The organism is Dinghuibacter sp. (genome assembly GCF_035492835.1).
Taxonomy (GTDB): Bacteria; Bacteroidota; Bacteroidia; order Chitinophagales; family Chitinophagaceae; genus Dinghuibacter.
Genome location: NZ_DATJIY010000129.1, coordinates 1 through 41,259, shown reverse-complemented (window position 1 = coordinate 41,259; position 41,259 = coordinate 1). Strand labels below are relative to the sequence as shown.

Here is a 41,259-nt window from a genome sequence, read left to right as displayed (position 1 = left end):
CGGTGTGGTAAGCACAACGGTAAAAGCCACATCATTTCCATTGATAATCACATCTTTAACCATGTTAAGCGTTACTATATCCTTGCCCAGGTCGGGCTCCTGCACGTTACTCAATGCCTTCAAAACTTGTTGTTCCGTCATCATTTATACATTTGTTAAAAAAACGTCTCCCCTGCAAAATTAACCATTGATCATCTTACTTTGTTGATCTAAAAAAAAGGGGGTAATTTGCCCGTTCAGACCCAGAGTCATTGTATGAAGAGATTGCTGAAATTATGTCTGCTTGGGGTAATCGGCCTCCTACCTGCCTCAAAAACCTTCGCCCAGTTCGAAAACTTCAAGGATTCGGTCGTTGAAATCGTGGGTATAGTCATGTCCGGGGACAGCCTGAAAGCCCTCCCGGGCGCGACCATCCAGGTCAAGGGCGAACGCCGGGGCGCGGTTACCAACGAACAGGGTGTTTTCAGCCTCGTGGTCCTCAAAGGGGACGTCCTCGATTTCAGCTTTGTGGGTTATACGTTCATGGAAAAAAAGATCCCGACCGACATCGCGGGTAACCAATACAGCGTACTGGCGGTGATGTCCCCCGACACCAGCCACTACCTCCCCACCGTGGTGATCCGGCAACGGCCCACCCGTGAACAGTTCGAGCGCGACTTTGTGACCATGGAGTTCAAGGACGACGCCCTGGCCACGGCCGACAAGAACATGGACCCCAAGCAACGGGAACGCCTCATGCGTACCCTTCCGCGGGACGCCAAGGACATGACCAACTACCAGCTCACCCAACAGGCCCGGAGCATGTACTACACCGGTCAGGCGCCTCCGCAGAATATCTTCAACCCCTTCGCCTGGAACGAGTTCATCAAGGCCTGGAAACGGGGTGACTTCAAAAATAATTCCGACGAATAACGATTGCTGCCATGCCAAAAGATCCATCCGTAGCGGTGATCGGGGCAGGTACCATGGGCAACGGGATCGCGCATTCCTTTGCCCAGTACGGCTTTACGGTCACGCTTATCGACATTTCCCAGGAACGCCTGGATAAGGCGCTCCAGACCATCGGCGCCAACCTGGACCGCCAGTTAGCCAAGGGGACACTTACGGACACCGCGAAAACGGAGACCCTGAGGCGCATCCGCACCTCGACCTCGCTGGCGACGGGCGTCGCGGACGCCGGTCTCGTCGTCGAGGCCGCCACCGAAGACGTGGCCATAAAGCTGCAGATCTTCGCCGCCATCGACAAGGCGGCCCCGGCCGACGCCATCCTCGCCTCCAACACCTCCTCCATCGGCATTTCGAAAATCGCAGCCGCTACCGCTCGACCCGGCAAGGTCATCGGGATGCACTTCATGAACCCCGTCCCGGTCATGAAGCTCGTGGAGGTGATCAACGGCTACGCCACTGAAGCGGCTGTCACCGACACAGTCGTGGCGCTTTCCCGCCGCCTGGAGAAAGTACCCTGCGTGGTGAACGACTACCCAGGCTTCGTCGCCAACCGCATCCTCATGCCAATGATCAACGAAGCCATCATCAGCCTGCACGAAGGCGTGGCGGGGATCGAGGCCATCGACACGGTGATGAAGCTGGGCATGGCGCACCCGATGGGGCCCCTTCAGCTCGCCGACTTCATCGGTCTGGATGTCTGCCTGTCCATACTGCGAGTCCTGCACGACGGCTTTGGCCAGCCCAAATACGCCCCGTGCCCGCTCCTTGTCAACATGGTCATCGCCGGCCGCCTGGGCATAAAGAGCGGGGAAGGTTTTTACGATTATTCAGCCGGCGTTAAGAACGCAAAGCCCAGCGCACGCTTCACATGAAAAAGCCGTTACTCGCCATCGCCCTGCTCACCGTCCTCCGTGCCTCCGCCCAGGACGACGCCCTGTTGGAGCGCCTGACCCGCACACCGCTGCACTATGTCGTCCCCCGGGCGGACGTTCCCCCGCGCATCGACGGCACGCTTGGCGACCTGGCCTGGCAACAAGCGCCCTGGACCGATTTCTTTACCGACATCGAAGGCGACATTCGCCCCACGCCGCTCTACCATACCCGCGTCAAGATGCTGTGGGATGACCACTACCTCTATGTGGGAGCGGAGCTCGAAGAGCCCCAGGTCTGGGGGAACGTCTCCCACCACGATGAGGTCGTCTTTCACGACAATGACTTCGAGGTGTTCGTCAATCCCGACAACAACGCCAAGCACTATTTCGAGATCGAGATCAACGCCCTGGCCACGATCTTCGATCTTTTTCTCCCCGAACCCTACCGGTACGGTGGGAACGCCCTGGTCTCCTGGGACGCCGATGGGCTGAAAAAAGCCGTCCACATCAACGGCACACTCAACCGACCCGGCGACACCGACCAGGGCTGGACCGTAGAGCTCGCCATCCCGATCACGTCGATCAGCATCGGCAATGGCCCTGAAGTACCCCAACCCGGCAGCCTCTGGCGCATCAATTTCTCCAGGGTGGAATGGGACACCGAGATCCGGGACGGCCGCTATGTCAAACGCACCGACCCCGCCACCGGCCGGCCGCTCCCCGAGCACAACTGGGTTTGGTCTCCGCAGGGCGTCGTAGACATGCACCTGCCCGAACGATGGGGCTACCTGCTCTTTGCAGGCGACAGCGCCATGACGTTTTCGCTCCCCGCCACCGAGGCCCTCAAGAACCGTCTTTGGGAAGTATTCTACCGCGAGCAGATGTACCGCCACGCGCACGACGCTTTCGCCGACGCCGCCACACTAGCGGTGCCGGCCGACCCCCGCTACGCGCTCTCGATCGAGGCGACGACGCACACGTTCAAGGCATTCCTTTCCGCCATCGACAATGGCGAAACCTGGAGCATCGATCCCATGGGAAATATCCGCCGCGAAAAATAGGCCCGCGCTTTGCCCCGGGTCCCCCGCGCGTTACTGCGCCTTCACCTCCACGGTGTAAAGCTCGCCAAGGCGATACAACGCCTCCGTGAGGCGATTCTTGGGTATCCCCACCACGACACGGCAAAAGAGCTGCGTCTCCTGCTCGATCACCCGCATCTGATGCTGGCGTACCACCTGCATCACGTCATTGAGCTGCGTATAGTCGAAATGTAAAGTATAACGCGCCTCCACCGGTTTGGAGACGATCGGCACCAGCTGGAGCGCCAGCGCCGTAGCGGTTTTATAGGCGTTGATCAGCCCGGGCACCCCCAGCAGCGTCCCCCCGAAATACCGGACCACGATGACCGCGGTATTGGTCAATCCCTTGCTGTCGATCTGCCCGAGTATCGGCCGGCCCGCGCTCCCCGACGGTTCCCCGTCGTCGCCGGCACGGAACTGCAGGCCATCCACACCGAGCCGGTAGGCGTAACAGTGATGTTCCGCCTTGGGATGTTCCTTTTTGACCTGCTGCAACCGGCTCTTGACATCCACGGTATCACCTACCGGGTAGGCATACGCGATAAAACGGCTGCCCCGGTCCTTGAACTCGGCCATCGAAGGCTTCTCAATGGTATTGTACGTATCCATATATGTCGTCCTCACCCAGCCGCATGTTCCAGTCAAGCTTCGCCCGCGGCAGCACAGGTGCCGGAATCCCCCCCGGCAGGTTGACCGTGGACGACCGGATCAACCGGATCTCGTCCCACAGCCCTTCGGCAATAAAGGCATTCAACAACCGTGCCCCGCCCTCCACGAGCACACTCTGTATCGACCGCCGGTGCAGGTCCTCCAGCACCTCGGCCAATACCCGCGTCTCATACACCAGCGTAGGCGCCGCGTTATCGAAAATACGCAGCCCGCCGGGCAGGTCGCGCCCCAGCACCACCCGCGTGGGACTGGCGCCCGGCCACAGCCGGTTTGTCAGCGACGGGTCGTCCACGAGCGCCGTATGGCCGCCCACCAGTATGGCCGCCTCTTCGCTCCGCCATCGGTGCACCAGCCGGTTCGACCATCCATTGGATACAGGCACGCGTTCCCCCACCCTTCCGATGGCGCTATCCGCGCTTTCCGCCCACTTCAGGACGATATAGGGTCTGCGCTGTATATGATAGGTAAAAAAACGCCGGTTCAACGCCGCGCATTCCTGTTCCAACACCGGCTGTATAACGGTCACGCCCGCTTTCTCCAGTTTGTCTATCCCCTTCCCGTTGACCTGCGGAAAAGGATCGCGCACACCCACCACCACCTTTGGTATGCCCTTTGACACCACCAGGTCCGCACAGGGCGGCGTCTTGCCGTGATGCGCGCAGGGCTCCAGCGACACATACAACGTCGACGCCCCCAGCAGCGCCGCTGCCGTCGCAAACCCGTGCGTGGCCCCTTGTGCAAACCGCTCCTCCGCGTCCCGGATACAATTCGGCTCCGCGTGCGCCTGCCCGTATTTCTTATGATACCCCTCCCCGATGATCGCGTCCCCGTAAACCAGCACCGCTCCCACCATGGGATTGGGCGCAACGCTCCCCGCCCCCAGCTCCGCCAGCTCCAGGCACCGCCGCATATACTTCTCGTGGACCATCATCCTGCAAAAATAGTACGTTTGCACCCATGACCACCGGCTCCGCCTACGAATCCTTCGCCCAAGCCCTCCGCGCGGTCTACGACCCCCGCGAAGCCGCCTCGATCGCCGACCTCGTATTCGAGAGCCGTTTCGGCCTGCGCCGCATGGACCGCGTCCTCCGCCGCGCCGAGCCCTTCACCGGTCAATCCCGCCTGGAGGCCGACCTCACCGCCCTCCTGGCGCACCGCCCCGTTCAGTATGTCCTTGGCGAAGCCTGGTTCGCCGGGCTGCTGCTACAGGTCGATGAAAATGTCCTCATACCCCGCCCGGAAACCGAAGAGCTCGTCCATTGGATCGCCGCCGACGCACCTGAAGGCGCGCGCATCCTCGACATCGGCACCGGCAGCGGCTGTATCCCCATCGCCCTTTCCCGACGCCTGCCCACCGCGGAGCTGTACGCCCTCGACGTCTCCCCCGGCGCGCTACAGATCGCCCGAAGCAACGCAAACAAATACGCCGCGGCCATCGGCTTCATCCAAGCCGACTTCCTCGACGAGACGACCTGGCCAGGCCTCCCGGACATCGACGTCCTCGTCAGCAACCCGCCCTACATCGCCTACTCCGAAAAACCCACGATGCACGACCGCGTGCTTCTGCAAGAGCCCCACCTGGCCCTCTTCGTCCCCGACGACGACCCCTTATTATTTTACCGGAAAATCGCCCGATTCGCCCAAACACGTCCGAACCTGACCCTCTACGTAGAAATAAACGAAGCGCTCGGCCCCCGGACCGTAGCGCTCTTCGAAGCCGCAGGGCTCCGACAGGTGACGTTGAAAAAAGACATGCAAGGCAAGGACCGTATGGTCCGCGCTCAAAATTATTGACCTTTATTATCCACGGACAATACAGTACGGGCATTCAGCTCCCGCGCAATGCGCATCACCGCCACCACGTCGTCGACGGGCACCGACTTGTCCGCGTTGATGACGATCGACGGCGTCTCGCCCGCCGTGGTGGATTCACGCGCCAGGACCGGCGCCAGCTCCGCTTTGAGCTGGTCGATGGCCACCTTGTTGGTCCCGACGTAGTATTGCTGATTCGCGTCGATGGAGACGACGACGGTTTGCTTGGCTTTGGTATCGCTCTTCGACTTGGGCTGCGAAAGGCGGATGACGTTCGGGTTGGCGAGCGTGGAGACGATCAGGAAGAACATCACCAAAATGAACAGGATGTCGTTGAGCGCGTCCGTGCTCACTTCCGCCTCGTGGGCCCTCAAACGTCGGTTGCGAAGCTGCATGAGTGTAGGGGTTTAGCGGGTGGGTTCCTGTAGGATATCGATGAAGTCCGAGCTGGCGCGCTCGATCTTGTTGGCGGTCTTGTCGATCTGGGTATTCAGGTAGCTGTGGGCCACGAACGCCAGCAGACCGATGATCAGACCGGTGGCGCTGGTGATCATCTTTACGTAGATACCGCCGGCGATGGTGTTCAGGCTGAATTCACCGGTCGAGTTGATCTCATAGAAGAGCTGGATCATCCCCACGATCGTCCCGAGAAACCCGAACATGGGTGCGATGCGCGCGATGACGGTCAGGATGCCCAGGTTTTGCTCCATCTTATAGATTTCCAAATTGGCCACGTTCTCCATGCTCTTTTCGATGGCGTCGATCGGCTTGCCGACGCGTTGCAGCCCCTTGTCTATCACCCGGGCCACGGGGTTGGGCGTGTTCTTGGCGAGGCTACGCGCGGCCGTTATGTTCCCGTTCATGATGTGGTCCCGGATGATATTCATGAAATTCTCATCCGTTTTCGACACCTTTTTGATGTAGAACAGCCGCTCGAAGAACACGAATACCGCGATGAGGCTCAACAGCCCCAGCGGCACCATCATCCAGCCGCCCTTGATCAGCAGGTCGATGACGTTCATCGTCTGGACGGGGGCGGCAGTGGACTGGGCGTGGGCCAGGGAGTCGGTTATTTTACGGACAGAATCACCGGTCAATTGGAGCAAAATAGGGGTCATTCCTGGAATGATTTATGGGCAAATGTAATGGTTGCGGTCTTTTACTAACGCAAAATCCTGTTAATTAGTATCCGGCTTTGCCGAATCGCCGCGCTTCGCGGAGTCGGCCGTCTTCGACAGGCTCATTTGCTGAAACGCCATGATCTGGTCCATGGTCCGCTGCATGCCATCGCTGGAGCCATCCAGAAAGATGACGTTGCCCTTGCCGACCTCGGCAAAATTCTTAAGCGCCTCGGTCCACATGCTGAAGAGGATCACGTTCGTGTCGAGGTTCGCCTGTTTCATTTCCTCCGCCGCGTGGCTCATCCCTTTGGCGACTTCCTCCCGGAACAGCGCAACCCCCTGGCCCCTGAGACGTGCAGCCTCGCGTTCGGCTTCAGCCGCGATCTTGATGGCGTTCCCCTCGGCTTCGGCGGCCTTGGTCTTGGTGATCAGCAGGGCCTGGCCTTCGTTTTCAGCGGCGGCTTTCAGGTTATTCGAGGCCACAACCCGGCTCATCGAATCCATGATGGCCTTGTCGAAGGTGATGTCGTTCATTTGCAGGTCGAGCAGGTGGTATCCCCATTCCTCCAGCGCGTGATCGAGCTGTTCCTTTACGAACTCCACGATTTCACGGCGGAGACCGAGGATCTCGCTTTGTTTTTTGGTGGCGACGAAAGCCCGGATGGTGCCTTCTATCGTCCGCGTAAGGGCTTGCATAAAGTCCCTTTCGGCGATGAATTTGAAGGCCACCTTTTTGATGGTTTCTTCGTCCGCGTTTTGCACCGCGTACAGGAGCATCGCCTTGAAATACACGTTGGCCTGGTCCATCGTCACGGCCTGGAACTCCATTTCCACCGAGCGGTTCTGGACGCTGATGCGACGATAAATTTGTTCGATGATCGGGATCTTGAAATTCAGCCCCGGCCGGAGCACGCGCCGGTAGCTGCCGAAGAGGGTAACGACGGCGACGTTGCCCTGTCCGACGGTGACGAGGCCGGAGAGGACGATGATCACCAGCAGGATCAGTCCGATGATGGGCACAAATGGTATTTCCATGTTAACTATTTTCCTCCCACACGCGCACCAGGTGGACCAGCGTCTCCACCGCGGCCTCCATATCCGACACACCGATCCATTCCCGGCGGGAATGGATCCCCTGCATACCGGTGAAGATGTTGGGACAGGGCAGCCCCATATGGCTCAGCCGGCTGCCGTCGGTGCCACCACGGATACTTTCCATCCGTAGCGGCAACCCCGCCCGCCGGATGGCTTCCGCAGCGTACTCGATCACCTGTGGATACCGGTCCAGCACCGGTTTCATATTGCGGTATTGTTCGGTCACGTGAAACGCCATCGTGGCGCCGGGATGCTCCTGCACCACGCGTTGCGCCAGGTCGTACAGCGCGCGCGCGTGGTCTTTGAGCCCGTCCACGGTAAAATCCCGTACGATGAATTCGAGGACGGCCTTTTCGGCAACGCCCTCGACGTGGACGGGATGGAAAAAACCTTCCCGGCCCGAAGTGACCTCCGGCGCCAACCGGTCCTTTGACAACGCCGCCAGCAATGAACCCGCTACCTTCAGCGCGTTCACCATTTTCCCTTTGGCATAACCCGGGTGCGCGCTTACGCCCGTGATCTCGATCCGGACTGCGTCCGCGTTAAAAGTTTCATCTTCCAGCGAGCCCGAAGGGCCGCCGTCCAGGGTGTAGGCGTAGTCCGCCCCCAGACGCGCCAGGTCGACCTTGGCCGTGCCCCGGCCCACCTCTTCGTCCGGGGTGAACAGGATGCGGATGGCCCCGTGTGGGATTTCCGGGTGCCGGAGCAGGTAGTGCGCCAGGTCCATGATGATCGCCACGCCGGATTTGTCGTCTCCGCCCAGCAGGGTGGTCCCGCTGGCGGTAATGATATCGAGCCCGATATGCTCCTTCAAATAGGGAAAATCTTCCACCGTGATCACCCGCGAGGGGTCGTCCGGCAACACGATAGGCGTCCCGTCATACCGCCGGTGCAGGATCGGCTTCACCCCCGCCCCGCTACAATCCGGAGCGGTGTCCACATGGGAGCAAAAACAGACCACCGGCACCACCTTGGCCGTGGTGGCCGGTATCGTCGCATATACGTAACCGTACGCGTCCATGGACGCGTCGGCCACGCCTATCGCATGTAGTTCCTGGACCAGCAGACGGGACAGGTCTTTTTGACGCTCGGTGGAGGGATACGTTTGCGACTGGGGGTCGCTCTGCGTATCTATCTGCACATAGCGGAGAAAGCGCTCCGTAACGGTAAAGGCATAGTCCAGGGCCATGGTTATACGATCTCCGCCAGGGTGATATCGAACACCAGTTCCTTACCAGCCAGGAAGTGATTGCTGTCCAGGACCACCACGTCATCCTTGACAGCGGCAATGGTCACCGGTATGTGCTGACCCGACCCGTTGGTCATCGTCAGCTGCATCCCGACTTCCGGCGTCAGGTCCTTGGGGAAACGATCCCGCGGGAATTCCATCAGCAGTTCCTCGTTATATTCTCCGTAGGCCTCACCGGCCGGTATGTTGACTGTCTTTTTATCGCCGGGCGACATCCCGACGACAGCGGCGTCAAAGCCCTTGATCATCTGACCCGCCCCGACCGTGAACTCGAGGGGCGCGCGTCCTTCGGAAGAGTCAAAGGTTTCTCCATTGGTCAGCTTTCCATGATAATGCACACGAACCTTGTCCCCCTTTTTTACTTGTTGCATATATTGCTATTTTAAAAGATTGCTTGCAATTTAGCATCTTTGACCTCGCAAAACGAGCCATATGGTAAAAATCTGCGCCCTCTTGTGGATAAGCTTCGCCTGTTTAGGGCCGTGTACCGCCCAGACCCCGGGCGCCGCCCGTATGGACCAGTACCTCCACCTCCTGGAAGGTAAGCGCATCGCCGTTTTTGCCAACCAAACTTCCCTCGTCGGCCAGACCCATCTCGTCGACACCCTCCTGAAAAAGGGGCTGACGGTTGTGCGTATCTTTTCACCCGAGCACGGCTTCCGTGGCAATGCGGACGCGGGTGAAGCCGTAAACGGCGGACGCGACTCCGCCACCGGCCTGGAAGTGGTTTCCCTCTATGGCAACCACCTCAAGCCAACCAGGGCCGACCTGACGGACATCGACGTCCTGGTCTTTGACATACAGGACGTGGGCGTCCGTTGGTATACGTACATTTCCTCCCTCCAATACTACCTGGAAGCTGCGATGGAAAACGGTAAACCCCTGATCCTGCTCGACCGGCCCAACCCCAACGGATTTTATGTGGACGGACCCGTCCTGGATCCCGCCTACGCTTCGTTTGTCGGCATGCAACCCATTCCCGCGGTCTATGGGATGACGCTGGCCGAGTATGCCGGCTATCTGATCGGAGAGCGACGGATTTCCTTAGTCCCCGCGCGTGGCTTCCACCTCTACGTCGTTCCCTGCCTGGGTTATACGCACCATAGCCGCTACCAGCTCCCCGTACGTCCTTCGCCCAACCTCCCCGACATGCAAAGCGTCTATCTATACACCAGCCTCTGCTTCTTCGAGGGGACCCCGGTCAGCGTCGGTCGCGGCACCGACAAGCCCTTTCAATGTTATGGGAACCCCCTCTTTCCACGAGACGGCTATGCCTTCACCCCCCATAGCCTGCCCGGCGCCAAAAACCCGCCCCAGAAAGACAAGACCTGCTATGGCGAAGACCTCTCACGGGCCCGGATAGAACCCCGCATCCAACTCCGATGGCTCCTCGAGGCGTACCACCAATATCCCGCCAAAGATTCTTTTTTCACGCCTTTCTTCACCAAACTCGCCGGCGGCCCTACCCTGGCCACGCAGATCCGCTCCGGTCTGTCCGAAAAGGAAATCCGCCGCTCCTGGGAACCCGCCCTCCAGGCATTCCGTGCCATTCGCGCCAAATACCTATTGTACCCCGACTGAGACGCGTTTATTTTATATTTTCGCCCCATGCGAAAAAAATGGCAGGACCTCCGGATCGTATTTATGGGCACCCCCGAGTTCGCGGTGGCCTCACTGGAAGCGCTTCTACAAGCGGGAGCCAACGTCGTCGGCGTAGTTACTGCCGTGGACAAGGCCGCCGGCCGCGGGTTGCAGCTCAACCAAAGCGCCGTAAAGAAGTATGCGGCAGCCAAAAAGATCCCGCTCCTCCAGCCCCCTAACCTGAAGAGCGAAGAATTCCAGGCCAACCTGGCCAAATGGAAGGCCGACGTCCAGGTTGTGGTCGCCTTCCGGATGCTCCCGGAGGCCGTCTGGAACATGCCCCCCATGGGCACCATCAACGTCCACGCCAGCCTGCTTCCGCAATACCGGGGCGCCGCCCCGATCAACTGGGCCGTCATCAACGGGGAACCTGAAACCGGGGTTACGACCTTCCTCCTGCAGCACGCCATAGACACCGGCAACATCCTGTTGCAATCGGAAGTCCCCATCGGCCCCAAAACTACGGCCGGCGAGCTCCACGACACCCTGATGGTGGAGGGCGCCAAATTATTGGTAAAAACGCTGGAACAGCTGGGCGATGGCACGCTTACGCCCACGCCCCAAAAGGTGGAGGACCCGTCGAAGCTGCGTCACGCACCCAAGATCGAAACCGATACCTGTCGCATCGACTGGTTCCAACCCGTAGAAAAAATATACAACCAGATCAGGGGTCTCAGCCCATATCCCACCGCCTTTACGCAGATGGAAATGCGCCTGGTCAAGATCTTCGAAGCCGAGATGGAGATCGTTTCCCCATCCAAGCTACCGGACCCAGGCTCCTACATGACCAACGGGAAGTTCCTGAAATTCACCGCTATAGACGGATACATAGTCGTCAAGGACCTACAGCTCGACGGCAAGAAAAGGATGAAGGTCGACGAGTTCCTGCGGGGCTTCCGCCCGCGCCTCCGCTCCGCCGGGGATTAGACCGCCCCGCGAGCGGTCCTGGGCCCGTCCGGGCGCTTATTTCGCGTAAGTGATCGACGCCGTGAACCGGTCCGTATTGGCGCCCAGCTGGCTGACCGCCGCGTCGCTGAGGACGATGAGCATCCCTGAATTCTGTTTGATATCGGCGATGTCCCCAAGGACCTTTGCAAAAACCACTTTGTTATTGCTCAAATTGGTCACTTTTACGACCGTCCCCCGTTCCACCCCCTTCATAAGGGCGTAGAATTTCCCATTGTCCCAACCGCTGGTGCTCTTGAACACCCCAGCCAGCCCATTCGTGCTGCGGGTCTTCCGTCCTTCGTCGGTTTGGCTCAGATAATCCGGATGGAAGGAGCCTTCGCCGTTGTACCGCGGTGACGCCGCCGGGACTTCCGGCACCGCCGGATGCGTGGGCGTAAGCGTCGGCGTCCCATGCGCAACGGCCGTCGTTTCCGGAGCCGGGGCGGGCGGCGGCGCCACTTTTTTCTTCTTTACCGGTGCGGGCGCCGGCGCTGCTACCGTCTTTGCCGGCGTCACCAGCGGGTCGACCGATCCCGCGTCGCCGGGCGTCCCAGCCGTCGTCCCTGCGTCCGGGGTCTTCACCTCCGGTGTCTTCGTCGTGACCGGCGCCTTGCTCACCGGCGTCACGGGTTTTTCCATCACGGGCTTTTCCGTAGCGGCCACGGCTTCCCCGGCCGGCGCCGAAACCGCCGGTCCCCCGGTGGCCAGCGGCGACTCGCCCTTATTGACCTTCAGATAGCCTGCCAGGACCTTCTTCCCTTCCGCCATACGGTATACCGGCACCAGTACCTGGATCGCCGCGTCCTTCTTTTTGACCGACGTAAAATTTTGGTCCTTCAGCGGGACCTTGATGACCTGGCCGATGCTCAGACCGCCGTTCAGGGCGAGCCCATTGAAAGGTGCGATGACCTTCGGGCTGATATTGAAAAGCCTGCCGATGCTGTAAAAATTTTCTTTGGGAGCCACCTGGTGGGTGAGGTAAAGCCCTTCTGCGTTGCGTTGCACGATCAGATCGGCTGTCTGCGCCTTCGCTACGGCAGTCCCGCACCAAACTGCCATTCCCAACAGCGCCAAACGAAACCGCGTCATAGATAGCATGATTTTAGGTTAAACACGCTGCAATAATAAATAATTCTTTAAATCCTCCCCCGGGAAACGTAACATTGCTGTCCTTCCGTATGGCAAAAGAGAAAAAATTTTATGTAGTCTGGCAAGGGCGTAAACCCGGTGTCTATGACAACTGGGCCGACGCCAAAGCCCAGATCGACGGCTTTCCGGATGCCCGTTATAAGGGTTTTCCCACCCAGCCGGAGGCGCAAACCGCCTTTCGCGGCAACAGCGCGTCCTACATCTTCAAGGGCGCAAAAGCTGAGCCAAAAGCGCCGCGCGCCGGCCTCGGCGTCCCCATCAAAGACAGCCTATGCGTGGACGCCGCCTGGAATACCGCGACCGGTGCCATGGAATACCAGGGTGTATACTACAAGACCGGCGACCTGGTGTTCAGACAGGGCCCCTATGCCGACGGTACCAACAACGTCGGCGAATTCCTCGCCATCGTCCACGCCCTGGGTTATTGTAAAAAGAAAGGCCTCCTCCTGCCCATCTACAGCGACAGCCGCAACGCCATCGGTTGGGTCGCCCAGAAAAAAGCCAACACCAAGCTCGAACGCACCCACCGCAACGCTGAACTATTCGACGTGCTCCACCGCGCCGAACAATGGCTAAAGGACAACAGCTATCGGAATCCGATCCTCAAATGGGAAACGAAGGCGTGGGGCGAGAACCCCGCCGACTTCGGGCGGAAGTAGCCCGACGGCTCCCCCCCTGCGGCCGTCCCGCCTCAGCGCTTCAATACGCGCCACGGTTTCGGCCAGTAGTTGTTGATCCGCCCCGGCAGCACCTTCACCCAACCGAGGCCATGCCCCTCAAAGGTGACCAGCGCCCATCCCTGTGGCGCGCCTTCGATACGCAGGTCGTCCTTGCGCAGATAAGCCAATGCCTGCTCCAGCGTCAGCTCCAGCCGGGGCGCCGGCGAACCGACCAGCGACGACAGCGCCAGCGCGGGATCGGGAACCAGCTCCTTACGCGTGGGCTGTCCCACGGCGACGCCGGCTTCCCGAACCGGCAGGACGGACCCCAGCCACGCCATGTCCGCGGCGAGCGCCGCCGGAAGGGCGCGGATGGTTTCTCCTGTCAGCAGGTAGTCGTAGTCGTCCGGCGACGACAGCCATGCGCGCGCCGGTTCGGCCTCCCTTCTGCTTAAAAAGGACGCCGGGCGAAGGCTCCGGGATGCCGGACCGACCGCGCCGGTCTTCTTCAGACAAGCCATGAACAAGCCCTCGCCTTCCAATAAATAGGGGTAAAAGCGATACCCGCTCTTCCCGGACGCTACGATTCCCCAGGCGGGGTCCAGCTTCACCGGCAAGGGCTCCGCGGCAAACTGCCTGGTCAGCCAGTCGACGATGGCCTCGTTTTCCCTGAAGGAATAGGAACAGGTGGAATAGATGAGCAGGCCGCCTTCCTTCAGCGAGCACCACAAGTCCGCCAGGATACGCTGCTGGCGCTGACCGCACATTTCCACCAGCTCCGGCGACCACTCCCTGATGGCTTCCGGCTCCCGGCGGAAAAGCCCCGATCCGCTGCACGGCGCATCCACCAGGACAACGTCGAAAAAAGCGGCGGCGGCGCCCAACGCCCGCGGATCGGCCGAGGTCACAACCACGTTGTCCCCGCCCCAGCGTTGCATATTTTCAGATAGGATTCCTACCCTTGCCCGAATCACTTCGTTGCTCACCAGAAGGCCGTCGCCCACCAACGCCTGCAGGTGCGTGCTCTTACCCCCCGGTGCCGCGCAGGCATCCAACACCCGCGGTGAGGGAACGCCCCCCGCATGCTGGCGGAAGGCCTGCTCGACAAACATGCTGGAGGCTTCCTGTACATAGTAGCGGCCGGCATGCCACGACGGATCGAGGATAAAAGAAGGCCGTGAAGCCAGGTAGCGGCCCGCGGGGCACCAGGGCACAACGCGCGACCCCTCCGGACCGGCGCCGCCTTTCGCCGGGTTCACCCGCACCGACACCGGCGCTTCCCCCCGCTCGTGCACCGCAACGAAGGCGGCTTCGTCGAACCCCGGCAAACCGCGCAGCGATTCGATCAACGCAACAGGTAACGTCATATCAGCTCAGCACGGGTATAGTCCGGGAATATTTTTTTCGGTATTCGATCGGCGTCAGGCCCGTAATCCGCTTGAACACCTTTCGGAAGGTCTTGATATCCTGGTAACCAGTATCGTACATCAGCGAGGTGATGGTCGGGTTTCCAACCTCAAGCGCCTTTTTGGCCGCCTCGACACGGACACGCTGGAGGTATTCCAGGGGCGTGTTTTGCGTAGCGGTTTTGAAACGTCGGATAAAATTCCGCAGGCTCATATTGATGTGCATAGCCATCTGCTCGACGGAGATCGGGAGGCTGTAGTTCTTGTCGATGTATTCCTGGGCGTTGAGTATCTGCTCATCGGTGTGGCGGAACTGCCCCTGGAAAACCGCGAAATAGGCCTGGCTCTCCCGGTCCATGTCCAGGGAGAACATCTTGCTGGCCCAAATGCCCATGTCCCGCCCGCAGTATTTTTCGATCAGGTAGAGCACCAGGTGAAAAGCGGAAAACGCCCCCCCGCTGGTATACAAACCGTCCTGGTCCGTCATCACCATCCGGGATAGGAACCTGGTATCGGGGTACCGCTGCCGCAGGTCGTCGATGTCCCGCCAATGGGCCGTGCAGCATTTACCGGCCAGCAGCCCGGCTTCCCCGAGAAAGTACACGCCAGAACAAAGGCTGGCTACCTCGAAACCGCGCTGGTGCATGTCCCGCAACCAGTCCAGCAAGGCGCGCTGTTCCGCCAGGACGGTATCGGGGGCCCCAAAAAATGCCGGGGCCATGATCAGGTCGGCGGCCACGAGGTCCGAAAACCGGCAATATCTTATATAAGGCGCCGCCACCGGGAGCAGGCTGTTGGTCTCGCTTTCCCCGACGAGGATGACGCTGAACGCCCTGGGCTTGCCGCTCGCCTCCAGGTACCGGTTCGTGTGCTCCAGCATATCCAATGCTCCGGAGATCGTCGACAGCACGACATCTTTGTGGATTATTATGGCTATGTCCTTCATCTGTCATGGGTTGTTGGTTACAAATATAACGAAAGAGCCCCCCATTCGGGGGGCTCTCCTTGACAGACAGACAAATAATCGTTATTCCTAGGAAAGCTCTAATACCAGTTCGCCGTCCTTTACCCCAACGGAACCGGGTACCCCGTTCCCGGCTTCGGGATCGTTGTACGCCGAGGCGCCGTGTTCGAAGGCATCCAGACCGCCGGGCCCGGTTTCGCCATGGGCTTCGACGCGGAGGTTCCAGGGATGGGGCAGCAGCCGGATCACCCACATCATAGTATAGGCTACCGCAAAGGTGGCGACAACTATGGTAAGGTTTCCTATCAATTGTGCTTTTAGGACGGCCGTTCCTCCCCCGTAGAAGAGACCGGCGACGGGTGCGGAATTATCCGCCCCGGTGGGTCCGGTCGCGCCGTACTGACCGGAAGCAAAAAAACCGAGCGATATGGTTCCCCAGATACCGGCCAGGCCGTGTACGGAAACCGCGCCGACGGGGTCGTCGATCCGGAACCATTCGAAGAGGTATACGCCCGCAAAGACGATAAAGCCGGCTACGAACCCAAGCAGGATAGCGCCCAGCGGGCTGACCCAGTAGCAAGGGCAAGTGATGGCAACCAGACCAGCCAGCATCCCGTTGATGGAGAAAGCCAGGTCGAATTTACCCTTGGTCGGTCCCCACCAGAGTGCGGCCAGCATGGCGCCAAAACCACCGGTACAGGCGGCCAGCGTCGTGTTGGCGGCGATACGGCCGATACCTTGCGCATCCATAGCGGACAAGCTGCTGCCGGGGTTGAAACCGTACCAGCCGAACCACAGCAGGAAGCCGCCGACGGCCGCCAAAGGCAGGTTGTGCGCGGGGGGCAGGCCGCCATTCTTCTTATCGTCCCGGGCAAAGACGCGGCCGATACGTGGCCCGAGCACCATGGCGCCCGCCAGCGATACCACGCCGCCGATGGTGTGTACCACGGTCGAACCCGCGAAGTCACGGAAGCCCTGACCCAGCGAAGGCAGGAAGTTGCCGGCCGAGCCCATGAGGGCGAGGAAGCCATCAGGTCCCCACGCCCAGTGACCGATGATGGGATATATGAAACCGGTAACGCCGATGCTGTACAGGATGTCCCCGCGGAAGCTCGTACGTCCGATCATAGCGCCGGAGGTTATGGTGGAGCAGGTATCTGCGAAGGCGAACTGGAATATCCAGTGCGCCAGCAGCGGGATACCCGTTGCCTCATACGTATCGGGGGCGCCCATCAGGAAGAACCAATGCGTCCCGATAAAGCCGTTCCCGTGGCTGAACATAAAGGCATAGCCGATAGCCCAGAACAATACGCCGCATAGACAGGTGTCGAGGATACACTCCATCAACACGTTCACCGTCTCGCGGGTCCGGGCGAAGCCGGCCTCCAGCATCACGAAACCCGCCTGCATGCCAAACACCAGGAAGGCGGCGACAAGCGTCCACACCGTATTGATCGAATTCATGATGTTGGTCTCGTGCGCGGTGAACGTATCACCGGCGTACGCTTTGCCGACCAGCATATTCGGCAACACCTTCATCAGGAAGAGCACCGCCACCAAACCAAGGATCTTTCCGCCAAAAACGGTCAGGCCAAACCGCCACTTTTCCGCCTTGGTCAGCGCTACGTGCGGTACCGAGGCTCGCTGGTACCGGGAGGGGATCAATTTTCTTAACAACATGTCGTTATTTTTATTGGCTAAATAATGATTACACAACTAGAATGAATAAATAGCGGCTATCAGGAAACTGCCCGCCGTCTTGGTAGGCGTCCCGTTAGACTTGACGAAAATGTTCTGGCTCGCCGCGTCAACGCGCACTTCCGGGATCAGGGTAAACCCATCCACCTTCAGGTTGGCCGACAGGGTGCTGCCAAAAACCGTCCCGCCCGTGCCAAAACCGCTATAGACGGTCAGCTGATCCAGGTCGCTGTGGTACTCTTCCCGGAGCGAAAGCCCAAAGTGGCTGGTCGGGTCGTAGTTCAGGTACAGCGCCGAACCCCACCAGTCCTCGGTGGAGCTATAGACACCCTTGCCCTGGTAGACCTTCTCCACCTTGACCGTACCATTATACCCTCCCGAGAACTTGCTGCCGAGCTTGACGTTGATGACCGCGTCGAACTGATTGCTCTTGGTCGTATCCACGTTCTGACCGCCCACATAATTCAGGTAGAGCTTGAAGTTGTCGCTGGGCGCGTAGCTGTACTGCGCGATCAGGAACTTCTTGTTCATTACGCCGTCCGGCACATACTTGTAGTCAGTCGGATTGGCCACGCCGATCATAAAACCCGACTTGCCGAAGGTGAAGTCCGCCCGTACCCCGGTGTGCGAGAACGGACCGTAAGTGAACATATAGGACATGCTGTAGTTACGGTTCGCATACGCATCCACCAGTTCGTATCCCACGTGCGTCGCCCAGCTGCCGGCCGTCAGCTTCAGCCAGCTGTTAGGAGAATAGCTGATGTATAACTGTTTGATCGCGGCCAGTATGCCGTTGTCGTTGTAGGAAAAATCCTCTGCCCGTTTGCCGAAGCCCAGGTCCGCCACCATATCCACCTTATCCGTTTTGTGTTCCAGCTTTACCGTGGCCATCCCCAGCTCAAATGAATTGTGCGATTGGGTAAAGCTGGTAAAGTCATTATATTTATTCTGGCCAAAATCATAACGGTAATACAGGTCGGCCGAACCCGTAATCGATAAAACCGGCGGCGCCGGCGCCTTGATCGCCGTGTCGGTGGTAGCGGTTGCCGCTACGCCTGTAGCGGCCGTGGTTGTCGCCGTTGTGGCTGTTTGCGCCTTTGCTGCCAGGACAAAGCCGCAACAAGCCATTGGAGCAAGGAACCATTTTTTGAGCATACGATTAAGTTGGTTTTGGTGAGCAATATGAGCAAACAAGATCCCGGACGACCTTTTCGGTCATCATATAACTAATTTAAAGCATGTTAACTTTTGAATAGTAATCCCAGCCGATTAGCAGGATTTTTCCGTAGAAATTGGATTTCTTAAAAAGTGACTCTAAAAAACCGACACTCAAATTAACAAATAGATCACTTTGTTATTGATTTAATGAAAGTAGGCGTTTTTTAGTAAAATTTAAAAAATAGCTAAACATATTTAAATTTTATATATCAATTGGGCCTTTATGGCTTCCCAAAATGATAGTGCCTCTTTCAAAATGGAAAGGGCCGCCCCGGTTGGCATACGATCGGTCTATCTTTGTATTTAATCCTATAAAACCTTATTGATAAACCCTTTATAGTCAATGCAAGTCCTCACTGGACGAATTGGTATACCCTTGGGATGATATCAGTAGTCAGGTTATATTATTAAATCAAAATATGTTTATGTTTCTTCGTTTCGCCCTTTTACCGATTTTAACCCTTTCCCAGGCGTTGAGCGATATGGATACCAAGGGCATCTACCGGACCGAGGCCGATTTCAACCAGCATCACCTCGAGTTTTCCGCCCCCGCTTCCTCCCGGAAAATCATCATCCACACCCACGAGCTCATGGGCGCGCCCAACGTCACCATCGACTCGGCCGGCTCCACTTATTATATTCTCAAGGTCGAGCTCTTTGGCTACAGCGACGGCAAGAACACCTATCGCTTCTTCAACAACCAGACCTACCAGATCCTCGACACCACCGGATTCTACCTCTATGCCAAAAGCGCCCTTCCCCGTGAAAAAGGCTCCGTCGTACAACTCCAGTACTTCTTCAGCGTCTCCGGCTCCGGAGCGATCCTCCCGCTGACCATCGACAACCTCAAAGCCGCCTTCCCCACCCGCGAGGCCTTCCGCTACGCCCTCGATTGCCAGTTCGGCCGCGATAGCCGCTTGCTCGAATACGACGCTCAGTCCCGCGCCTATAAACTAAAAGAACTCTTCCGCACGTTGTAAAAACGTGGAGGCCACCCTCCGATGGTTGGGGGCGGCCTCCTGTTCTTCTCATGTCAATGGTTCTTTCCCGTTTTATCTCAAAAACAACATCTCACGGTATTTGGGGAGCGTCCAGTACTGGTCGTCGACGAGCTGCTCGAGCTTATCGACGTGGTAGCGGATCTCGTCGAAATAGGGATCCTTCACCTCGCTCTGGTAGGCGATAGCCTTGGTGCGGGTATTGGTCATATTATTGGCGATCTTCCGCTTTTCGACCATTTCCTCGACCTTGGTATCGATGGCCGTGATGTGGCCTGAGATCTCCTTCAGGATGCGGAGCTGGCTGGAATAGTCGCTTTCGGTCAGACCGGCTTCCTTCAGGCTCTTGATGTTCGAGGCCAGGGTATTCTGGTATTTGATGGCGGCGGGGAGGATGTGGTTTTGGGCCAGGTCGCCGATGATGCGTGCTTCGATCTGTACTTTCTTGATGTACTTCTCGAGCTCGATCTCGTGGCGGGCCTCCAGCTCGGAGTGCGTATAGACGCCGTTGTGCTCAAAGAGGGCCTTGGCCTTTTCGGTGACCATGGCGTCCAGGGCCAGAGGAGTGGTCTTTACGTTCGGCAGGTGGCGGCGGTGGGCTTCTTTTTCCCATTCTTCGCTATAGCCGTCGCCTTCGAACAGGACGGACTTGCTCTCGGTGATGTATTTGCGGATGATGTGGAGGATGGCTACTTCCTTCTTTTCACCTTTCTCGATCAGTGCATCTACATCCTTTTTGAAGCCCTTTAGGGTTTCGGCCAGGACGACGTTAAGCACGGTCATCGGGCTGGCGCAGTTGGCCGACGAGCCCACGGCGCGGAACTCGAATTTGTTCCCGGTGAAGGCGAAGGGAGAGGTGCGGTTGCGGTCCGTATTGTCGAGGAGCAGCTCCGGGATGCTCCGGTGGAGGTCCAGCTTCAGGACGGCTTCGTCCTGCTCGTCGAACTTATCGCCCACCTTGGTTTCGATATCGGCGAGGACCTTGGCGAGGTATTGGCCGACGAAAACGGAGATGATGGCGGGGGGAGCCTCGTTGGCACCCAGACGGTGGTCGTTCGGCGCCGATGCGATGGAGGCGCGCAGCAGGTCGGCGTAGTCGTGCACCGCCTTGATCGTGTTCACGAAGAAGGTCAGGAACTGCAGGTTGTTCTTCGGCGTGCGGCCGGGGCCCAGCAGGTTGACGCCGGTATCCGTGGCCATGCTCCAGTTGTTGTGTTTCCCGTTCCCGTTGATGCCGGCAAAGGGTTTTTCGTGGAGCAGAACGACCAGGCCATGGCGCTTGGCCACGCGGGTCATGACGTCCATCAGCAGGATGTTATGGTCGACGGCGATGTTGACCTCTTCGAAGATGGGGGCGCACTCGAACTGCGAAGGAGCCACCTCGTTGTGGCGGGTGCGCAGGGGAATACCCAGCTTGTAGGATTCCTGTTCGTAGTCGCGCATAAAGGCGTAAACGCGCTCGGGGATGGAACCGAAGTAGTGGTCTTCCAGCTGCTGGCCGCGGGCGGGCGAGGAGCCGAATACGGTACGGCCGCTCAGCACCAGGTCGGGGCGGGCGTTGGCCAGGCCGGCGTCGATGACAAAATACTCCTGTTCCCAGCCCAGGGTGGCCGTTACCTTGGTAACGTTCCGGTCGAAGTAGTGGCAAACGTCGACGGCAGCCTTGTTCAGGGCTTCGAGGGCCTTGAGCAGGGGCGCCTTATAGTCCAGGGATTCCCCGGTATAAGAAACGAAGATCGTAGGGATACAAAGGGTCTTGCCTTCGCCGGTCTCCATGATAAACGCGGGGGAAGAGGGGTCCCAGGCGGTATAGCCGCGGGCCTCGAAGGTGGCGCGCAGGCCGCCGGAGGGGAAGGAGGAGGCGTCGGGCTCCTGTTGGATCAGCGCCGCCCCGTCAAATTCTTCCAGTGCGGTACCGTCGCTCTTGAGCGTAAAAAAGGAGTCGTGCTTTTCGGCGGTCAGACCTGTCAGCGGCTGGAACCAGTGGGTGAAGTGGGTTACGCCCTTGGTTTCGGCCCAGGCGCGGATGCCGTTGGCGATCTGGCCGGCTACCGCGCGGTCGATCTTCTTGCCTTCCTTGATGCTGTGAACCAGGCTCTTATACCCTTCGTCGCTCAGGAACTGGCGAGCTGTCTTGAGGGTAAATACGTTGTCTCCGAATACAGCAGTGATCCGCGCGTTGGTCTCGGCCGGTGCCGCGGCGTCTTTGGTGAGGTTATTGATAGCCTGGAAACGTAAGGACATAATGAAGATGATTTTGAATTGAAATTTTTGATAATGAGTACCCGTTCCTTAGAAGTTGTCAAAAATAGGGACATTCTATTAAAAAATAGATGATAAAATGCCGAAATAACTCACATTAGCGATTTGCGAAATGTTTATCCCAGCGCCTTGATCTCGCCGATCAATTGCTGTAGTACACCCTTGGCATCGCCAAAGAGCATGGAGGTTTTTGGTTGGAAAAAAAGCTGGTTTTCAATCCCGGCGTATCCCGGCTTCATGCTTCTTTTATTGACAATCACCAGTTTAGCTTTTTCCACCTCGAGGATGGGCATCCCGTAGATCGGCGACGAAGGATCGGTTTTGGCGGCGGGGTTGACCACGTCGTTGGCCCCCAGGACGAGGACCACGTCGGTATGGGCGAAAAGGTCGTTGGCCGATTCCATTTCCAGGAGCCGGTCATAGGATACGTCCGCTTCCGCGAGCAGGACGTTCATGTGTCCCGGCATACGACCGGCCACGGGGTGGATCGCATACTGCACGTTCACGCCCCGGGCGCCGAGGACGCGCTCCAATTCATGACAGGCGTGTTGGGCCTGGGCCACGGCCAGCCCGTACCCCGGGACGATCATGACTTCCCGGGCGTAGGCCAGGACGACGGCGGCGTCGGACTGTGCCATCTCCTTATAAGCCCCGCCCGTAGCGCCCGCACGCCCGGCGGCGGCTCCGCCAAAGGAACCGACCAGCACGTTCGTCAGGGAGCGGTTCATGGCTTTGCACATGAGGATGGTCAGGATGGTACCGGCCGATCCCACGAGGATGCCTCCCGTAAGCATGACCGGGTTGTGGTACAGGAAACCGCCGCAGGCGGCCGCCACCCCTGTAAAGGAATTGAGGAGGGAAATCACCACCGGCATATCGGCCCCGCCTATCGGCAATACGAACAATACCCCGTATACCAGGGAAAGACCTGCAATGGCGTAGAACAGCCAGTCGGTCCCGGCGGCCCCGGTGTAAATCGCCGCACCCACCAAAACCAGGAAAATCGCGATGTTGAATACGTGTTGACCCGGGAAAGCAAAGTCCTTGACTTTCCCGCTGAGTTTCCCCCAGGCCACGATACTGCCCGCAAACGAAATGCTGCCGATGACGAGACCCGCCAGGGTAAACGGTCCCGCGTAACCGGAATGGCGGTATTCCGCTATCGAGATCAGGGCCGCGCAGGCGCCCCCCATCCCGTTGAACAGGCTGACCATTTCCGGCATGGCGGTCATTTTTACCTTCCGCGCCGCCAGCACCCCAAAGACGCCGCCGAGGATCAGCCCTGAAAAGATCCAGCCATAGTTATGGAGTCCATGACCGCCGTTCCGATACAGGAAAAGCGTCCCCACGATTGCTACGGTCATGCCCGCGGCCGCCACCGCGTTCCCGGTCCTGGCACTGGAAGGGTGCGACATCATCTTCAAGCCCACGATAAAGGTGATAGAGCCCAGGATATAACAAAGCGGCAGGAGCGCGGTCATCCGTTCTTCTTTTTATTCTTGAACATTTCGAGCATGCGGTCCGTTACGGCAAACCCGCCCACCACGTTCACCGTCCCTAGTAACACCGCCAGGAAACCCAGCACCAGGGCCGTATAATTGCCCGGGTCGGCCTCTCCCATCACGATGATCGCCCCGATGATGACCACCCCATGGATGGCGTTGGCGCCGCTCATCAGCGGCGTGTGCAGCACGCTGGGCACGCGCCCTATGACTTCCACACCCAGGAACACCGACAGCAGTACGATGTAGATGATTTGTTGGTTGTCGCCTATCCAGGTCAAAAAGGATTCCATATCACAACAATGCTTTTATCCGTTCGTGTACGACTTCGCCCCCCCGGGTGATGCAACAACCGGCAACGAGCTCGTGCGCGGGGTCCAACCCGAGGGCCAGGAAGTTCAGCACGTTTTTCCCGTACAACCGGCTGGCGTCCACCGGCATGTCCGACGCCAGCTCGGAATTCCCCAAAATGCGCACGCCTTTGTATGTCACCAGCCCGACGGCCGTCTTTTCGGTATTGCCACCGCTGCCCGCCGCCAGGTCGATAATCACCGATCCCGGCTTCATCCGGTCCAGCATATCGGTCGTAACCAGGATGGGCGCCGCCCGTCCCGGAATCTGTGCGGTCGTGATCACCACGTCCGCGACCGCGATGGCCGCGGCGATGCGTTCGCGCTGGCGTTGCTGGAAATCCTCGGTCTGCTCCACTGCGTATCCACCGGCCTTCGACGCGTCGGCCGCGCCCTCGACCTCGACGAATCGCGCCCCCAGGCTCAATACCTCTTCCTTTACGCTGGGCCGCGTGTCGAAAACCTCCACCACCGCGCCCAGCCGCCGGGCGGTCGCCACCGCCTGCAGCCCCGCCACGCCCGCGCCCAGGATCAATATCCGGGCCGGGGCGATACTCCCCGCCGCCGTCATGAGCATCGGGAAATACCTGGGCAGCATCGTAGACGCGAGCAGTACCGCCCGATAACCCGCAACGCTCGCCTGCGAGCTCAGCACGTCCATGCTTTGCGCCAGCGTCGTACGGGGCAGCATATCGAGACTGAATATAGTCGCTCCCGCCGCAGCCAGGGAACGCATGAGAGAAGGGTGATACAACGGACGATATTGCCCGATCAATGTTTTGTCTTGTAAATGGATGAATTCATCGGGGACCGGCAGGTGCATGCCCAGCAGCACATCCGCCTCCAAAATACCGGTCCGGTCCCGCAGGGAAGCCCCCGCTACCGTATACGACGCGTCCAGTGCATATGCCGGAAGACCCGCCCCGTTTTCCACCCAGATGGTCGTACCTTTTGCGCAAAGGGTGCTCACCTGTTCGGGTAAGAGAGATACGCGATTTTCACCGCTGGGTTCTTTCAGGACGCCAATGGTCATATCATGGAATGTACGACTTTCGCCGCATATTCCATAGTATCTCCCACCGATACGCCGCTAATTGCGCTACCCGCGAACCGGAAACCCGGACGGGACTGCTCGTACGCCTTCCAGTCATCCATCAGTCGTGCATAACCGATGTTTTTTTGCGGGATCGCATCCATCCAGGTTTGGGCATGGAGCACCCGGATATCTCCCTTGATGTGCAGGATTTCCCTGAGTTCTTCCAGGGCCCCCGCCTGTAACGCCTCCGGATGCCCCCGAACTTCCGACGCGCGGTGCGCGCCCCCGATCATCAAGGTCATCAGCGTCGCCCCCGCCGGGACCTTGGAGGGAAATATCGCCGAGTTGAAAATACACCCCATCATTGAAAGGCCCTCCCGGCTTGGTACCAGGAAGCCAAAGCCCTCCGGCAGATCCAGCGCGTCCGATGCCACGGTTACGTGTACCGTCCGGACAGAGCTGTAGGTCGCGCCACCCGGAGGCGCCGTCCAGATCACCTTGTCCGCGACCGACTCGCCGCCCGTATGCCGCACCAGGAGCTTCCCGCCGGACACGTCCACCCCCGTCACGCGCACGTCCGTATGCAGGTGTCCCGTCAGCGGCGCCGCGAGCGCGTCCGTCAGGCTTTGCAAGCCCCCGGCAAAACTCACGATCCGCCGGCCGCCTTTCATCACCTCCTTTTCTTTCATCAATCCCTTCATCACCGATCCATAGTCGCGTTCCCAACGCGCTACCACGGGGAGTATCTGTTCCAGCGACAGCTGGTCGATATCTCCCGCGTAAATGCCGCTGAAGATCGGGTCGACCACCGCCGCGGCTATTTCCTGACCGAACCGGCGCGAAAAAAAAGCCCCCACGCTTTCGTTACCGGCATTGCCGCGCCGGCGGAACCGTTCGGTGAAAATCCGCCACTTCGCGCCACCGGACAAATAAGGGGACTTCATAAGCTTCATGGGGTGCGGGGAGAGCGCATGCAAAACCCGGTCCTTGACCAGGTACCGGTTTTTCGCGGCCGCCGCCGCCTCGAGCGTTTGAAGACCCAGCGTGGCAACACGCGCTTCCAACGCCGGGGTCATGACCAGTGAATTCGGCCCCAGGTCGAGCTCGAACCCATCGATGTTCCGGCTGGCCATGACGCCGCCTGTGCAAGGGGACGCTTCCAGCAGCTCCACGGAGCGGCCCGCGCGTTGCAGTTCGTAGGCAGCCGTCAAACCGGCGACGCCACCCCCGATGACGATAAATTCCGTATGCATCAAAATGTTTTCCATCTGGGATCATCCTGTCCTGCCGTCCTTACCCAGCCCGCCAGCGCCCGCACCCAATCAGGATGAACGTTTAAACAGGGGATAGCGGTAAAAGCCGCGCCCCCCGCCTGCAAAAAGGTATCCCTGCCCGCCATCGCGATTTCCTCCAGGGTCTCCAGACAATCGCTCACGAACGCGGGACAGGCCACCAGCAATCTCTGAACGCCACGGCCCGGCATAGCCGCCAGCTCAGCGGCGGTATAAGGGCTGATCCATTCGTCCCGACCCAGCCTGGACTGAAAGGATACGCTGTATTGATCCGGGCTCAGCCCCAGCGTCTGCGCGACCAGGCGCGTAGTGGCGTACACCTGGTGGCGGTAGCAGAACCGGTGCGCATCCGAATGTACCCAGCAGCAGTCTTCCGAAGCAAGACAGTGATGCCCCGTGATGTCGCCCTTTTTGATATGCCGCACCGGCACCCCGTGATAGCTGAACAGCAAATGGTCGAATTCCCCCTGGACATAAGGCCGGATGCTTTCGGCAAGCGCATGTATATACGCTTCGTCGTGGTAGTAAGGTTGCAGCACCTTTATATGAAAACCGTATTTGCGCTTCCGGTGGACTTCCCTGGCATATTCCACGGCCGTTTCGTACGAAGACATGGCGTAGTGCGGGTACAGGGGCACCAGCAACACTTCTTTCAGGTCGGGGTTCTCCGCAGCCAATTTGTCATACGCGCCCCGCATCGACGGTCGTCCATACCGCATCGCTATTTCCACCGGGCAGTCCAGCTGCTCCTGTAGCGCCGTTTGTAATTTTTTTGTCAAAACAATCAGCGGCGAGCCCTCGGGCCACCAGATCGACCGATAGGCGTGGGCCGATTTTGGCGCCCGAAAACGCGTGATAATGCCATCCACGAGGAACTTCCTAAATAAATAGGGATAGTCGATCACCCGTTTGTCCATCAGGAATTCGTGTAAATATTTCCTGACATCTTTGACCTGGGTGGTGTCGGGAGAGCCCAGGTTCATCAGGATAACCGCGGTGGAAGACATGGGTCAAAGGTAAAACCAAACATGCATACATCCTTCATGCGGTGATTTACGTATGTACCTTACATGCGGATTTTCAGAGGCAAATATGACATTTCAATGACTGGTAAATTTTTATCGAACACTCATTCAAAAGTAGCTTTGCAGCCATGAGCGAAGAAATCTCATCCGAATCCAGTAAAACCATCGACCAGTTTTTCATCGCAGGGATCAGCTATAAGAAGACCGATGCGGACGTCCGCAGTTTATTCGCCATCAATCAAGAACAATACGGCCAGCTCATCGCCGCGGGTCACGCGCGGAACCTGCACGAGCTGTTTGTCCTCTCCACCTGTAACCGGACCGAAATTTACGGTTTCGCGCCCGACGCCGGCCACCTGATAACGTTGCTTTGCCAGTTCACGAAGGGCGACGAATCCACTTTCCGCGCCAACGCGTTTTGTTACCAGGGCTGGCAGGCCGTCCGTCACCTTTGCCAGGTGAGCGCGGGGCTGGATTCCCAAATCCTCGGGGACTACGAAATCAACGGGCAGATCAAGGTGGCCTCCAAGGTCATCAAGGAACAGGGCGGTCTCGGTCCCTTTACCGAGCGCCTGATCAACACTTCGCTCCAACTGTCCAAAAGCATAAAGAACAATACCGGCCTGAGCAGCGGGACCGTTTCGGTCGCCTTTGCCGCCATACAATACCTTAAGAACCGGCTGAATCCGACCCCCGCGCCCAAGATCGTCCTGGTGGGCGTGGGCAAAATAGGTCGCAGCACCTGTAAGAACGTGCTGGCGCACCTGGAGACGCGGAACATCGTCGTGATCAACCGGACCACCGAGGTTGCCCGGGCATTTGCCCTCGAACAGGGCATCCGTTACGCGCCCATAACCGAGCTGCGGTCGGAGCTGGCGGACGCGGACGCCGTCATCGTCTCCACCAATGCGCCGGTCCACACCGTCGCCGCGGCGGACCTGGCCGGCACCCGGGTGCAACTGGTGCTCGACCTGTCCATTCCCTTTAACGCGGAGCCCGCCATCGCACAGCTCCCCGGTGTAACGTTGATCAACGTCGACCACCTGTCCAAGGAAACCGACGCCACCATCACCCGCCGGAAGGCCGAAGTCCCCAAGGCCGAAAGGATCGTGGCTGAGTTCGTGGAAGAATTCAAGTCCTGGTACGCCATGCGCCAGCAGCTGGGTATGATCCGGGCCGTCCGTCACACCCTTAGCCGTATCCCTTCCGACCACCTCCCCCTGGCCGTGGATGGCGCCCAGGAAGAACGGATGCAAAAAGTGATCAATAACCTCGCCGCCAAGATACGCCGCAACAACCCCAAAGGCTGTTGCTACCTGGAGGCGCTCCACGATTATATAACGCCCGGCGTATAACCGGTGGCCCCGGGAACGCGCCTCCGGCGCGGGATCCCCAGTGGCCGCCCCTCCAACTATGGAACAAAAGATCCGCATAGGAACACGCGACAGCCAGCTGGCGTTGTGGCAGGCAACGCTTGTACAGGAACAGCTGGAAGCCCTGGGACACCCCTCGGAGCTCGTCCATATTAAAAGCGAGGGCGACATCGACCTCGTTACACCCTTATACGCGATCGGCGTACAGGGCGTTTTTACCCGGACCCTGGACGCCGCCCTGCTCAGCGGCCGTATCGACCTGGCCGTCCATTCCATGAAGGACGTGCCGGTGCAGCTCGCGCAGGGCCTTTGGGCGGCGGCGGTGTTGCGACGGGCCAGCCCTGCTGACCTCCTGGTCCTTCGCGGCGACGCTTCCTTCCTCGACGACCGTGACGGCGTCGCCACCATCGCCACCAGCAGCCTCCGCCGCAAAGCGCAGTGGCTCCATCGTTATCCCCGTCACCATGTCGACAACCTCCGCGGTAACGTCAATACCCGGCTGGCCAAGGTAGCCGCCAGCGACTGGCAGGGCGCCATTTTTGCAGCCGCGGGTCTGGAACGCATCGGTTTGCGGCCCGACAACGCCGTCGTCCTCGATTGGATGCTGCCCGCTCCCGCCCAGGGGGCGATCCTGGTGGCCTGCCGCATGGACGACGACGCCCTGCGGTCCGTTTGCGCGCCGCTCAACGACACCGTTACCGCCGCCTGTGTCGACACCGAACGCGCTTTCCTCTCCGCCCTGATGGGCGGGTGCTCCACGCCGATCGGCGCCCTGGCCGAACCCGCTGCCGGGGGCATCCGCTTTCGCGGCAACGTCTGCGCGCTGGACGGCAGCCGTTGCCTAAACGTGGACCGTACCGCCGCCGTAAATGACGCCCCCGCGCTGGCCCGGGCCGCCGCCGGGGAACTTCTTGCCGCCGGCGCCGGGCGACTTATTCAAAAAATGGCATGACCGCCCGTGAACGAAATGACGCCTTCCCCCACGATATGACCCCTCCCCTCGCGATACTGAGCACAAAAGTCCTCGGATGGGAGGCCCGCGGCTATGCGCATGACCAGGGCTGGACGCTGCTGGAGGAAGAATTCATCGAGCTCCGGTCGCTATTCAACGACTGGCTGACCTCTTATGATGGACTCGAAAAGCACTTCAGCCACCAGCGCCAGGCGGAAACCTTTCAGAACTTCTCCAGGCTGAGCGACTCGCTCCGTACGATGGACGACTCCGGCATCGTCGTCTTTACGAGCGAGAACGGCGTAAAATATCTGCCCTGGCACCGCCTCGAGCCATTTTATCACCCAAATGTGAAACCGCTCAGGACGTTACCGGGCACCGTAAACCTCTGGCGGGTCGCCTGTCTGGAGGGCAGGACCCTTACTGCGGCGCTGGAGCGCCTCCGCGAAGAGCAGATCGTGTGCACCGCCAGGAACGGGCAGGAGCTCGCGGAACGTATCATCGGAACCGGCCGTTTTACAAAAGTATTTTTCTTCAGCGCCAGGGAGCACCGCCCGGAATTGACCGACACGTTAAACGCCGCCGGTATCGACGTCGTCGACATCCCGGTGTACGAAACGATCGGCAAGCCAAAGGTCATCGACACGCCCTATGACGGTGTGCTCTTTTTCAGCCCCAGCGCCGTGGAAAGTTTTTTCCAGCTCAACCAGCTTCCCCCCAAAGCGGTTTGTTTTGCCATCGGCCAAACCACCGCGGGCACAATAAAAGACTACACCGACGCGCGCATCATCGTCAGCGAAACGCCTTCCCAGGAAGCTCTGCTGGCCTGTGTCCGGTTTTATTTTGATAACCAGCAATGTTACGAATGAGCACACTGCAAAATGACCTGATCCTGCGCACCTTGCGCGGTGAACCCACGGAACGCACCCCGGTTTGGATGATGCGCCAGGCCGGTCGTTACCTGCCCGATTATGTAAAGCTGCGCAACCAATATTCGTTTTTCGAGCGGGTGCAAACCCCGGAGCTGGCTACCGCCATCACGTTGCAACCCGTCGACCAGGTCGGCGTGGACGCGGCGATCCTGTTTTCCGACATACTCGTCATACCCCAGGCCATGGGAATGGAGGTCCAGCTGGTCGAATCCCAGGGTCCCCTCCTGCCACAACCGATCCGTAGTGAAAAGGACCTGGACCGCCTGCACGTACCCGACGCCGACGGGGAGCTGGGATATGTCCTGGATGCGATCCGCATGATAAAGGGCGAATTGAACGGCAGGGTGCCGCTGATCGGTTTTGCCGGCGCTCCCTGGACATTGTTGTGCTATATGGTGCAGGGCAAGGGCTCGAAGACCTTCGACGAAGCCAAGATTTTTTGCTACACGCAGCCCGCGCTGGCCCACCGCCTGCTCCAGATGATCACCGACGCGACCATCGGTTATCTCCGCGCACAGGCCTTGTCCGGCGCGGACCTCGTGCAAATATTCGATTCATGGGGTGGGTTGTTGGGTCCCGATGACTTCCACACCTGGTCGCTGCCCTATATCCGGCAGATCGTTGCAGCGGTAAAGGACATTTGCCCGGTCATCGTCTTTGCCAAGGGCGCCTGGCATTCCCTGGACGCCATGGCGGCTACCGGCGCCCACGGACTCGGCATCGACTGGTGCATCAGCCCCGCCATGGCCCGCGGGTTGGCGGGCGACAAGGTCGTGCTCCAGGGCAACTATGACCCGGCCCACCTCCTCAATCCGATCCCGGTCATCCAAAAGGAGGTCCGCGCCATGCTGGCCGCCTTCGGCGGCCGCGCCCATATCGCCAACCTCGGTCACGGAATCCTGCCCAACGTCCCCGTCGACCACGCCAAAGCCTTCGTCGAAACCGTACAATCATGGAAAGCGTAAAAGACCGTTTCATCACCCACATACACGCGCTCCAGGACCGCATCTGCGCGGCGCTGGAGGCCATCGAGGCCGCAACCACGACAGGCCCGGCGGGTGCTGCGGCCGCCTCGCCCGTTGGCGGCGCCCGCTTCCGCGAGGACCGCTGGGAGCGTCCCGGTGGCGGCGGCGGTATCAGCCGCGTCATCGAGGGCGGCGCCGTTTTTGAAAAAGGCGGCGTCAACACCTCCGTCGTTTTCGGCGACCTGCCCGAGGTCATGCAGCAACACCTCAAGGTGTCGCACAACCGCTTTATGGCGACCGGTCTTTCGCTCGTCATCCATCCGCTCAATCCATACGTCCCCACCGTCCACGCCAACTGGCGCTACTTCGAGCTGTATGATACCGACGGCCGCGTGGCCGACGCCTGGTTCGGCGGCGGTGCCGACCTGACGCCCTACTATATCTTCCCCGGGGATGGCGAGCACTTTCACCGCACTTTGAAGGAAGCCATGGACCCATTTAGTACGGAGTACTATCCTTTGTTCAAAAAACATTGCGACGAATATTTTATCAATAAACACCGCGGCGACGAAGCCCGCGGCATCGGCGGCGTATTCTACGACTACCTCCGCGACACCGCCGCGCCGGGCGCGAGCGCCGCGCCAGCGGCCAGCCTCGAAACCCTCCTCTCCTTCCAGATCGCGGGCGGTAACGCCTTCCTTCCGGCCTACCTCCCCATCGTGGAGCGCCGCAAGGACCTCACCTGGGGGGATAAGGAACAATGGTGGCAGGAATACCGCCGCGGCCGCTACGTCGAATTCAACCTCGTCCACGACCGGGGCACCCTCTTCGGGCTAAAGACCGCCGGCCGCACCGAGTCCATCCTCATGAGCCTGCCGCCGCGAGCGCGTTGGGCATACGACTATCGCCCCGAGCCCGGAAGCGCCGAGGCCCTGCTGGTGGAGTACCTCAAACCCAGAAACTGGATACCATAAACTATTTTATATATGCTACAAATCAGAAGAAACCGCATCCTCAGGACCACCCCTTCCCTCCGTGCGCTCGTCGCGGAGACGGCCCTGACCCCCAATGACTTTATCGTGCCGCTGTTCATAGACGAAGGGGAAGGCTCAGCAATCGAAATCCCCTCCATGCCCAATTACTACCGCCGCTCCCTCGACAAGACCGTACGCGAAGTAGAAGCGCTTTGGGGCCTGGGTATAAAAAGCGTGCTGCTGTTCATCAAGTGCAAGGACGAACTGAAGGACAACCTCGGGACCGAGGCCCTCAACCCCGACGGGCTGATGCAACGCAGCATCCGCGCGATCAAGGCCGCCGTCCCCGGGATGATCGTGATGACCGACGTAGCGCTGGACCCCTACTCTACCTACGGACACGACGGTATCGTGGAAAACGGCGACATCGTCAACGACCCCACGGTGGAGGTCCTCGCAAAAATGTCCGTCAGCCACGCCCGCGCGGGCGCCGACATCGTCGCCCCCAGCGACATGATGGACGGCCGCATCGGCGCCATCCGCCGGTTACTCGAAGAAAATGGCTTCACCCGGACCGGGATCATGGCCTACAGCGCCAAATACGCCTCCTGCTTTTACGGCCCCTTCCGGGATGCCCTGGACAGCGCCCCCGGTTTCGGCGACAAAAAAACCTACCAGATGGACTACGCCAACCGCCGGGAGGCCATCCGCGAAACCCTCATGGACGTGGAAGAAGGCGCCGACATCGTCATGGTCAAACCCGCGATGGCGTACCTGGACATTATCCGGGAAGTACGCGACGCCGTTACCGTTCCCGTCAGCGCCTACCACGTCAGCGGGGAATACGCGATGATCAAGGCTGCCGCCCGCATGGGCTGGCTCAACGAGGAAAAGGCGATCCTGGAGTGCCTCTCCTCGATCAAACGCGCCGGCGCCGACCTCATCGCCACGTATTTTGCAAAAGATGCCGTAAAATTGCTCAACGCATAAATGCCGTTCGCGGTCCCCGCGACACAACAACCATGTACGAAGCCAGCCAACAACTATTCGCCCGGGCGCAAAACTCCATCCCCGGCGGCGTCAACTCCCCCGTCCGCGCTTTCAAAAGTGTCGGCGGAACCCCCATCTTCATAAAGAACGCCCAGGGCGCCTACCTCTATGACGCCGACGGCAACCGCTACATCGACTATATCGCTTCCTGGGGCCCGATGATCCTCGGGCACGCCTACCCGCCAGTGGTCGAGGCGATCCGCGCGCAGGCGCTCCACTCCACATCCTATGGCGCGCCCACCGAGCTGGAAATCGACATGGCCGAGCTGATAAAAGGCATGACGCCCAACGTCGACCTGATCCGTATGGTTTCCAGCGGCACCGAGGCCTGCATGAGCGCCGTACGGCTGGCCCGCGGGTATACCGGCCGCAACAAGATCGTCAAATTCGAAGGCTGTTACCACGGCCACGCCGACGCTTTCCTCGTAAAGGCGGGTAGCGGCGTCGCCACGTTCAATATCCAAACCGTGCCCGGCGTCACGGCCGGCGTATCGGCCGACACGCTTACCGCGCCGTATAACGACCTGAATGCCGTAAAAGCGTTGGCGCAAGCGCACAAGGGGGAGATCGCCGCCATCATCATCGAACCCGTGGCCGGTAACATGGGCTGCATCCTGCCGCTGCCCGGCTACCTCGAAGGCCTGCGGCAACTCTGCACCGAAGAAGGCATCGTCTTTATCCTCGATGAGGTCATGACCGGTTTCCGCCTGGCGCCCGGTGGCGCCCAGCAACGGCTGGGCATAGACGCCGACCTCGTCACCTACGGCAAGGTCATCGGCGCGGGTATGCCCGTGGGCGCCTTTGGCGGCAAGCGCGTCATCATGGAAAAGATCGCCCCCCTGGGCAACGTATACCAGGCCGGCACCCTCAGCGGCAACCCGATCGCTATGATCGCGGGCTACACCATGCTCCGGGTCCTCCGCGACAACCCCGGGATATACGCCCGTCTCGAAGAGAAAACGCTCCACCTCCGCAACGGTCTCGACCAGGTCTTCAAGGCCAGCGGCTTCGCCTACCGCATCAACCAGCTGGGCTCGATGATCAGCGTCCACTTCAGCGAGGCCGCCGTCACCGATTTCGCCAGCGCCGCCGCCAGCGACATCGACCGCTTCAAGCGTTTCTTCCACGCGATGCTCCGCCGGGGTATCTACCTCCCCCCTTCCGCCTTCGAGAGCTGGTTCCTCAATGACGCGCTCACCATAGCCGACATCGACGCCACGGTCGCCGCCGCCGCCGAGAGCCTGAAGGAGATCGGATAAGCCGCCGCGAAGCGACCGCCCCAATGGCGCTAAAACCTTATGGTAAAATGCTGCGGCGTGAAGAACTCCCGCCGGAAGAACAATATCCCTATGTAAAACAAATCCACCGAGCACGTGACCGACGGATCTGCCTTGAGCGCAGCCCACGCCTCCTCCATCTCCTCACTCCAGTGAATATCGTCAAACACGACGATCGAATCTGCATGCAGAAAAGGCTGCATCTGCCGGAAGTACCGGAGCGTCGGCTCCAGCCGGTGATTCCCGTCGACATAGACAAAGTCTAAAGAGGGCGCAAGCGCCAAAGACAACGTGTCGTCAAAGTTCCCCTCGATGACGCGCAGGGACGACAACCCCAGGGACGCGAAATTCCGCCGCGCGACGGCCGCCACGGCCGGCGCCCCCTCGCAAGTCACCACCGACGCCGAAGGCGCCCCCAACGCAAGGTACGACGTCGTTATCCCCAACGACGTCCCCAGTTCCAGAATCGAAGAAGGCTGATAATACCGCGCCATCCGGAAAAACAACTGTCCGAACTTCCGAGGCTTTAGCGCCGACCGGGCGATGGACGCCACGGAACGCGAAGACGAAACGCCCGCGCCAAAGTCCTCGACCGACAAGACCGTCCCATCCGCCAACAACGACGAGCGCAATGCCTCGACGGAAGCATACTCCGGATAAGAAGCCCTATCGGCCAGCACGGCAGCAACGAAGTCGAACACAAACGGCGAATGTATCCCATGCCCGCGCCCGTTGGAAGCGGAGAGCAAATAACGAATATACTTGGGTGCAAGTTCGAATGCGGAATACCCCATCAGCGTTTCCTTTCCCAGGTTTCAAAAGTATAAGCGTACGCGTGCTGCGCATCCGCTTCGCAGCGCCGGGACTGGCGCAGCGTCCATTTGGACCAGTCCGGCTCGGGGAAAAAGGTGTCGGCCTCGGGGCTGGCGTGAACCCGGGTGAGGTAGATGCGCTCGGTGAGGTCCATAAAGGCGGCGTAGATCTTGGCGCCGCCGATGATAAAGACTTCCCGGCAGGAGGTGGCGGCGGCCTTGTTCAACGCCCCGTGGAGGGTGGTGGCGGTCCAAACCTCGGGGTCGGTGACGTGCAGGTCGGGCTGGTGGCTGACCACGATATTGAACCGGCCCGGCAACCGTTTGCGGCCCAGCGAATCCCACGAAGCGCGGCCCATGATCACGGGCATACCCCAGGTGGTGTACTTGTAAAACTTCATGTCGTTCGGAAGCCGCCAGGGCAGGTCGTTCTTCAACCCGATAGCGTTGTTTTCCCCCGCCGCGACGATCGCGCTGATGATCATACGGCAACGGGGGCTTTTATGGCCGGATGGCTTTGATAATCCAGTAACGAAAAGTCTTCGAAGGTAAAACCGAAAATGTCGCGAACCGCCGGATTCAACTTCATCCGGGGCAAAGGCAGCGGCGATCGCGTCAATTGCAGCCGGGCCTGTTCCACGTGGTTGGAGTACAGATGTACATCCCCGAAAGTATGCACAAACTCACCCGGCTCCAGCGAGCAGACCTGCGCCATCATCAGCGTCAGCAACGCATAGCTGGCGATATTGAACGGCACGCCCAAAAAGACGTCCGCGCTACGCTGGTACAGCTGGCAGGAGAGCCGGCCATCGGCGACATAGAATTGAAACAGACAGTGACAGGGGGCCAGGGCCATCGCGGGTATATCCGCCACGTTCCACGCGCTTACAATCAACCGGCGGCTATCCGGGTTCGACTTGATCTGCCGTACCACGTCGCTGATCTGGTCGATCGTCTTCCCGTCAGGGCCAGCCCAACTCCGCCATTGATGACCGTACACAGGACCCAAATCTCCCGACGGAGAAGCCCATTCATCCCATATCGTGACGCCATGTTCATGCAGATATTGCACGTTCGTGTCTCCGCGAAGGAACCAAAGCAGCTCGTAAATGATACTTTTCAAGTGAACTTTCTTGGTCGTAACCAGGGGAAAACCCTCGCGCAGATCAAAGCGCAACTGGGCGCCAAAAAGACTTTTTGTCCCCGTACCCGTGCGGTCGGATTTATCCGTGCCCGAAAGAAGAATCCCCCGTAAGAGATCGAGATATCCCTGCATCCTGCAAACTTAAAAAGAAAGTTCTACTTTCCCCTCCTGCGTTCTATTTCCTTCTGTATCAGGCTCAACTCACGCCCCGTTTGACCCGAGACCGAACTGTTCTCCTGGGCCCGGCGCATCAGGTAGGGGATCACGTCCCCGATGGGACCAAAGGGCAGGTATTTGCTCACCGGGCAGCCCCCCGCGGCCAGGTTGAAGGTGATGTTGTCGCTCATCCCGTAGAGCTGGGAAAAATGCACGTGCGGGTGGTTCAGCGGCAGGTTCCTTTCCCGGAGCAGCCGGACCGCCAGGAGATTGCTCTCCTCGTTGTGCGAAGCAACGATCAAAGCAATGTCTTCGATATGCTGTATGCAGAACTCCAATCCAAGATTATAGTCCCTGTCGGTCGCGGATTTGTTGGGTTGGATGGGCGAAGGATAGTGCAAACCGGCCGCCCGTTTCCGCTCTTTTTCCATATAGGCGCCCCGCACCAGCTTTGCGCCCAACAGGAAACCCCGTTCGTGCGCGACCTCGTAGCTTCCTTTCAGAAAAGCCAGGCGGTCGTGCCGGTATAATTGTATCGTGTTGTAGACCACCGCGCGTCCGTCCCGGTTAAACCGGTCCATCATCTGCATCGTGATGGCATCCACCGTGTTTTGTATCCAGGTCTCTTCCGCGTCGACCAATACGCCGACCCTGGCGGACGCCGCACAGGAACAAATCCGCTCCATACGCGCCACCACCCGGGCCCACTCCTCCTGCTCGGCTGCTCCCAAACCGGCCGCGGTCACGCCCTTATACCCGTCGTCCGGCCCGGACAACGCGTCCATGCGTTCCAGCAAGCCAAAACGCGCAAACCCCGTCACCTTGACGCTGATCAGCGGGATATTGGGTTGGGAGCCAGCATACCGGATCACCCGCATGAACTCCTCCGTCGCATGGTCGAAATTCTCTTCGCCCTCCTTCCCTTCCACCCCATAGTCGAGGATGACGCTCACCCCGTACCGGGCGAGGCTCGCCGCCACGATGGCCGTCTCCTCGAGCGTTTCCCCACCGACGAACTGCTCGAAGATGGTGTCCCGGATCAGTCCCTTGACCGGCAGTTTCAACCGCATGGCCAGCGGCGTCAGCCGGGTGCCCCATTTGACGAGCGACTGGTAACCCATGGAGCTGAATAGGAACTGGGCCTTGCGCAACGCCTTGTCCGATTTATAGGCAAAGGCGTTTTCCGTATTGTCGAATGAAATCTCCGCCATCGGCTGTATGCTTTAAAGCCCGAACAACCCTTTGTTCAGCAACTGTAGTGTCTTCTTTTTGTGCTCCGCCGGAACCACCAGCGAAACGTTGTGCGGGCTGCCGCCAAAGGACACCATCCGTACGGGAACCCCCGTCAGGGCGTCAAAGAGACGCGTGAGCGTGCCGCTTTCCTCGGCCAGCTCGTTGCCTACCACCGATATGATGGTCTGGTTCTCGTCGACTTCCACGGTTCCGAAGGGTTCGAGCTCCTTTATGATGTCGCTCAGGTGTTCTTTGCTGTCGATGGTCAGCGAAACCGCCACCTCGGAGGTCGTCACCATATCGATGGGCGTACGGTATTTCTCGAATACCTCGAATATCTTCCGGAGGAAGCCATATGCCAGCAGCATGCGGCTGCTTTTTATCTTGATGGCAATGATCCCGTCCTTGGCGGCTACCGCGCGGGGACCGGAAGCCGTGGTCGTCTCCTGGATGATCGTCCCCCTGGCGTCCGGCTGCATGGTGTTGAGCAGCTTTACCGGGACGTTATAGTGTTGCGCGGGCCAGATGGAGGCGGGGTGCAGGATCTTCGCGCCGAAGTAGGCCAGCTCCGCGGCCTCATCAAAACTCAGCACGTCGATGGGCACGGTCTTGTCCACGATCCGCGGATCGTTGTTGTGCATGCCGTCGATGTCCGTCCATATCTCGCAAACCGACGCCTGGATGGCGGCTGCAACGAGCGAAGCCGTATAATCGCTGCCGCCCCGTTTGAGGTTGTCGATTTCGCCCCTGGCGTTCCGGCAGATATAACCCTGCGTAACGAACAGCGGAATGTGTTTGTTCTCCTCGAGTAACATCGACAACCGGATCTTGATAGCGGCTACCTGCGGCTCGTCATAGCTGTCTATGCTCATGAACTCCAGCGCGGGGAGCAGCTTGTGCAGGACGCCCTCCTGTTCCAGGTAGCATGAGAACAACTTGGTGCTGAGTAATTCTCCCTGCGCAAGGATGTCCTTGTTGAGGGCTTCGTTGAACGATATCTTCAGGATGATGTTCAGGAACTCGAAGTGCTCGGAGACGATGTGTTTGGCTTTGTCCAACGCGGGGCCCGGTTTCAGCAGCTCCGCCACGAAGGCGTGGTAGTGTTTTTCCAATTGGTCGATGACCTCCTTGGCGCGGCCTTTTTCGCCCTGGGCGCAGGCTTCCCCTATCGACACCAGCGTGTTGGTGGTGCCGGACAGGGCCGACAATACGACGATCTTGGGATCATTGTCCCGCGTGATCAGGTCTTTTACCTGGTGCATTCTCTCGGGCTTCCCGACAGAAGTCCCGCCAAACTTCATTATCTTCATAATCGATTAAATCGGCTGCAAATATATAGTATCTATGCCCAAGAAACTCCCTATCGTCCTTCTCCTTTTCGCCGGGGGCGCCCTTACCGCCGGTTGCAGCAAGAACAGCGGCTCCACGGCCGCCTATGTCGATTTCGTCACCGGCGCCGCCCAGCAGAACTACGCCGTCACCGCTACCAATGCCACGATCGTCAATAACCTCTACCTGTTAACTATAGCCGCCACGTCCACCAGCGGCGCCAACGGCAATATCATCATCGATCTGGCAAAGAGCCAGTCCTTTGCGACCGGCGACGTCTTTTCCAACGCCTATGTCGGGGGAACCCTTACCGTACAGGCCCAGGTCGAATACGTCCCGGACATGACGCAAAGCGTCGAATACGTCTCGTTGCCGCTCCAGGACAGCATTTCCCGGGTGGTCGTCCAACTGACGAGCGTCACGTCGAATACCATCCAGGGCACGTTTACCGCCACCCTGGTAAGCCGCAGCGATACCACCAAGGTAGCCAGCACGATCACCGGAGGCACATTCTACACACCCTTTACACCGCCGCAATAGGCGTCACGCCAAAGCGCGCCGCCAATTCCATAAGGTCCGAAACCACGGCGTCCACGAGCGGAATGCCCTCCAAACGACGAACCGTCTCGAATTCTCTCTCCGGGTCTCCCGGAATCAGGACGCGCTCCTGCCCCTCCACCGGCTTGGCGGAGCGGAAACGGCGTATCCATTGGTCCATATGTTGCTTGAACTCGTCCGCGGGTCGGAAAGCGTCGATCCGCATGGCGCCGAAAAAATGACCGATCCCTTTCCCCGGGAGGTTCGGGGCCACGGGCAGGAACGCCACGAACGGCGGGACCCAGGGTCCGTAGTTCGCCCCGCTGAGTATCGCGGAAAAAATATCCACCACCGCCCCAAGCGCATAGCCTTTGTGGCTCCCGTGCTCGCGGTCCCCGCCCAGCGGCAGGAGCGCCCCGCCCCGGGTCGTGGCGGTCGGGTCCGTCGTAGGTTGCCCTGCGGCGTCCTGTATCCAGCCCAGGGGCGCCTCCGCCCTTTTACGCTGCAGGATTTCCAGCTTCCCATTGGCCGCCGTCGTCGTCGCGAGGTCCGCCACAAAGGGCGGCTCCTCCCCCGCGGGAATGGCCACCGCGATGGGGTTTGTGCCCAGCAGCCGCTCCACCGAAAACGTGGGCGCGACCAGGGGGCTGGCGTTTGTCATCGACATCCCGATCATGTTGTGCGGGATGGCCTGCATGGCATGATAACCCGCAATACCATAGTGGTTGCTGTTCCGGGTGCTTACCCAACCCGTCCCGGCCTGGGTTGCCTTGGCGATCGCCACCTCCATGGCAAAAGGCGCGACTACCAATCCGAGCCCGCCGTCACCGTCCACCACCGCTGTCGAGGGCGTTTCATAAGTGACGCGGATACCCGGTCGCGGATTGATCCGGCCGTTTTCCCATAGCCGTACATATCCGCTCAATCGTGCGACACCATGCGAATCGACACCCCGCAGATCGGCGGATAACAGCGTGTCCGCGGCCGTACGCGCCTGGTCGGGCGGGCAACCGATCGCCATAAACACCTCCAGGGCCAGCCGGTGGAGGTCTTCAAATCTAAAAGCAGCCATAGTTATGCTTGCGCCGTTGGACCGCCGAAGTTAAAGGGGAGCTCGATCGAATCAAGGTCCTGGATCTGCCCGTGGACCGATTCGTACCGGTTGATATTGTCCGCCAGCGCATTCATCAGCCTCTTGGCGTGATGGGGCGTCAGGATAATCCTGGACTTTACCTTGCTCTTGGGCGTACCCGGCATGACGTTCACGAAGTCCACCACGAACTCGGTATGCGAATGCGTGATGATCGCGAGGTTGGCATAGGTCCCCTCCGCTACCTCTTCCGAAATTTCGATATTGAGCTGATTCGGCGCTTGCTCTTGTTGTGCCATGAGTTTTCTTTAGGCCGCAAATATACGCCCGCCGGCCCAAAAACGCCTAAAGGTCCGCGCCCCAAGAAGGTCCGCGCCCCAAGCGCGTAGGCGGTGTCTGAGGGGTGGGGTGCCTCTTTTATCCCGTTTTGGCCAAACGTTTG

At 59.5% G+C, this 41,259-nt stretch carries 42 protein-coding genes; 16 read left to right on the top strand and 26 right to left on the bottom strand.

Annotation, left to right across the window (positions count from 1 at the left end; translation table 11 throughout):
* Positions 1 to 141: iron-sulfur cluster assembly protein (locus VL547_RS12030; protein ID WP_325578019.1), on the bottom strand; the 141-nt coding region annotated here is incomplete at its 3' end.
* Positions 142 to 255: 114 nt separating this feature from the next.
* Between VL547_RS12030 and VL547_RS12025 the strand changes: the two genes are divergently transcribed.
* The 3 genes from VL547_RS12025 to VL547_RS12015 are packed head-to-tail and all read left to right on the top strand — an operon-like array spanning position 256 to position 2,881.
* Complete coding sequence (locus tag VL547_RS12025; protein WP_325578017.1) at positions 256 to 912, top strand: carboxypeptidase-like regulatory domain-containing protein; 657 nt, start codon at positions 256 to 258, stop codon at positions 910 to 912.
* An 11-nt stretch (positions 913 to 923) separates the two neighbouring features.
* Positions 924 to 1,820, top strand: coding sequence for a 3-hydroxyacyl-CoA dehydrogenase family protein (locus VL547_RS12020; RefSeq protein WP_325578015.1), 897 nt, complete (start codon positions 924 to 926; stop codon positions 1,818 to 1,820).
* On the top strand, positions 1,817 to 2,881 hold the full coding sequence (locus VL547_RS12015) for a carbohydrate-binding family 9-like protein (protein ID WP_325578013.1): 1,065 nt from the start codon (positions 1,817 to 1,819) through the stop codon (positions 2,879 to 2,881). The genes VL547_RS12020 and VL547_RS12015 overlap by 4 nt, the downstream gene beginning before the upstream one ends.
* Positions 2,882 to 2,911: 30 nt before the next feature.
* Here VL547_RS12015 and VL547_RS12010 read toward each other — a convergent pair whose 3' ends face one another.
* Together VL547_RS12010 and ribD are read right to left on the bottom strand one after the other, a co-directional pair.
* Positions 2,912 to 3,523, bottom strand: coding sequence for a YigZ family protein (locus tag VL547_RS12010; RefSeq protein WP_325578011.1), 612 nt, complete (start codon positions 3,521 to 3,523; stop codon positions 2,912 to 2,914).
* Positions 3,486 to 4,499, bottom strand: coding sequence for a bifunctional diaminohydroxyphosphoribosylaminopyrimidine deaminase/5-amino-6-(5-phosphoribosylamino)uracil reductase RibD (gene ribD, locus VL547_RS12005; RefSeq protein ID WP_325578009.1), 1,014 nt, complete (start codon positions 4,497 to 4,499; stop codon positions 3,486 to 3,488). The genes VL547_RS12010 and ribD overlap by 38 nt, the downstream gene beginning before the upstream one ends.
* A gap of 26 nt (positions 4,500 to 4,525) precedes the next feature.
* Between ribD and prmC the strand changes: the two genes are divergently transcribed.
* A complete protein-coding gene (gene prmC / locus VL547_RS12000) occupies positions 4,526 to 5,362 on the top strand; it encodes a peptide chain release factor N(5)-glutamine methyltransferase (RefSeq protein WP_325578007.1) in 837 nt (278 codons plus the stop codon).
* Here prmC and VL547_RS11995 read toward each other — a convergent pair.
* The 5 genes from VL547_RS11995 to VL547_RS11975 are packed head-to-tail and all read right to left on the bottom strand — an operon-like array spanning position 5,356 to position 9,216.
* The gene (locus tag VL547_RS11995; protein WP_325578005.1) at positions 5,356 to 5,775 is read right to left on the bottom strand and encodes a biopolymer transporter ExbD; all 420 of its coding nucleotides are present in this window, start codon (positions 5,773 to 5,775) and stop codon (positions 5,356 to 5,358) included. The genes prmC and VL547_RS11995 overlap by 7 nt on opposite strands.
* 12 nt (positions 5,776 to 5,787) lie before the next feature.
* Positions 5,788 to 6,498, bottom strand: coding sequence for a MotA/TolQ/ExbB proton channel family protein (locus VL547_RS11990; protein WP_325578003.1), 711 nt, complete (start codon positions 6,496 to 6,498; stop codon positions 5,788 to 5,790).
* A 60-nt stretch (positions 6,499 to 6,558) separates the two neighbouring features.
* Positions 6,559 to 7,536 (bottom strand): SPFH domain-containing protein, encoded by a 978-nt coding sequence (locus tag VL547_RS11985; RefSeq protein WP_325578001.1) that lies wholly within the window; start codon positions 7,534 to 7,536, stop codon positions 6,559 to 6,561.
* A gap of 1 nt (position 7,537) precedes the next feature.
* Positions 7,538 to 8,785 (bottom strand): peptidase T, encoded by a 1,248-nt coding sequence (gene pepT, locus VL547_RS11980; protein ID WP_325577999.1) that lies wholly within the window; start codon positions 8,783 to 8,785, stop codon positions 7,538 to 7,540.
* Between the two features lie 2 nt (positions 8,786 to 8,787).
* Entirely contained in the window at positions 8,788 to 9,216 is a 429-nt protein-coding gene (locus VL547_RS11975) for a peptidylprolyl isomerase (RefSeq protein WP_325577997.1), read from the bottom strand.
* Positions 9,217 to 9,277: 61 nt separating this feature from the next.
* On the opposite strand from VL547_RS11975, the gene VL547_RS11970 reads away from it, so the two are divergent.
* The gene (locus VL547_RS11970; protein ID WP_325577995.1) at positions 9,278 to 10,426 is read left to right on the top strand and encodes a DUF1343 domain-containing protein; all 1,149 of its coding nucleotides are present in this window, start codon (positions 9,278 to 9,280) and stop codon (positions 10,424 to 10,426) included.
* A gap of 27 nt (positions 10,427 to 10,453) precedes the next feature.
* Complete coding sequence (gene fmt, locus VL547_RS11965; protein WP_325577993.1) at positions 10,454 to 11,413, top strand: methionyl-tRNA formyltransferase; 960 nt, start codon at positions 10,454 to 10,456, stop codon at positions 11,411 to 11,413.
* Positions 11,414 to 11,449: 36 nt separating this feature from the next.
* Here fmt and VL547_RS11960 read toward each other — a convergent pair whose 3' ends face one another.
* The gene (locus VL547_RS11960; RefSeq protein ID WP_325577991.1) at positions 11,450 to 12,523 is read right to left on the bottom strand and encodes a LysM peptidoglycan-binding domain-containing protein; all 1,074 of its coding nucleotides are present in this window, start codon (positions 12,521 to 12,523) and stop codon (positions 11,450 to 11,452) included.
* Between the two features lie 89 nt (positions 12,524 to 12,612).
* On the opposite strand from VL547_RS11960, the gene VL547_RS11955 reads away from it, so the two are divergent.
* Positions 12,613 to 13,242, top strand: a complete 630-nt coding sequence (locus VL547_RS11955) for a ribonuclease H family protein (RefSeq protein ID WP_325577989.1) — start codon at positions 12,613 to 12,615, stop codon at positions 13,240 to 13,242.
* A 32-nt stretch (positions 13,243 to 13,274) separates the two neighbouring features.
* On the opposite strand, the gene VL547_RS11950 is transcribed toward VL547_RS11955, so the two are convergent.
* The 4 genes from VL547_RS11950 to VL547_RS11935 form a co-directional block, all read right to left on the bottom strand.
* Positions 13,275 to 14,609: a methyltransferase RsmF C-terminal domain-like protein gene (locus tag VL547_RS11950; RefSeq protein WP_325577987.1), complete on the bottom strand. Its 1,335-nt coding sequence runs from the start codon at positions 14,607 to 14,609 to the stop codon at positions 13,275 to 13,277.
* Position 14,610: 1 nt separating this feature from the next.
* The gene (locus VL547_RS11945; protein ID WP_325577985.1) at positions 14,611 to 15,594 is read right to left on the bottom strand and encodes a GlxA family transcriptional regulator; all 984 of its coding nucleotides are present in this window, start codon (positions 15,592 to 15,594) and stop codon (positions 14,611 to 14,613) included.
* Positions 15,595 to 15,681: 87 nt separating this feature from the next.
* Entirely contained in the window at positions 15,682 to 17,292 is a 1,611-nt protein-coding gene (locus tag VL547_RS11940) for an ammonium transporter (RefSeq protein WP_325577983.1), read from the bottom strand.
* Positions 17,293 to 17,328: 36 nt separating this feature from the next.
* The gene (locus tag VL547_RS11935) at positions 17,329 to 18,465 is read right to left on the bottom strand and encodes an outer membrane beta-barrel protein (RefSeq protein WP_325577981.1); all 1,137 of its coding nucleotides are present in this window, start codon (positions 18,463 to 18,465) and stop codon (positions 17,329 to 17,331) included.
* Between the two features lie 488 nt (positions 18,466 to 18,953).
* Between VL547_RS11935 and VL547_RS11930 the strand changes: the two genes are divergently transcribed.
* Positions 18,954 to 19,508 carry a hypothetical protein gene (locus tag VL547_RS11930; RefSeq protein WP_325577979.1) on the top strand — a complete coding sequence of 185 codons (555 nt, stop codon included), beginning with the start codon at positions 18,954 to 18,956 and terminating at the stop codon, positions 19,506 to 19,508.
* A gap of 72 nt (positions 19,509 to 19,580) precedes the next feature.
* On the opposite strand, the gene VL547_RS11925 is transcribed toward VL547_RS11930, so the two are convergent.
* From VL547_RS11925 to hemH, 6 genes are all read right to left on the bottom strand, one after another.
* Positions 19,581 to 21,770, bottom strand: a complete 2,190-nt coding sequence (locus VL547_RS11925) for a glutamine synthetase III (RefSeq protein ID WP_325577977.1) — start codon at positions 21,768 to 21,770, stop codon at positions 19,581 to 19,583.
* Positions 21,771 to 21,904: 134 nt separating this feature from the next.
* Positions 21,905 to 23,269, bottom strand: coding sequence for an NAD(P)(+) transhydrogenase (Re/Si-specific) subunit beta (locus VL547_RS11920; protein WP_325577975.1), 1,365 nt, complete (start codon positions 23,267 to 23,269; stop codon positions 21,905 to 21,907).
* Complete coding sequence (locus tag VL547_RS11915) at positions 23,266 to 23,583, bottom strand: NAD(P) transhydrogenase subunit alpha (protein WP_325577973.1); 318 nt, start codon at positions 23,581 to 23,583, stop codon at positions 23,266 to 23,268. The genes VL547_RS11920 and VL547_RS11915 overlap by 4 nt, the downstream gene beginning before the upstream one ends.
* A gap of 1 nt (position 23,584) precedes the next feature.
* Positions 23,585 to 24,673, bottom strand: a complete 1,089-nt coding sequence (locus VL547_RS11910; protein ID WP_325577971.1) for an NAD(P) transhydrogenase subunit alpha — start codon at positions 24,671 to 24,673, stop codon at positions 23,585 to 23,587.
* Positions 24,670 to 25,929, bottom strand: a complete 1,260-nt coding sequence (gene hemG, locus VL547_RS11905; RefSeq protein WP_325577969.1) for a protoporphyrinogen oxidase — start codon at positions 25,927 to 25,929, stop codon at positions 24,670 to 24,672. Before hemG ends, VL547_RS11910 begins: the two co-directional genes overlap by 4 nt.
* Positions 25,929 to 26,975, bottom strand: coding sequence for a ferrochelatase (hemH, locus tag VL547_RS11900; RefSeq protein ID WP_325577967.1), 1,047 nt, complete (start codon positions 26,973 to 26,975; stop codon positions 25,929 to 25,931). Before hemH ends, hemG begins: the two co-directional genes overlap by 1 nt.
* Before the next feature lie 146 nt (positions 26,976 to 27,121).
* Here hemH and hemA point away from each other — a divergent pair, with 146 nt between their 5' ends.
* From hemA to hemL, 7 genes are read left to right on the top strand one after another with little or no spacing between them, the layout of a single operon-like run.
* Positions 27,122 to 28,348 (top strand): glutamyl-tRNA reductase, encoded by a 1,227-nt coding sequence (hemA, locus tag VL547_RS11895; protein ID WP_325577965.1) that lies wholly within the window; start codon positions 27,122 to 27,124, stop codon positions 28,346 to 28,348.
* A gap of 58 nt (positions 28,349 to 28,406) precedes the next feature.
* Positions 28,407 to 29,318 carry a hydroxymethylbilane synthase gene (hemC, locus tag VL547_RS11890; protein WP_325577963.1) on the top strand — a complete coding sequence of 304 codons (912 nt, stop codon included), beginning with the start codon at positions 28,407 to 28,409 and terminating at the stop codon, positions 29,316 to 29,318.
* A gap of 35 nt (positions 29,319 to 29,353) precedes the next feature.
* A complete protein-coding gene (locus VL547_RS11885; RefSeq protein WP_325577960.1) occupies positions 29,354 to 30,187 on the top strand; it encodes a uroporphyrinogen-III synthase in 834 nt (277 codons plus the stop codon).
* Complete coding sequence (gene hemE, locus VL547_RS11880; RefSeq protein WP_325577958.1) at positions 30,184 to 31,215, top strand: uroporphyrinogen decarboxylase; 1,032 nt, start codon at positions 30,184 to 30,186, stop codon at positions 31,213 to 31,215. Before VL547_RS11885 ends, hemE begins: the two co-directional genes overlap by 4 nt.
* On the top strand, positions 31,203 to 32,189 hold the full coding sequence (hemF, locus tag VL547_RS11875; protein ID WP_325577956.1) for an oxygen-dependent coproporphyrinogen oxidase: 987 nt from the start codon (positions 31,203 to 31,205) through the stop codon (positions 32,187 to 32,189). Before hemE ends, hemF begins: the two co-directional genes overlap by 13 nt.
* A gap of 12 nt (positions 32,190 to 32,201) precedes the next feature.
* Positions 32,202 to 33,179: a porphobilinogen synthase gene (hemB, locus tag VL547_RS11870; protein ID WP_325577954.1), complete on the top strand. Its 978-nt coding sequence runs from the start codon at positions 32,202 to 32,204 to the stop codon at positions 33,177 to 33,179.
* 32 nt (positions 33,180 to 33,211) lie between these two features.
* Positions 33,212 to 34,498, top strand: coding sequence for a glutamate-1-semialdehyde 2,1-aminomutase (gene hemL, locus VL547_RS11865; protein ID WP_325577952.1), 1,287 nt, complete (start codon positions 33,212 to 33,214; stop codon positions 34,496 to 34,498).
* Between the two features lie 29 nt (positions 34,499 to 34,527).
* On the opposite strand, the gene VL547_RS11860 is transcribed toward hemL, so the two are convergent.
* Genes VL547_RS11860 through VL547_RS11840 form a run of 5 tightly spaced genes read right to left on the bottom strand, consistent with a single transcriptional unit; the run spans position 34,528 to position 39,171 of the window.
* Positions 34,528 to 35,265 carry a class I SAM-dependent methyltransferase gene (locus tag VL547_RS11860; protein WP_325577950.1) on the bottom strand — a complete coding sequence of 246 codons (738 nt, stop codon included), beginning with the start codon at positions 35,263 to 35,265 and terminating at the stop codon, positions 34,528 to 34,530.
* A gap of 44 nt (positions 35,266 to 35,309) precedes the next feature.
* Entirely contained in the window at positions 35,310 to 35,813 is a 504-nt protein-coding gene (locus VL547_RS11855) for a dihydrofolate reductase (RefSeq protein WP_325577947.1), read from the bottom strand.
* A complete protein-coding gene (locus tag VL547_RS11850) occupies positions 35,810 to 36,604 on the bottom strand; it encodes a thymidylate synthase (protein WP_325577945.1) in 795 nt (264 codons plus the stop codon). The genes VL547_RS11855 and VL547_RS11850 overlap by 4 nt, the downstream gene beginning before the upstream one ends.
* Positions 36,605 to 36,627: 23 nt before the next feature.
* Positions 36,628 to 37,839 (bottom strand): proline dehydrogenase family protein, encoded by a 1,212-nt coding sequence (locus VL547_RS11845; RefSeq protein ID WP_325577943.1) that lies wholly within the window; start codon positions 37,837 to 37,839, stop codon positions 36,628 to 36,630.
* Positions 37,840 to 37,851: 12 nt separating this feature from the next.
* Positions 37,852 to 39,171, bottom strand: coding sequence for an aspartate kinase (locus VL547_RS11840; RefSeq protein WP_325577941.1), 1,320 nt, complete (start codon positions 39,169 to 39,171; stop codon positions 37,852 to 37,854).
* Positions 39,172 to 39,205: 34 nt separating this feature from the next.
* On the opposite strand from VL547_RS11840, the gene VL547_RS11835 reads away from it, so the two are divergent.
* Positions 39,206 to 39,730 (top strand): hypothetical protein, encoded by a 525-nt coding sequence (locus VL547_RS11835; protein ID WP_325577939.1) that lies wholly within the window; start codon positions 39,206 to 39,208, stop codon positions 39,728 to 39,730.
* Here the strand turns inward: VL547_RS11835 and VL547_RS11830 are convergent.
* Together VL547_RS11830 and VL547_RS11825 are read right to left on the bottom strand one after the other, a co-directional pair.
* Positions 39,714 to 40,799: an Ldh family oxidoreductase gene (locus VL547_RS11830; RefSeq protein ID WP_325577937.1), complete on the bottom strand. Its 1,086-nt coding sequence runs from the start codon at positions 40,797 to 40,799 to the stop codon at positions 39,714 to 39,716. The genes VL547_RS11835 and VL547_RS11830 overlap by 17 nt on opposite strands.
* A 2-nt stretch (positions 40,800 to 40,801) precedes the next feature.
* A complete protein-coding gene (locus tag VL547_RS11825; RefSeq protein WP_325577935.1) occupies positions 40,802 to 41,116 on the bottom strand; it encodes a DUF3467 domain-containing protein in 315 nt (104 codons plus the stop codon).
* Positions 41,117 to 41,259 lie beyond the last annotated feature (143 nt).

Coding starts and splice junctions, on each gene's coding strand:
- VL547_RS11950 (WP_325577987.1), bottom strand. CDS start 14,609: ATGACGTTACCTGTTGCGTTGATCGAATCGCTGCGCGGTTTGCCGGGG.
- VL547_RS11910 (WP_325577971.1), bottom strand. CDS start 24,673: ATGACCATTGGCGTCCTGAAAGAACCCAGCGGTGAAAATCGCGTATCT.
- VL547_RS11975 (WP_325577997.1), bottom strand. CDS start 9,216: ATGCAACAAGTAAAAAAGGGGGACAAGGTTCGTGTGCATTATCATGGA.
- hemG (WP_325577969.1), bottom strand. CDS start 25,929: ATGCATACGGAATTTATCGTCATCGGGGGTGGCGTCGCCGGTTTGACG.
- hemH (WP_325577967.1), bottom strand. CDS start 26,975: ATGTCTTCCACCGCGGTTATCCTGATGAACCTGGGCTCTCCCGACACC.
- fmt (WP_325577993.1), top strand. CDS start 10,454: ATGCGAAAAAAATGGCAGGACCTCCGGATCGTATTTATGGGCACCCCC.
- VL547_RS11830 (WP_325577937.1), bottom strand. CDS start 40,799: ATGGCTGCTTTTAGATTTGAAGACCTCCACCGGCTGGCCCTGGAGGTG.
- VL547_RS11855 (WP_325577947.1), bottom strand. CDS start 35,813: ATGATCATCAGCGCGATCGTCGCGGCGGGGGAAAACAACGCTATCGGG.
- VL547_RS11840 (WP_325577941.1), bottom strand. CDS start 39,171: ATGAAGATAATGAAGTTTGGCGGGACTTCTGTCGGGAAGCCCGAGAGA.
- VL547_RS11940 (WP_325577983.1), bottom strand. CDS start 17,292: ATGTTGTTAAGAAAATTGATCCCCTCCCGGTACCAGCGAGCCTCGGTA.
- VL547_RS11885 (WP_325577960.1), top strand. CDS start 29,354: ATGACCCCTCCCCTCGCGATACTGAGCACAAAAGTCCTCGGATGGGAG.
- hemF (WP_325577956.1), top strand. CDS start 31,203: ATGGAAAGCGTAAAAGACCGTTTCATCACCCACATACACGCGCTCCAG.
- VL547_RS11825 (WP_325577935.1), bottom strand. CDS start 41,116: ATGGCACAACAAGAGCAAGCGCCGAATCAGCTCAATATCGAAATTTCG.
- VL547_RS11930 (WP_325577979.1), top strand. CDS start 18,954: ATGTTTCTTCGTTTCGCCCTTTTACCGATTTTAACCCTTTCCCAGGCG.
- hemL (WP_325577952.1), top strand. CDS start 33,212: ATGTACGAAGCCAGCCAACAACTATTCGCCCGGGCGCAAAACTCCATC.
- VL547_RS11945 (WP_325577985.1), bottom strand. CDS start 15,594: ATGAAGGACATAGCCATAATAATCCACAAAGATGTCGTGCTGTCGACG.
- VL547_RS11970 (WP_325577995.1), top strand. CDS start 9,278: ATGGTAAAAATCTGCGCCCTCTTGTGGATAAGCTTCGCCTGTTTAGGG.
- pepT (WP_325577999.1), bottom strand. CDS start 8,785: ATGGCCCTGGACTATGCCTTTACCGTTACGGAGCGCTTTCTCCGCTAT.
- VL547_RS11990 (WP_325578003.1), bottom strand. CDS start 6,498: ATGACCCCTATTTTGCTCCAATTGACCGGTGATTCTGTCCGTAAAATA.
- hemB (WP_325577954.1), top strand. CDS start 32,202: ATGCTACAAATCAGAAGAAACCGCATCCTCAGGACCACCCCTTCCCTC.
- VL547_RS11845 (WP_325577943.1), bottom strand. CDS start 37,839: ATGGCGGAGATTTCATTCGACAATACGGAAAACGCCTTTGCCTATAAA.
- VL547_RS11995 (WP_325578005.1), bottom strand. CDS start 5,775: ATGCAGCTTCGCAACCGACGTTTGAGGGCCCACGAGGCGGAAGTGAGC.
- ribD (WP_325578009.1), bottom strand. CDS start 4,499: ATGATGGTCCACGAGAAGTATATGCGGCGGTGCCTGGAGCTGGCGGAG.
- hemE (WP_325577958.1), top strand. CDS start 30,184: ATGAGCACACTGCAAAATGACCTGATCCTGCGCACCTTGCGCGGTGAA.
- hemC (WP_325577963.1), top strand. CDS start 28,407: ATGGAACAAAAGATCCGCATAGGAACACGCGACAGCCAGCTGGCGTTG.
- VL547_RS11960 (WP_325577991.1), bottom strand. CDS start 12,523: ATGACGCGGTTTCGTTTGGCGCTGTTGGGAATGGCAGTTTGGTGCGGG.
- VL547_RS11850 (WP_325577945.1), bottom strand. CDS start 36,604: ATGCAGGGATATCTCGATCTCTTACGGGGGATTCTTCTTTCGGGCACG.
- VL547_RS11955 (WP_325577989.1), top strand. CDS start 12,613: ATGGCAAAAGAGAAAAAATTTTATGTAGTCTGGCAAGGGCGTAAACCC.
- VL547_RS12020 (WP_325578015.1), top strand. CDS start 924: ATGCCAAAAGATCCATCCGTAGCGGTGATCGGGGCAGGTACCATGGGC.
- VL547_RS11935 (WP_325577981.1), bottom strand. CDS start 18,465: ATGCTCAAAAAATGGTTCCTTGCTCCAATGGCTTGTTGCGGCTTTGTC.
- VL547_RS11920 (WP_325577975.1), bottom strand. CDS start 23,269: ATGACCGCGCTCCTGCCGCTTTGTTATATCCTGGGCTCTATCACCTTT.
- VL547_RS11835 (WP_325577939.1), top strand. CDS start 39,206: ATGCCCAAGAAACTCCCTATCGTCCTTCTCCTTTTCGCCGGGGGCGCC.
- VL547_RS12025 (WP_325578017.1), top strand. CDS start 256: ATGAAGAGATTGCTGAAATTATGTCTGCTTGGGGTAATCGGCCTCCTA.
- VL547_RS12015 (WP_325578013.1), top strand. CDS start 1,817: ATGAAAAAGCCGTTACTCGCCATCGCCCTGCTCACCGTCCTCCGTGCC.
- VL547_RS11915 (WP_325577973.1), bottom strand. CDS start 23,583: ATGGAATCCTTTTTGACCTGGATAGGCGACAACCAACAAATCATCTAC.
- VL547_RS11985 (WP_325578001.1), bottom strand. CDS start 7,536: ATGGAAATACCATTTGTGCCCATCATCGGACTGATCCTGCTGGTGATC.
- VL547_RS11925 (WP_325577977.1), bottom strand. CDS start 21,770: ATGTCCTTACGTTTCCAGGCTATCAATAACCTCACCAAAGACGCCGCG.
- hemA (WP_325577965.1), top strand. CDS start 27,122: ATGAGCGAAGAAATCTCATCCGAATCCAGTAAAACCATCGACCAGTTT.
- prmC (WP_325578007.1), top strand. CDS start 4,526: ATGACCACCGGCTCCGCCTACGAATCCTTCGCCCAAGCCCTCCGCGCG.